General features: G+C 41.0%; 56 protein-coding genes (1 of these 56 running past the window's edge). 24 read left to right on the top strand and 32 right to left on the bottom strand.

Annotated features, from left to right (window positions below):
- From rpsM to BW976_RS29555, 6 genes are all read left to right on the top strand, one after another.
- Positions 1-328 carry the 3' portion of a 30S ribosomal protein S13 gene (gene rpsM / locus BW976_RS24155; protein WP_076377385.1) on the top strand. It extends 50 nt beyond the left edge of the window, so only the last 328 of its 378 coding nucleotides appear in the window; the start codon falls outside the window, past its left edge; the stop codon is at positions 326-328.
- Between the two features lie 133 nt (positions 329-461).
- Positions 462-851, top strand: coding sequence for a 30S ribosomal protein S11 (rpsK, locus tag BW976_RS24150; protein WP_076377383.1), 390 nt, complete (start codon positions 462-464; stop codon positions 849-851).
- Between the two features lie 67 nt (positions 852-918).
- On the top strand, positions 919-1,527 hold the full coding sequence (rpsD, locus tag BW976_RS24145) for a 30S ribosomal protein S4 (RefSeq protein WP_076377381.1): 609 nt from the start codon (positions 919-921) through the stop codon (positions 1,525-1,527).
- 95 nt (positions 1,528-1,622) lie between these two features.
- Complete coding sequence (locus BW976_RS24140; RefSeq protein ID WP_076377379.1) at positions 1,623-2,615, top strand: DNA-directed RNA polymerase subunit alpha; 993 nt, start codon at positions 1,623-1,625, stop codon at positions 2,613-2,615.
- A 188-nt stretch (positions 2,616-2,803) separates the two neighbouring features.
- Positions 2,804-3,400 (top strand): 50S ribosomal protein L17, encoded by a 597-nt coding sequence (gene rplQ / locus BW976_RS24135; protein WP_076377377.1) that lies wholly within the window; start codon positions 2,804-2,806, stop codon positions 3,398-3,400.
- Between the two features lie 201 nt (positions 3,401-3,601).
- Complete coding sequence (locus tag BW976_RS29555) at positions 3,602-3,748, top strand: hypothetical protein (RefSeq protein ID WP_175614173.1); 147 nt, start codon at positions 3,602-3,604, stop codon at positions 3,746-3,748.
- An 83-nt stretch (positions 3,749-3,831) separates the two neighbouring features.
- On the opposite strand, the gene BW976_RS24130 is transcribed toward BW976_RS29555, so the two are convergent.
- Positions 3,832-4,362, bottom strand: a complete 531-nt coding sequence (locus BW976_RS24130) for a GNAT family N-acetyltransferase (RefSeq protein ID WP_076377375.1) — start codon at positions 4,360-4,362, stop codon at positions 3,832-3,834.
- A 357-nt stretch (positions 4,363-4,719) separates the two neighbouring features.
- On the opposite strand from BW976_RS24130, the gene dnaK reads away from it, so the two are divergent.
- A complete protein-coding gene (gene dnaK, locus BW976_RS24125; protein WP_076377373.1) occupies positions 4,720-6,630 on the top strand; it encodes a molecular chaperone DnaK in 1,911 nt (636 codons plus the stop codon).
- A gap of 295 nt (positions 6,631-6,925) precedes the next feature.
- Here dnaK and tnpA read toward each other — a convergent pair whose 3' ends face one another.
- From tnpA to BW976_RS24110, 3 genes are all read right to left on the bottom strand, one after another.
- Positions 6,926-7,387 (bottom strand): IS200/IS605 family transposase, encoded by a 462-nt coding sequence (gene tnpA / locus BW976_RS24120; RefSeq protein WP_076377371.1) that lies wholly within the window; start codon positions 7,385-7,387, stop codon positions 6,926-6,928.
- 108 nt (positions 7,388-7,495) lie between these two features.
- Complete coding sequence (locus BW976_RS24115; RefSeq protein WP_076377369.1) at positions 7,496-8,398, bottom strand: nucleotidyltransferase family protein; 903 nt, start codon at positions 8,396-8,398, stop codon at positions 7,496-7,498.
- A gap of 98 nt (positions 8,399-8,496) precedes the next feature.
- Positions 8,497-9,612: a M42 family metallopeptidase gene (locus BW976_RS24110; protein WP_076377367.1), complete on the bottom strand. Its 1,116-nt coding sequence runs from the start codon at positions 9,610-9,612 to the stop codon at positions 8,497-8,499.
- Between the two features lie 279 nt (positions 9,613-9,891).
- Here BW976_RS24110 and BW976_RS24105 point away from each other — a divergent pair, with 279 nt between their 5' ends.
- Positions 9,892-10,758 (top strand): DUF6340 family protein, encoded by an 867-nt coding sequence (locus tag BW976_RS24105; protein WP_076377365.1) that lies wholly within the window; start codon positions 9,892-9,894, stop codon positions 10,756-10,758.
- On the opposite strand, the gene BW976_RS24100 is transcribed toward BW976_RS24105, so the two are convergent.
- Positions 10,748-11,161: a GNAT family N-acetyltransferase gene (locus BW976_RS24100; RefSeq protein WP_076377363.1), complete on the bottom strand. Its 414-nt coding sequence runs from the start codon at positions 11,159-11,161 to the stop codon at positions 10,748-10,750. The genes BW976_RS24105 and BW976_RS24100 overlap by 11 nt on opposite strands.
- A gap of 106 nt (positions 11,162-11,267) precedes the next feature.
- The gene (locus BW976_RS24095; RefSeq protein ID WP_076377361.1) at positions 11,268-12,053 is read right to left on the bottom strand and encodes a DUF4145 domain-containing protein; all 786 of its coding nucleotides are present in this window, start codon (positions 12,051-12,053) and stop codon (positions 11,268-11,270) included.
- 163 nt (positions 12,054-12,216) lie between these two features.
- On the opposite strand from BW976_RS24095, the gene pruA reads away from it, so the two are divergent.
- Entirely contained in the window at positions 12,217-13,854 is a 1,638-nt protein-coding gene (pruA, locus tag BW976_RS24090) for an L-glutamate gamma-semialdehyde dehydrogenase (RefSeq protein WP_076377359.1), read from the top strand.
- A gap of 119 nt (positions 13,855-13,973) precedes the next feature.
- Here pruA and can read toward each other — a convergent pair whose 3' ends face one another.
- The 5 genes from can to BW976_RS24065 all read right to left on the bottom strand — a co-directional run bounded on the left by can (position 13,974) and on the right by BW976_RS24065 (position 18,343).
- Positions 13,974-14,636: a carbonate dehydratase gene (gene can / locus BW976_RS24085; RefSeq protein ID WP_076377357.1), complete on the bottom strand. Its 663-nt coding sequence runs from the start codon at positions 14,634-14,636 to the stop codon at positions 13,974-13,976.
- Positions 14,637-14,662: 26 nt separating this feature from the next.
- A complete protein-coding gene (locus tag BW976_RS24080; protein ID WP_076377355.1) occupies positions 14,663-15,409 on the bottom strand; it encodes a YoaK family protein in 747 nt (248 codons plus the stop codon).
- Between the two features lie 218 nt (positions 15,410-15,627).
- The gene (locus BW976_RS24075) at positions 15,628-16,317 is read right to left on the bottom strand and encodes a carbonic anhydrase (protein WP_076377353.1); all 690 of its coding nucleotides are present in this window, start codon (positions 16,315-16,317) and stop codon (positions 15,628-15,630) included.
- A gap of 7 nt (positions 16,318-16,324) precedes the next feature.
- Positions 16,325-17,932, bottom strand: coding sequence for a SulP family inorganic anion transporter (locus BW976_RS24070; RefSeq protein WP_084192338.1), 1,608 nt, complete (start codon positions 17,930-17,932; stop codon positions 16,325-16,327).
- Between the two features lie 141 nt (positions 17,933-18,073).
- Complete coding sequence (locus BW976_RS24065) at positions 18,074-18,343, bottom strand: hypothetical protein (RefSeq protein WP_139332415.1); 270 nt, start codon at positions 18,341-18,343, stop codon at positions 18,074-18,076.
- 179 nt (positions 18,344-18,522) lie between these two features.
- On the opposite strand from BW976_RS24065, the gene BW976_RS24060 reads away from it, so the two are divergent.
- The 4 genes from BW976_RS24060 to BW976_RS24050 all read left to right on the top strand — a co-directional run bounded on the left by BW976_RS24060 (position 18,523) and on the right by BW976_RS24050 (position 21,538).
- Positions 18,523-19,260 carry a hypothetical protein gene (locus BW976_RS24060; RefSeq protein ID WP_076377349.1) on the top strand — a complete coding sequence of 246 codons (738 nt, stop codon included), beginning with the start codon at positions 18,523-18,525 and terminating at the stop codon, positions 19,258-19,260.
- A 98-nt stretch (positions 19,261-19,358) separates the two neighbouring features.
- Entirely contained in the window at positions 19,359-19,511 is a 153-nt protein-coding gene (locus BW976_RS30110; RefSeq protein WP_394333032.1) for a VOC family protein, read from the top strand.
- A complete protein-coding gene (locus BW976_RS24055; RefSeq protein WP_245834779.1) occupies positions 19,502-19,771 on the top strand; it encodes a VOC family protein in 270 nt (89 codons plus the stop codon). The genes BW976_RS30110 and BW976_RS24055 overlap by 10 nt, the downstream gene beginning before the upstream one ends.
- Positions 19,772-19,987: 216 nt before the next feature.
- Entirely contained in the window at positions 19,988-21,538 is a 1,551-nt protein-coding gene (locus tag BW976_RS24050) for an MAC/perforin domain-containing protein (RefSeq protein WP_076377347.1), read from the top strand.
- A gap of 323 nt (positions 21,539-21,861) precedes the next feature.
- On the opposite strand, the gene rpsJ is transcribed toward BW976_RS24050, so the two are convergent.
- The 6 genes from rpsJ to BW976_RS24020 all read right to left on the bottom strand — a co-directional run bounded on the left by rpsJ (position 21,862) and on the right by BW976_RS24020 (position 28,002).
- On the bottom strand, positions 21,862-22,167 hold the full coding sequence (gene rpsJ / locus BW976_RS24045; protein ID WP_022830652.1) for a 30S ribosomal protein S10: 306 nt from the start codon (positions 22,165-22,167) through the stop codon (positions 21,862-21,864).
- Between the two features lie 117 nt (positions 22,168-22,284).
- A complete protein-coding gene (gene fusA, locus BW976_RS24040) occupies positions 22,285-24,396 on the bottom strand; it encodes an elongation factor G (protein ID WP_076377345.1) in 2,112 nt (703 codons plus the stop codon).
- A gap of 148 nt (positions 24,397-24,544) precedes the next feature.
- The gene (gene rpsG, locus BW976_RS24035; protein ID WP_076377343.1) at positions 24,545-25,012 is read right to left on the bottom strand and encodes a 30S ribosomal protein S7; all 468 of its coding nucleotides are present in this window, start codon (positions 25,010-25,012) and stop codon (positions 24,545-24,547) included.
- A 19-nt stretch (positions 25,013-25,031) separates the two neighbouring features.
- Complete coding sequence (rpsL, locus tag BW976_RS24030) at positions 25,032-25,445, bottom strand: 30S ribosomal protein S12 (protein WP_002993550.1); 414 nt, start codon at positions 25,443-25,445, stop codon at positions 25,032-25,034.
- Between the two features lie 177 nt (positions 25,446-25,622).
- A complete protein-coding gene (locus BW976_RS24025) occupies positions 25,623-26,609 on the bottom strand; it encodes a TolB-like translocation protein (RefSeq protein ID WP_076377341.1) in 987 nt (328 codons plus the stop codon).
- A 115-nt stretch (positions 26,610-26,724) separates the two neighbouring features.
- Complete coding sequence (locus BW976_RS24020; protein ID WP_076377339.1) at positions 26,725-28,002, bottom strand: hypothetical protein; 1,278 nt, start codon at positions 28,000-28,002, stop codon at positions 26,725-26,727.
- Positions 28,003-28,088: 86 nt separating this feature from the next.
- Between BW976_RS24020 and BW976_RS24015 the strand changes: the two genes are divergently transcribed.
- The gene (locus BW976_RS24015) at positions 28,089-29,294 is read left to right on the top strand and encodes a LamG domain-containing protein (protein ID WP_076377337.1); all 1,206 of its coding nucleotides are present in this window, start codon (positions 28,089-28,091) and stop codon (positions 29,292-29,294) included.
- A 76-nt stretch (positions 29,295-29,370) separates the two neighbouring features.
- Here BW976_RS24015 and BW976_RS29550 read toward each other — a convergent pair whose 3' ends face one another.
- The 10 genes from BW976_RS29550 to sucD form a co-directional block, all read right to left on the bottom strand.
- The gene (locus tag BW976_RS29550; protein ID WP_175614172.1) at positions 29,371-29,544 is read right to left on the bottom strand and encodes a hypothetical protein; all 174 of its coding nucleotides are present in this window, start codon (positions 29,542-29,544) and stop codon (positions 29,371-29,373) included.
- 410 nt (positions 29,545-29,954) lie between these two features.
- Entirely contained in the window at positions 29,955-30,080 is a 126-nt protein-coding gene (locus BW976_RS29920; protein ID WP_260170875.1) for a hypothetical protein, read from the bottom strand.
- Positions 30,081-30,195: 115 nt separating this feature from the next.
- Complete coding sequence (locus BW976_RS24010; protein WP_076377335.1) at positions 30,196-31,152, bottom strand: acyltransferase family protein; 957 nt, start codon at positions 31,150-31,152, stop codon at positions 30,196-30,198.
- Between the two features lie 79 nt (positions 31,153-31,231).
- Positions 31,232-31,438, bottom strand: a complete 207-nt coding sequence (locus tag BW976_RS24005) for a cysteine-rich CWC family protein (RefSeq protein WP_076377333.1) — start codon at positions 31,436-31,438, stop codon at positions 31,232-31,234.
- A gap of 166 nt (positions 31,439-31,604) precedes the next feature.
- Positions 31,605-33,977 (bottom strand): ribonucleoside-diphosphate reductase subunit alpha, encoded by a 2,373-nt coding sequence (locus tag BW976_RS24000; RefSeq protein WP_076377331.1) that lies wholly within the window; start codon positions 33,975-33,977, stop codon positions 31,605-31,607.
- Between the two features lie 41 nt (positions 33,978-34,018).
- A complete protein-coding gene (locus BW976_RS23995) occupies positions 34,019-34,384 on the bottom strand; it encodes a four helix bundle protein (RefSeq protein ID WP_076377329.1) in 366 nt (121 codons plus the stop codon).
- A gap of 49 nt (positions 34,385-34,433) precedes the next feature.
- On the bottom strand, positions 34,434-35,405 hold the full coding sequence (locus BW976_RS23990; RefSeq protein ID WP_076377327.1) for a ribonucleoside-diphosphate reductase small subunit: 972 nt from the start codon (positions 35,403-35,405) through the stop codon (positions 34,434-34,436).
- Positions 35,406-35,963: 558 nt separating this feature from the next.
- Positions 35,964-36,338 (bottom strand): methionine-R-sulfoxide reductase, encoded by a 375-nt coding sequence (locus BW976_RS23985; protein ID WP_076377325.1) that lies wholly within the window; start codon positions 36,336-36,338, stop codon positions 35,964-35,966.
- Between the two features lie 431 nt (positions 36,339-36,769).
- A complete protein-coding gene (locus BW976_RS23980; RefSeq protein ID WP_076377323.1) occupies positions 36,770-37,168 on the bottom strand; it encodes a (R)-mandelonitrile lyase in 399 nt (132 codons plus the stop codon).
- Positions 37,169-37,356: 188 nt separating this feature from the next.
- The gene (gene sucD, locus BW976_RS23975) at positions 37,357-38,235 is read right to left on the bottom strand and encodes a succinate--CoA ligase subunit alpha (protein ID WP_076377321.1); all 879 of its coding nucleotides are present in this window, start codon (positions 38,233-38,235) and stop codon (positions 37,357-37,359) included.
- 802 nt (positions 38,236-39,037) lie between these two features.
- Between sucD and BW976_RS23970 the strand changes: the two genes are divergently transcribed.
- On the top strand, positions 39,038-39,952 hold the full coding sequence (locus tag BW976_RS23970) for a C1 family peptidase (protein WP_076377319.1): 915 nt from the start codon (positions 39,038-39,040) through the stop codon (positions 39,950-39,952).
- Between the two features lie 350 nt (positions 39,953-40,302).
- Here the strand turns inward: BW976_RS23970 and BW976_RS23965 are convergent, their stop codons facing one another.
- Positions 40,303-41,607, bottom strand: coding sequence for a dicarboxylate/amino acid:cation symporter (locus BW976_RS23965; protein ID WP_084192337.1), 1,305 nt, complete (start codon positions 41,605-41,607; stop codon positions 40,303-40,305).
- Positions 41,608-42,203: 596 nt separating this feature from the next.
- Between BW976_RS23965 and BW976_RS23960 the strand changes: the two genes are divergently transcribed.
- From BW976_RS23960 to BW976_RS23950, 3 genes are all read left to right on the top strand, one after another.
- The gene (locus tag BW976_RS23960) at positions 42,204-42,968 is read left to right on the top strand and encodes an ABC transporter ATP-binding protein (RefSeq protein ID WP_076377317.1); all 765 of its coding nucleotides are present in this window, start codon (positions 42,204-42,206) and stop codon (positions 42,966-42,968) included.
- 76 nt (positions 42,969-43,044) lie between these two features.
- Positions 43,045-44,142: an ABC transporter permease gene (locus tag BW976_RS23955; RefSeq protein WP_076377315.1), complete on the top strand. Its 1,098-nt coding sequence runs from the start codon at positions 43,045-43,047 to the stop codon at positions 44,140-44,142.
- 180 nt (positions 44,143-44,322) lie between these two features.
- Positions 44,323-45,816, top strand: a complete 1,494-nt coding sequence (locus tag BW976_RS23950) for a nicotinate-nucleotide adenylyltransferase (protein WP_076377313.1) — start codon at positions 44,323-44,325, stop codon at positions 45,814-45,816.
- Between the two features lie 19 nt (positions 45,817-45,835).
- Here the strand turns inward: BW976_RS23950 and BW976_RS23945 are convergent, their stop codons facing one another.
- On the bottom strand, positions 45,836-47,341 hold the full coding sequence (locus BW976_RS23945) for a serine hydrolase domain-containing protein (RefSeq protein ID WP_076377311.1): 1,506 nt from the start codon (positions 47,339-47,341) through the stop codon (positions 45,836-45,838).
- A gap of 156 nt (positions 47,342-47,497) precedes the next feature.
- Between BW976_RS23945 and BW976_RS23940 the strand changes: the two genes are divergently transcribed.
- From BW976_RS23940 to BW976_RS23915, 6 genes are all read left to right on the top strand, one after another.
- Positions 47,498-48,232 carry a DUF2490 domain-containing protein gene (locus tag BW976_RS23940; protein WP_076377309.1) on the top strand — a complete coding sequence of 245 codons (735 nt, stop codon included), beginning with the start codon at positions 47,498-47,500 and terminating at the stop codon, positions 48,230-48,232.
- A 167-nt stretch (positions 48,233-48,399) separates the two neighbouring features.
- Positions 48,400-49,695, top strand: a complete 1,296-nt coding sequence (eno, locus tag BW976_RS23935) for a phosphopyruvate hydratase (RefSeq protein ID WP_076377307.1) — start codon at positions 48,400-48,402, stop codon at positions 49,693-49,695.
- A gap of 59 nt (positions 49,696-49,754) precedes the next feature.
- On the top strand, positions 49,755-50,075 hold the full coding sequence (locus BW976_RS23930; protein WP_076377305.1) for a DUF7683 domain-containing protein: 321 nt from the start codon (positions 49,755-49,757) through the stop codon (positions 50,073-50,075).
- A 60-nt stretch (positions 50,076-50,135) separates the two neighbouring features.
- A complete protein-coding gene (gene lspA, locus BW976_RS23925) occupies positions 50,136-50,678 on the top strand; it encodes a signal peptidase II (RefSeq protein ID WP_076377303.1) in 543 nt (180 codons plus the stop codon).
- 475 nt (positions 50,679-51,153) lie between these two features.
- Complete coding sequence (locus tag BW976_RS23920) at positions 51,154-52,533, top strand: DEAD/DEAH box helicase (RefSeq protein ID WP_076377301.1); 1,380 nt, start codon at positions 51,154-51,156, stop codon at positions 52,531-52,533.
- Positions 52,534-52,715: 182 nt separating this feature from the next.
- On the top strand, positions 52,716-53,015 hold the full coding sequence (locus BW976_RS23915; RefSeq protein ID WP_076377582.1) for an FtsB family cell division protein: 300 nt from the start codon (positions 52,716-52,718) through the stop codon (positions 53,013-53,015).
- Positions 53,016-53,471: 456 nt separating this feature from the next.
- Here the strand turns inward: BW976_RS23915 and BW976_RS23910 are convergent, their stop codons facing one another.
- The 3 genes from BW976_RS23910 to BW976_RS23900 form a co-directional block, all read right to left on the bottom strand.
- Positions 53,472-54,638: an acyltransferase family protein gene (locus BW976_RS23910; RefSeq protein ID WP_076377299.1), complete on the bottom strand. Its 1,167-nt coding sequence runs from the start codon at positions 54,636-54,638 to the stop codon at positions 53,472-53,474.
- Between the two features lie 291 nt (positions 54,639-54,929).
- Positions 54,930-57,011, bottom strand: coding sequence for a vWA domain-containing protein (locus BW976_RS23905; protein ID WP_076377297.1), 2,082 nt, complete (start codon positions 57,009-57,011; stop codon positions 54,930-54,932).
- A 351-nt stretch (positions 57,012-57,362) separates the two neighbouring features.
- On the bottom strand, positions 57,363-57,671 hold a 309-nt coding region (locus BW976_RS23900), incomplete at its 5' end, for a transposase (RefSeq protein ID WP_139332414.1).

Below are 57,671 nucleotides of genomic sequence, written 5' to 3'. Positions count from 1 at the left end.
CGGACTTACTTACATTTTCGGTATAGGCCGCTCAACAGCTCAAAAGATTTTGACTGAAGCTGGTATTGATTTTAATACAAAAGTACAAGATTGGACCGATGAGCAATTAGCCTCGATTCGTGGAATTATCAACGATCAGATCAAAGTGGAAGGTGCATTACGTTCAGAAGTGCAACTTAACATTAAACGTTTGATGGATATTGGTTGTTACCGCGGTACACGTCACCGTAAAGGTTTACCATTACGTGGTCAGCGTACTAAAAATAACTCACGTACCCGTAAAGGAAAACGTAAAACAGTTGCTAACAAGAAAAAAGCTACTAAATAATATTGAATAGTGATTGGAGAGCGGTGAGTTTTTGTCGCTTAACAATTCATTAGGATTACCTCATTTGAAAATATAATTAATGGGTCCGGGTTATTTGATAATTCAGTAATTCATTAGTTCAAAAATTAAAAAAATGGCTAAGAGCAAAAAAGTAACCAAAAAGCGCGTTGTAATTGTTGAGCCCGTAGGCGAAGCACACATCAATGCGACTTTTAATAATATCATCATCACCCTTACCAACAAAACCGGTCAGGCTGTATCATGGTCATCTGCAGGTAAAATGGGTTTTAAAGGTTCAAAAAAGAACACCCCTTATGCTGCCGGACAAGCTGCCGCTGATTGCGGTAAAGTAGCTTATGACCTTGGCTTGCGTAAAGTTGAAGTATTTGTAAAAGGTCCGGGTGCAGGCCGTGAGTCAGCTATCCGTACTTTGCAAACTGCAGGTATTGAAGTTACAACTATCAAAGATATCACACCGCTTCCGCACAACGGTTGTCGTCCTTCAAAAAGAAGAAGAGTTTAATTAACAAATTTTTTAAAGCTAAGATTCGGCAGCTACAGGCTGCTTGATACTTTAAGAACACACAAAAATGGCTAGATATACAGGACCAAAGTCCAAAATTGCACGTCGTTTCCGCGAGCCGATCTTCGGCCCGGATAAAGCGTTAGAACGTAAAAATTATCCACCGGGAATGCACGGTGCCTCAAAAAGAAGAGGAAAACAATCTGAGTATTCAACTCAGTTACAGGAGAAACAAAAAGTAAAATACACTTACGGTGTATTAGAGCGTCAGTTCGAAAACTTGTTTCACCGCGCATCAGCTAAAGAGGGTATCACAGGTGAAAACCTGCTGAAATTCTTAGAAGCACGTTTAGATAATGCTGTTTACCGTTTAGGTATTGCTCCTACACGTTCTGCGGCCCGTCAGTTGGTTAATCACAAACACATTAATGTTAATGGCGCTGTGGTAAACATTGCTTCATATGCTTTAAAAGCAGGTGACGTGATTTCTGTACGTGAAAAATCTAAATCATTAGAAGCAATCACTACATCAGTAGCCGGAAGAAGAATCAATAAATACAGCTGGTTAGAATGGGATGCTAACGCCTTAACAGGTAAATTCCTAAACTATCCTAACCGCGACGAGATACCTGAGAACATCAAAGAAAACCTAATCGTCGAGTTGTACTCAAAATAATAACGATAATTATCCATGGGATGGTTGGCATTTTATGTCAATCATTTTCGTGGTTTAAATCAATTCAATTAGTAAACAATAAATAAAGGATATAAATGGCAATTTTAGCATTTCAAAAACCAGACAAGGTTATCATGCAGAAAGCAAATGATTTCGATGGTACGTTTGAGTTTCGTCCGTTAGAACCAGGCTTCGGTATAACCATTGGTAATGCTCTTCGTCGTATCTTACTTTCATCACTTGAAGGTTTTGCCATCACTTCTGTTCGTTTTTCAGGAGTTACGCATGAGTTTTCAACCATCAAAGGTGTTGTTGAAGACGTAACCGAGATCATTCTGAACCTGAAGCAAGTTCGTTTCAAAAAAACAGGCGAATCTGGTGATACTGAAAAGGTATTCGTTATCATAAATGGCCAGGACGCTTTTAAAGCCGGAGATGTTACTAAATTCTCTAATAACTTTACTGTTTTAAACCCTGATCTGGTTATCTGTAACATGGACTCATCAGTAACGCTTGAAATTGAGCTTACTGTAGGGAAAGGCCGTGGTTATGTACCAAGCGAAGAGAATAAGAATCCGGATGCGAACGTAGGGGTAATAGCCATCGATTCCATCTTTACGCCTATTAAAAACGTAAAATATACTATTGAAAACTATCGTGTTGAGCAAAAGACTGACTATGAAAAATTAGTTCTGGATATTGCTACCGATGGATCAATTCATCCGGAAGACGCGTTAAAAGAAGCAGCCAAAATCCTGATCCAGCACTTTATGCTGTTCAGCGATGAGAACATGATGTTGGAAGCACAAGCTAAAGAAGAAACTAAAGAAGTTGACGAAGAGATTCTGCACATGCGCAAGATCCTGAAAACTGAATTGGTTGATCTTGACCTTTCTGTACGCGCATTAAACTGCTTAAAAGCTGCCGACATCCGCAGCCTGGCTGACTTAGTATCATATGATGTTGCTGATATGTTAAAATTCAGAAACTTTGGTAAAAAGTCATTAACTGAAATTCAGGATCTGGTTAAATCAAAAGGCTTATCTTTTGGTATGAACCTGTCTAAATTTAAGTTAGACGAAGAATAAGATTTGAGATGTTAGATATGAGATTTGAGAAAATTTCATATCTGACTTTTAAATATAATTAAAAGATGTAAGCCGAGAGAAAAATCTCAAATCTCACATCTCAGTACTATAATCTAATTAGCGAAGGCATAATTCCGAAGGCTTGATCTTATCGCCGGACGGTATGCACGTGAAATAATTTAATAACAATGAGACACGGAAACAAAAACAATCACTTAGGCCGTACTACCAGTCACCGCAAAGCGATGCTGGCTAACATGGCAACTTCGCTTATTTTACACAAGCGTATCACTACAACATTAGCGAAAGCAAAAGTTTTACGCGGTTATGTTGAGCCACTTTTAACAAAATCAAAAAACGATACTACTCACTCTCGTCGTACAGTGTTTAGCTATTTACAAGACAAAGACGCGGTTACTATCCTGTTCCGCGAAATTGCTGAGAAAATTGCTACCCGCCCAGGTGGTTACACCCGTATCGTGAAGTTAGAGAATCGTTTAGGCGATAACGCTGAAATGGCCATCATCGAATTAGTAGACTACAACACTGTTTACGGTGTAGATACTGCGGCTGCAGCTAAAAAATCAACTCGTCGTCGTGGTGGTTCTACAGCAAAAGCTAAAACAGCAACACCAGCTGCTAAAGAAACTGCTGCTCCTGTTGAAGAGGCTAAAGTTGTTGAAGAAGTTAAAGCAGAAGCACCAGTTGCAGAAGCTACTGAAACTCCAGCTGCTGAAGCTCCTGCAACTCCAGAAGCAGAAGAAAACGCTGAAAAAGGAGAATAATTTTAAATCCCTTAATATAAAAAGGCCCTGCTCATTTGAGCAGGGCCTTTTTTGTTGGTTATAGTTGATAGTCAAAACGTTTATCACTAACTTGATTTAAGTTAGGTAGTGAGCTTTGTACCTTACAATAAAACCAGAGCCAAAAACTAAATTAAAGAGAGAATGAAAACCAATTTTGGAAAACCTATTAAGAGAGAAGAAATGAAACAAATTAAAGGCGGTATCGGTATTGGATGTTCTATAGCCGGGGGAAGTGGAAAGTATTGGACACAAGGATGTTGCCACGGGCTGTATACCTGTCCGGTTTCTACCCTTTGCGTAACCTCTTTAGATAATTGCTTAAATTAATATAAACAAAGCAGTTAAATCACCATTACCTGATTTCCTGGTAATGGTGATTTATGGACCTCATTAAATATCAAAAAGAAGATTCAAGAAGTTGGCCTCTTCAACCTATAGGTCAACAACCTGTCGGTATCATCCACAAGCGCAAATCCGCACTTGTCCATCATTTTTCTGGAAGGCAGATTATCGGCATAGGTACGTACAGTTATAGCCTGCACTTTCTCATGGCCAAAGGCCCATTGTATGATGCTTTTCAAGGCCTCGGTGGCGTATCCTTTGTTGTGGTGGGTACCATCAATCATATAACCGGTTTCCACCTCACCTTTTTCATTGGGCTCGCCGCCAAAGCCCATTCCCCCTATGACGGTATTGGTGCTTTTCAGGATAATTTCCCAGCTGGTGTACCATTGGTATTGCTCCGCATGCTCCAGTGTTTTGGGAAGCCAGAAATTGATCATGGCATCATCTATTTCGTGCTGATAAAGAGGATCTATTAACATGGATGATGGATTTAGGCCCAGGGATAGCTCCATGGTTTGCCTGTCAGCTTGTATTAATTGTAATTGTTCGTGTGTTAACGGTATTAGTCGTAACCGTTCCGATTCGATAAAAAACATGTAATTGTGGAATTAAATAACAATAGAAAAACTGTTCTCTTTTTTTAAAGTGAATGTCAAGCCTGGTATACCAAGCTTTTGTTATGCAATTCCAGGCAGTGTAATGTGCCGGTTGGATGTGTTAATTAACAGAGGCGTTTATTTAATGTGGCAAAAATAGAATTAAAATTTCAGAACGGCTTTGAGCTTTAAGCTTTCTGTCTTAAACTATAAATTCTGCCAACCTGTCACCAATGTGTATAGCATTTCTGACGCAATATTTGTCATCCTGACTATATATACTGCCAAATAGCTCTTGGCACAAACGTTGATAAATAGCTGTAGTTAGTAAAATATTAAATCAAGTAAAACAATCATATGTCTAAAATAATTGGAATCGACTTAGGAACAACAAACTCCTGCGTAGCTGTAATGGAAGGTAATGAGCCTGTAGTTATTGCTAACAGCGAGGGAAAACGTACTACGCCGTCCGTAGTAGCTTTTATTGACAACGGCGAGCGTAAAGTTGGCGACCCTGCAAAACGTCAGGCCATCACCAATCCTACAAAAACCATATCGTCAATCAAACGCTTTATGGGTAACCAGTTTAACGAAGTTACAAACGAAGCTGCCCGCGTACCATACAAGGTAGTAAAAGGCGATAACAACACCCCACGTGTTGAAATTGGTGACCGTAAATACACTCCGCAAGAGATCTCAGCGATGATCCTTCAGAAAATGAAGAAAACTGCTGAAGACTTTTTGGGTACCGAAGTGACCGAAGCGGTTATTACCGTACCGGCTTACTTTAACGATGCTCAGCGTCAGGCTACTAAAGAAGCCGGCGAAATTGCAGGTTTAAAAGTTCGTCGTATCATTAACGAACCTACTGCTGCTGCCTTAGCTTATGGCTTTGATAAAGCGCACAAGGATATGAAAATCGCGGTATTTGACTGCGGTGGTGGTACTCATGACGTATCTATCCTGGAATTGGGTGACGGTGTATTTGAAGTAAAATCAACCGATGGTGATACTCACTTAGGTGGTGACGACTTTGACCAGGTAATTATTGACTGGTTAGCCGACGAATTTAAAAGCGACGAAGGTATTGATCTGCGTAAAGATCCAATGGCTTTGCAACGTTTAAAAGAATCTGCCGAGAAAGCTAAAATTGAGTTATCAAGTTCTGCACAAACAGAAATTAACTTACCATACATCACTGCTGTTGATGGCCTGCCAAAGCACTTGGTTAAAACTTTAACCCGTGCTAAATTTGAGCAACTGGCAGATAGTTTGATCAAACGCACTATTGACCCCTGTAAAACCGCTTTGAAAAATGCTGGTTACAGCACTTCAGATATCGACGAAGTTATCCTGGTAGGTGGTTCAACCCGTATCCCTGCTATACAGGAAGCTGTTGAAAAATTCTTTGGTAAAGCGCCTTCAAAAGGTGTTAACCCTGATGAAGTTGTAGCTATTGGTGCTGCTATTCAAGGTGGTGTATTAACCGGTGAAGTTAAAGATGTGTTGTTGTTAGATGTTACCCCGCTTTCATTAGGTATCGAAACTATGGGTGGTGTAATGACCAAATTGATTGAGTCGAACACAACTATCCCAACCAAAAAATCTGAAACATTTTCAACCGCGTCTGATAGCCAGCCGTCTGTTGAGATCCACATACTACAAGGTGAGCGCCCAATGGCTGCGGGTAACCGTACGATAGGCCGTTTCCACCTGGATGGTATACCACCAGCACCTCGCGGTGTGCCTCAGGTTGAAGTAACTTTTGACATTGACGCAAACGGTATATTGCACGTATCTGCTAAAGATAAAGCAACCGGTAAAGAACAAAAGATCCGTATCGAAGCTTCATCAGGTTTAACTGATGCCGAGATCAAAAAGATGAAGGACGAAGCTGAAGCTAACGCCGAATCTGATCAGAAAGCAAAAGAAGAAGTTGAAAAACTGAACGGTGCTGATGCGCTGATCTTCTCGACAGAAAAACAATTGAAAGAGTACGGTGATAAAATTGGTGCTGATAAAAAAGGTCCTATCGAAGCTGGTTTAGCTAAGTTGAAAGAAGCTTACGCCGCTAAAGATTTTGCCGCTATAGAAACTGCTCAAACCGAACTGAACGCTGCATGGGCTACTGCATCTGAAGAGATGTACAAAGCCTCTGCCGAAGGTGGTCAGCCAGGTGCAGAAGGTGCTCCAGGCGCAGGTCCTCAGGATCATGGCGATACCGTAACCGATGTTGACTTTGAAGAAGTAAAAGACGATACAAAATAATTTAGGTGTTGTTTAATTAAAAAGCCCGGTCAGGATTTCCTGAACCGGGCTTTTTGTTGGTATAAAGCTTAATTATATATAGGGGGCTCCTATGGAGCCAATTTTTTTTTTAGTTTGGCTATAAACACGATGCTCCTCCGGAGCGTTTTCAAATATATTCCTCTTTATTATAAACACGGTGTCTTTATTGAATCTCGCCTGTAAACAGAATTTTGAAAACGCTCCGGAGGAGCATCGTGTTTATAGCAAATTGCCATTCGACGAGTTTGGCTCCAGCGGAGCCTCCTTAATTCATCTATTCAATAAAATCAAATAAATACTCAGCTTCAAAAGGAATTTCAAACTTTTTTAACAATTCTAGGTACTCTTGTCTGAATGTTTTTTTCTGATGATGGATTTCCTGGTTAAGTACATATCGTATCACAGCATCGATATGTGAATGCGAATAGGAGAATACGCCATAGCCTTCCTGCCAGCTGAATTTACCTTTTATCCAATTTTTACTATTGATAAAATCGTTACTTTCAACCTTGATCTCTTTAACAAAATCTGAAATTAAGATGGTTGGTTTGAATCCTACAAAAATGTGGACATGATCAGGCATACAGTTTATAGCTAACAGCTTTACCTTTCGATTTTGAATAAGGGCAGTAATATATTTATGTAATTCTTTTTTATTATCATTTGATATAAGATTCTGCCTGCCCTTAACTGCAAAAACAAACTGTAGATAAATTTGTGAGAAAGTGTTTGCCATAACTATTTTAAGAAACTTAAAATTAGCTTGTTTCTTCTAATATTCAACACATGAGAAAACAAAAAATCCCGCACAATGGCGGGATTTTAAATTATTAGAAAGGGATAATTAATCCCAGAGTGTTGAAGGGTAGGTGCCGTTGTTCACCAGCTCTGATATGCTTTTTTGTACAATAGGTTTATCCTCTTTGTAAGTTACACCAAACCATTTTGAACCGGTAGGGATAACTTTGAATGAAGCAGTGCCTGATTTAATTAATCCATCGGCAACCAAAGGGATAAAGAACTCTGATTTTGGATTGTGCTCATTGGCATCAACAAACTTTTTGAACATATTTTCGCTTTGTGCGAATACGGCAGGAGTGAAGCCCCAGAAATTCATAGATACACGGGTATCGCTTGATAAGGCGTGTTCGCCGGTAGCGTCTTTGTAAGCTACGCTGCCGTCTTCTTTAAAATAAACCTCGGTGCGCTCATTGATCTCCACCATGTTGCCTTCTTCATTAACTTTACAAACACCGCGAGATACAGAACCATAATCAGACAAGGTCCTGTCAATTTGGTAACCAATCAGCGAATAGGTATCATCAGTTACTTCAGTGGTTAAAAATTTGGCCATTTTCTCGAAGGAGTCATAACCGTAAAAGTCGTCGGCATTGATCACGCAAAAAGGCTCATTGATCTGATTGCGGGCAGCAAGTACTGCATGTGCCGTACCCCATGGTTTGGCGCGTTCAATGGTTTTATCGATACCAAAGGGGGTTAAATCAAAACTCTGAAAAACATAATCAGTTTCGATACGGCCTTTAAGTTTAGGTTCAAAGATGGCTTTAAAATTATCGGCAAACTCTTCACGGATAATAAAGCTAACCTTACCAAAACCTGCTTTGATGGCATCGTAAATGGAATAGTCGATAATAGTTTCTCCGTTGGGTCCAAAGCCGTCAACTTGTTTCATACTGCCATAACGGCTGGCCATTCCTGCGGCCAAGATCAGAAGTGTTGGTTTCATAGATATACGTTGGGGTATTTTGAAATAACTATATGCCTTTGCATAATTTTTATAGTGAAATCAATCTATTATTCAAATTGTTTTAAAAAAAGCATTAATTATTTGATATATCTAAAATCCTGACCGGCTTTGATATTCAATAATAATTCATAAATAAGGCGTATCACATTATCTACGTCTTCTTTATGGATCATTTCAACAGTGGTATGCATGTATCTTAGCGGTAAAGATATTAATACCGAAGGTACACCTTCATTTGAATAAGCGAATGCATCGGTATCGGTACCGGTTGAACGTGATGAGGCCTGCCGCTGAAAAGGGATATTAGCTTTTTGGGCTGTTTCAATAAGCAACTTGTTAAAATTATTTTGAATCGCAGGCGCATATGATACCACCGGACCTTTACCGCAAGCCAAATCACCCTGGGTTATTTTGTTGATCATGGGCGTTTGTGTATCATGTGTAACGTCGGTTACAATAGCTACATCGGGTTCTATTTTACTGGCTATCATTTCAGCGCCGCGTAAACCTATTTCTTCCTGTACCGCATTTACGATATACAAACCGAAAGGGAGTTTTACTTTATTCTCTTTTAATAAACGGGCAACCTCTGCTATCATAAAGCCGCCTGCACGGTTATCCAAGGCCCGACCAACATAATAACGGTCGTTCAGGATCATAAATTCATCCTCATAAGTAATTACACAACCTACATGGATGCCGAGTTTCTCTACTTCCTCTTTTGAAGTACAACCACAATCCAGGAAAATGTTTTTTAAGGTTGGCGCTTCTTCCTTATCGCCGCCTAAGCGGGTATGGATAGCCGGCCAGCCGAAAACCGCCTTCACAACACCCTTATCGGTATGTATGTTTACCCTTTTTGATGGGGCTATCTGGTGGTCTGAGCCGCCATTGCGGATCACATAGATTAAACCGTCGTTAGTAATGTAATTTACAAACCATGATATCTCATCGGCATGGGCTTCAATAACTACTTTATAGTCGGCCTTAGGGTTGATAATACCTACTGCGGTACCGTAATTATCTACATAATGGGTATCGATGTATGGTTTCAGATAGTCGAGCCATAGTTCCTGGCCTTTCCACTCAAAACCGGTAGGCGAAGGGTTGTTTATGTATTTTTCAAAAAATGAAAGGGAAGTTTTGTTTACGATGGGAGTATGCGTTGAGGCATCTGATTTTTTTTTAGCCATATTTTTTTGCAAACTATTTTTTAGTAATAAGCAAATATAACAAAGTTGATGTTAAAGGCCTAAAATACCCTGCCACATTGGAAATAAAAACACCTTTTTATTATTAATTTAATACTAATGTTAGAGCATTAGCGTTTTTTTTGGAAATATGTAAAATTTAAGGCACTTGATTAATTAGTTGTGATTAACTGTAGTTTTTACATTAATGCCACATTAATATTCATTTCAAATTCATTGTAGTTTCTTAATTTTACATCCATCTATAATTTACCCCACGCCGTGAAACTGTTAAAGCTAATTTGTATATTATTTATAGCCGGGTTAACCTCATGTAATGTGGTGCAATATGCCACCGTACCTGTTGATTATGCCCCAAAGCTGGTATTCAGAACTGATACCGCCCGTATCCTGGTAGTTAACCATGTTGTTTTTGATTCAACCCGTATGAACAAGCGTAAGATTATGGCCCTTAAGGCCGCGGCTTACAGCGCTATAACCGGGGCCGAAAAAGAACTGAAATTACTACCTGGTGTTAAAATTTCCAGTATTGTAGATTCCGTATCATTTAGTGCCAATAAAGATTCTGTAAAGCATCTGGCTGCCAAGTATAAAGCCAATTATGTTTTAACGCTTGATGCCTTTAATGCGGGCCTCGTACTAGATAATGTACAGTATGATGGTAATGCCCAGATAGCCTATTACAGCACTAAGGCTACGGTGGCTTTTACTTTACATGAAAGTAACGGTATCTTCTTTAAAAAGTTTAAAGGAATAGCTACAGAGCCGCAGGATGGCCGGTTTGGCTATTCTATTGATGGTGCGGCCCGCAACGCTGCACTTGATGCACTGAAAGATTATTTACCATATACCATTACCAATTACAGGCCGCTTTATAACCAAAGCGACCAACTGGCATTATCTGTACGGCAAATACTGGCAGGGCGGTTTGATGTTGCCTTTAAAGTACTTAACCCTATTATTGATGGCCCCGATCCCAAACAAGCCAGCAGGGCAGCTTATAACCTGGCGGTAGTTTATGAAGCTCAGGGTGATATTGATGAAGCGCTTGATCTGGCCAAGTTATCCAACCAGAAACAGCAAAATGATTATGCTACAACGCTTATTGCAGCACTGATTAAAGAGTAAGGTCTTTTTCGAGTATCTCGTAATCAAAACCATGCCGGGTAAATAGTTGCCCGGTATGCTGGAATCCCGCATTGATGTAAAAGCTGATGGCCGTTACCCGGGCGTTGCACCATAATCTTTTTGCGCCGTTAGTGCGGGCAAAATCTGTAACATAAGCCAGCATTTGTTTGCCAATACCCTTGCCCTGCACCGATTCATCCACCGCGAACTTGCGAAACTGATAATCATCGCCTTTGGCAAACAGGGAGATCACGCCTACCACATTATTGTCCAGAAAAGCGGCAAAATGCAGAGCGTGATTGTCTTCCTCCATTTCCATTTCGTGCAGCATTTGTTCGGGGTAAAGCACCTGCCGGCGTAAGCGCCAGGTGAGTTCGGGGCGTATTTGTTCTATGTGGATCATAGGGGGGTACAGCTGTCGCGAGCGGAGAAGCCTTGTTACTTTTATCTATGACAAAGGTACGGAAAGTACTTTTTTGATTTATATTTTTCCTTTAATTTTAAATAGGCTAATTAGCTTTTCCTTTGCCTTTAGAACGAGGGGCTCTTTTTTTATTTATTTCTTTAGTCAGCTTTTTTATTTCTCTTGTTTCATTATCATATATTTTTTTTAGACTGAAATCAAGTAATTGATATGCATCAAGTATATCAGCTTTATCTAAATCGTCAAAATGACTACCCGAATTACCTATCCATTTAATTGCTAATAGATAATCTGCAACGTCCGCATTTACTGTTTTATATTTTAATATTCTTGAATGTAAGGTTAGCCCTCTTCTTTTGCCGGATTTTAATTCTGTTTTGTTAATCCTTAATTCATCCATTAATATTTCGACACAGACTCTTAATTTATTTGCGCAGGATGCTAAATCAGAAAAAAAATGAGAAAATGAAGTTATTAATTCATTTGATAATTCTTTTGGATAATTTGAACCTATGTTGATAATATGCAAACTTGGATAGAAATATAGCGGCTCGTAATATTCATTATATGTTGATTTCCAATACTGGCCTGTATAATCCATATCCTCTTCTATATGACTACTGCCCAGGCACGTGATTATATCATTACACTTAGTACTGTTACACTTTAATATTTGAGAAAACCTGAAATTTATCCACTGGTGTTCCCAGTCAATATCATCTCTTGCATTAATTGAGTCCTTAGTTTCTTCTTTTATTAATCCGTCTTTAATAGGTTTTAAATAGCCTTTATTACAAACGGGACACATGATATCAGGAAAGTTATCATCGCTAAAACTTAATTTTTTCCAAAATTCTTTATCCAGTGGCATTGTTGAAGTTGTCGATTTAGGTATAATATTTTACAATATAATTATTATCCTCAATATAAACGATAAGCATCTAAGTTAAAGCTCCCATCCCGATTTTTGACATTCGCTCAATTCACCCTTCCCTGCAAAATCCGTATCTTTGCGGCAATATAAATAACCATCTATGCTTAAAGGATTTTTTAATGTTCCGCCGCCGCAAAACGAGCCTGTTTTAAATTATGGCCCGCGCAGTTTGGAACGTGTAGCGCTTAAAGCCGCCTTAGAGGAGGCCCGCGCTCAACAATTGGATATACCTATGTACATCGGCGACAAAGAAGTACGTACGGGCACTAAGCTCGAGATCCGTCCGCCGCATGATCATAAACATTTACTGGCTACTTTTTCTGAAGGTGATGCCAGTCACGTTACTGCTGCTATTAAAGCTGCCCTGGCTGCCAAGGCCGATTGGGAAGGCCTTGCCTGGGAACAACGTGCCGCCATATTTTTAAAAGCTGCTGAACTATTTGCCGGTCCATACCGTGCAGAAATTAACGCGGCAACTATGCTTGGTCAGTCCAAAAATGCCTACCAGGCCGAAATTGATTCAGCCTGTGAGCTGATCGATTTTCTGCGTTTCAATGTAGAATACATGACCGAGATTTACAAACAACAACCCCCGGTATCGGGCAAAGGTGTTTGGAACCGTGTGGAGCAACGCCCGTTGGAAGGTTTTGTGTTTGCTTTAACACCATTTAATTTTACTGCTATCGCAGGTAATTTGCCGGCATCTGCCGCCATGATGGGTAATGTAGTGGTTTGGAAACCAGCTTATACACAAATATATGCTGCCAACGTAATCATGAAAGTGTTTAAAGAAGCAGGCGTACCTGATGGCGTTATTAACCTTATTTATGTTGATGGCCCGGTTGCAGGCGAGGTGATATTTAACCATCCCGATTTTGCCGGTATCCACTTTACAGGATCAACCAAAGTGTTCCAGAACATCTGGCAAACCATTGGTACCAACATTCATAAATACAAAACCTATCCGCGCATTGTGGGCGAAACCGGTGGTAAAGACTTTGTGCTGGCCCATCCAAGCGCCAATGCTGATGTGGTAAGTACAGCATTGGTTCGTGGTGCGTTTGAGTACCAGGGACAAAAGTGTTCTGCTGCTTCCCGCGCTTATGTACCGGCTTCGTTATGGCCTGCGGTAAAAGCTAATATGCAGCGCGATATCACTTCATTTAAAATAGGTCCGGTTGAGGATTTTGAAAATTTCATCAATGCGGTGATCACCGAAGTATCGTTTGATAAACTGGCTAAATATATTGATGCGGCCAAAGCCGATAAAGGTGTTGAAGTAGTTGCCGGTGGTAACTATGATAAAACTGCAGGCTGGTTTGTAGAGCCTACCGTATTAAAAGTTGATGATCCGTACTATGTAACCATGTGCGAGGAGCTATTTGGCCCCGTATTGACCATTTACGTGTACGAGGACGCCAAATTTGATGAGGTGCTTAACATTGTAGACAAAACATCTATCTACGCGCTTACGGGCTCTATTATATCGCAGGACAGGTATGCCATTGAAAAGGCTACTTATCATTTGCGCAATGCTGCCGGTAATTTTTATATCAACGACAAACCTACAGGAGCCGTTGTTGGTCAGCAGCCATTTGGCGGCGCCAGAGGTTCCGGTACTAACGACAAAGCCGGTTCTATGATCAACCTGTTGCGCTGGGTATCGCCGCGTACTATCAAAGAAACTTTTGATCCACCAAAGGATTACAGATATCCGTTTTTGGCAAAAGAAATATAAGCCCCCTCTAAATCTCCCCCGGTAGGGGAGACTTTAAATAAAAGAGCGATGAATTTTAATACTCATCGCTCTTTTTATTTTTTAAGCCCTCCCTTCCGGGGAGGGTTTGGGTGGGGCTCCTATTTAAACTTAAACACGTTGTCCATGTTTTCGTTGTTGTAGGTACTCACGTTCATGTCGCCAATTTTGCCGGTGCTCAGGCTGTAAACCCAGCCATGTACGCCCAGTTCCTGGCCGTTTTTCCAGGCGCTTTGAACAATGGTGGTTTTGCATAAATTATATACGTTTTCGATCACATTAAATTCTACCAGGCGGTCGCCGCGTTCTTTCTCATCGGCGATGGCGTTAAGTTCATCAGCATGCAGGCGGTAAACATCTTTAATATGGCGCAGCCAGTTATCAATAAGCCCGTATTGTTTATTGCTCATAGCGGCCAAAACACCACCGCAACCATAATGGCCGGTTACAATTACATGTTTTACTTTCAATACGTTTACGGCATAATCCAATACGCTTAACATGTTCATATCGGAGTGGATAACCATGTTGGCGATATTGCGATGCACAAATATTTCGCCTGGTGCAGTATTGGTGATCTGGTTAGCCGGTACGCGGCTATCGGCACAGCCGATCCACAGCACCGGTGGATTTTGGCCGTTGGCCAGCTTGGTGAAAAAGTCCGGATCAGCGTCTAAGGCGTTTGCAATAAACTGCTTGTTACCTTCCAGCAAACCTTCATAAGTGATGTGGCTGGTGTCGTGAATGCTTGTTTGGGCGCACATAGGTGTAAATGTTAAAAGTTAATGATCTAAACCGGCCTGCTTTTATCTGTCCGGAATACCCGGCTGATTTTATGCAATGCCACCGGCGAAAGATCGTAATATAAAATGGTAAGCAAAATTAGCGGAATGAAATAGAATATCGCAAAATCATACAAATTAAAAAAGAATCCGCCCATGATACCCCCGAAAAAATAAAAGCCTAACACCGTGAGCCGCACATAGATCTTGTTCCGGGTAGTTTCAGTTTTGGCGGTATTGGGATGAAACCATTCAGATACATCGCCTCCCAGGTCGGTAAACAGGCCGGTTAAATGGGTTGATTTGATCAATCCGCCGGATATGGTAGACACCAGGCTGTTTTGTAAGCCCATTGAAAAGATGATCACCCCGATCACTATTTCGCGCTCTGTTTCGGTTTCCTGGTAAAAATTATGACCGTAGATAGCCACAAACAGTAGCAGTATAATTTCGATAATGATTGGGATAGAGTGCGCCCGGTAACGGCTTTTATGCTCCAGTGAGTGCACAATGAAGTTGGATATAAAGGCACCTGCAAAAAACATCATTAGCCAGATAATAAATACTACCATCTCAGCCCAGTTTTGCTCCACAATATGCTTGGCCAGGTTGGCCACATGCCCGGTGATATTGGATGTGAATGCCAGAAAAGCAATCATCCCCGCTACATTGGTTACCCCCGATACAAAAGCGGTTGACGATGCCAGTAAAAGATTTTGCTTTAAAGTGCGTGTTTCCTTTGATTGCCTCAGCATAAAATTTCCCTGCTTGTTGCTTCAGGATAAAAATAGGATAAAAATAATGAGAGGGATGTATGAAATTAAAATTTTATAAGACACATTACATGCGTCTATCGAGTAACGTCCAAAAAAGAACCCCGGCCATTTCCATGAACCGGGGCAAACCAAACATAAACCTCTCCCTTTGCAGGTCGTGGGGAGAATCTTTGAAGGCTTAAGGGCAGCAGCCTCAATTAATGTTGAGCCACAGCATTTAAGCTGTCTAACTCATACACATAACCCAGGTTATGCGGACTGCTGCTGGATACTTTAAGGTCCTTGATCAGGCCCGAACCCAGGTCAATTACCCAGCCATGAACCTCCAGGTCGTGACGTTCCATCCAGGCATTTTGAATGATGGATGTTTTGCACACATTATATACCTGCTCGCTTACGTTAAGTTCGACCAGGCGATTGGTACGTTCCTGGACATCTTCAATGGCATCCAGTTCTTTGGCGTGTAAGCGGTAAACGTCTTTTATATGGCGTAACCAGTTGTCGATAACGCCAAATTGTTTGTTGCTCATGGCGGCGGCTACACCACCACAGCCGTAATGACCGGCCACAATAACGTGTTTTACTTTCAGCACATTTACAGCGTAATCCAATACGCTTAGCATATTCATATCGGTATGTACTACCACGTTGGCAATGTTGCGGTGCACAAATACTTCACCGGGCTTGGTGCCAGTTACTTCATTGGCAGGTACGCGGCTATCGGCGCAGCCTATCCATAATACTTCGGGGCTTTGGCCTTTGGCCAGTTTTTTAAAATAGTCTGAATCTTCTTTCAGTTTTAGGTCAACCCATTGGCTGTTGCCGCGTATCAGGGCATTATAGCTATTGTCGTTAACCAATTGGAAATTATTATCTATTGAGGTCATGATTTTCTTAGTTAGTGGGGTTATACATTAATTCTTTTAAAGGAGGTACATCGTACTTGTCCTTTATTTCGTGTAGTTGCACAACGATGCCTTTGGTGTAGGCGTTATGCTTGTAATTGTGAATGATCTCGATCACATCCGGGTCAATATACCTGGAATTGGAGCCATCAATGATCACATCTGTGCCTTTGGGTAAGCTGGTTAGCGTAACTTGTATGGCAGCTTTATTTAAGAAGGATACTTCCTCCGCAAGCTTTATCCTGACCACCTTTTTATCGCCATTGCGGTCGATCTGGTAGAAATATGGGTTGCGTAAATTAGTACGCAGGATATAAAATATCCCTACCAGCATACCGATGCCCACACCTATCAGCAGGTCGGTTAATACCACTGCTACTATAGTGACTACAAACGGGATAAACTGGTTCAACCCTAACTGCCACATATGCTTAAACAGGCCGATGCGGGTTAGTTTATAACCGGTCATGAGCAGTATAGCTGCCAGGCACGATAACGGGATAAGATTGATGAGGAACGGGATGCAAAGCAAGGATACCAGCAGGAGCAAACCGTGGGTTATACTACTCATTTTGGTACGGGCACCGGCATTTACGTTGGCCGATGAACGAACAATTACGGCTGTCATAGGCAAACCGCCTAATAAACCACTGGTAATATTACCAATTCCCTGGGCCACCAGTTCGCGGTTGGTGGGTGATATACGCTTTATCGGATCGATCTTATCAACAGCTTCCAGGCTAAGCAAGGTCTCTAAACTGGCTACCACAGCTATGGTAAACGCCGTTATCCAAACCTGTTTGTTACCAATGTCACCAAAATTCGGCGATTTAAACAAACCGAAAAATTCGGCGCTGCTGTTTACAATAGGTATGCGTACAAACTGCTTATCCAATAAGGCAAAACCGGTTCCGGCAAATGCGGCGCTCAGACCAATACCCGTCAAAACAACCAGCAACGGGGCTGGTACTACAGCCAGTTTTTTAAACTTGGGCCAATAGATAAGCAATAGGATGGAAACCCCAGCAATGATCACCGCTCCATAGTTGATCCGGGCAACCGCTCTTAATATTCCTGAAAAAGTATTGTGCTCGTCTGTCTGGCTAAAGCGTTCATCACCTTCAAAGTCGGCATCATAACCAACAGCGTGTGGAAACTGCTTCATGATCAGGATAATACCTATAGCCGCAAGCATACCCTCAATTACCGAAGAGGGGAAGTAGTTGGCTATAGTACCTGCTTTTAATATACCCAAAAGCATTTGGAAAACACCGGCCAGCACAATAGCAAGCAAAAAAGTTTCGTATGAGCCAAGTGTAGTTATGGCATTTAATACAATAACGGTTAAACCGGCAGCTGGTCCGGCCACACTCAGCTGCGACCCACTTAGTGTGCCTACAACTATACCGCCAATAATGCCTGTTAATACACCGGCAAACAGCGGAGCGCCGGATGCCAGGGCAATACCCAAACATAAAGGCAGCGCCACCAGGAATACAACAATACTCGACGGAAGATCCTTCTTTAAGTTTTTGGGTAAGAAATATTTTTTCAGGTTGAGATTGCCCACAGCAAAGCCACCTTGCTTATCTTGCATAAGATCGATAATTGGAATGAAAACATCGTCCTGACAGATGATCAGGATAATAAATTCATCATCGTTAATAAATTGTTTTGATAAAATTTAAATGAATTGTAAAGCGTTAACATCCGGATAGGGAAGTATCCGGTTAATCATTTAAACGTTGGGTGGAGGCGTGGGAACAACAGGGTGATATGCCTGTTTGTACAGATGATCTTCCTGGTTATGGAGTACATTGTTTTCTACAACAAATGTAATATAGGATACACTGTGCAGATAGTAATCATCAAAGGCTTTTTTCTCCTTAAAAGCATCCTTGTCCGGATTTTCTTTTTCGGTTTTAGATTCCTGCTCAAGTTGTAATATAACCGCTCTTACAGTTTTGTTATCAAGATACAAAAACGCAGGAGCAAGTGATATGGCCATCTTTATCATAAAGACACCCATAAACATTACTACTATCAGCGTTTTGAAATTCCTGATCCTCATTACTACAAATATACAAAAATACAGTTCTTAAAACGTGGGGAATATGGTTTTAGTCTAATCTTACAATTTAATTACTATTTTTAATCTATTACAAACAACCTGAATTGTGAAATATCATGATTGCTTATAAGGGAGCCGACAATGTATACTGGTTATTTAGTTCTTCAGCTCAGGCAATTGCAGCCTTTATAGGATTTCTGGCAGCAGGTTTCTTCTTTTCTTATGATTTGATGGATAAGCAAGTTGAAAAAGATGAAACCCTGGAAGTAATTTATGTTGATATTAAAAACCAATACTTTAAAAGATTAAAAGCCTTATTTATTCTTACCGGCTTCTCCATATTATTAAGCTTAGGCGTAGTTTTTATCAATGGTTATGATTTTGGTATCTACAATTTAGTAATAGCCATCATTGTAGGGCTGGTAAATGTAGTAACCGTTGTATGGGCAATTACTTTTGTTATTTTTATTATCGATCCTGATAAGGTCAAGAAAACAGTCGAAAAATTGATCAAAGAAGACGGAGGTGTTTTTGAACCTACACAAGGGGTTTCTTTAACGCGTGCTAAGTTTTTAGAGAGCTTCACCGAGTTGGAAACGTTATTAAGAGATTTAGCAAAGAAATACAAACTAGAAGCATTTGGCCGTTTTCGGGACTTTATGCCACTTGGGCAAATTATCAGGTCTTTATACGAAAGAGGGGCCATTACCCGGGAATCATTACGAGAGTTGAGCGAAATGAATAAAATTAGAAACCTGGTGGCTCATGGTGAAATAAATAATATCGAGCAGCGAATTGGCGATACTTTGAACAAGGTAAGGGCTGAGATTAAATCGAAAATACAAGGTAATTAATTCATTGTCATAATTTGCCCTTAATTTGTCGCTTTTGCCCCTGTTCGCAGTTGATTAATGCGTGTATGTTTGTATTATAAATCAAAGCAACAAGCATTATGGCAACTCAAATTTTTATAAATCTGGCTGTTAAAGATCTCAACAGATCTATCCAATTTTTCACCAGCCTGGGTTATAGTTTTAATCCGCAGTTTACGAATGAGCAGGGTGGGCCTTGGTTATCAGTGATAATATATTTTTTATGCTGTTAACCGAGCCCTTTTTTAAATCATTTATTAAAAAGGAGATAGCTGATACTACCAAAGTAAATGAAAGCATCCATTGCATTTCGTTAGACAGCCGCGAAGCAGTTGATGAGATAGTGCGTAAGGCCGTAGCGGCTGGAGCCACAGCAGTGGTGAGCGATATACAAGATTATGGCTGGATGTATAACCATGGTTTTGAGGATCTTGACGGCCACCTATGGGAGTTTTCGTATATAGATGCCAGTGCTATACCCAAACAGATGTAAGATTGCAAAAAGAATGAGAAGCCATCCCATAGAGGATGGCTTTTTTTGTGTTTTTTAATAATAATATGATGTAAATTATTATTTATATTATTGATTTTAAGTTATTTATATTTTTTTTTATTTTAAGTTATATTTAAATATAATTTATTATGTATATGAATTTATTAATGTATTTTCGCCAAATTTTATATTATAAATAAATATTATTAGTAAATTATGTTAAAAAATCTAAACTTAAAAGTTTTAGCTGCAGGTAGCGTTATTGCATTAACGTCAATTGTGGCAAGTTGTAAAAAGGACATTACACGCGTAACCGGAACGGATAATACGACTTCAAAATTAACCACACGATCTGCCGGGGATAATAAGTATGATCTACTAGGCTTTGGCTACGATGTAACCGGCGAATATGCCAGTTCAAATTCATCTACCTTTAGAGTGATAGATGTAGATAAACTGGTACATGATGCGCCTGACTTGTATACTACCGACGTTAATGTTAATACTACTTTTCAATATTTTGCAGGTGGTAATGCAGAGGAGTATTCTAAAAGTCTGGCTACGTCTATTACGTTAACCAATGGTGTCGGGCCATTGTTTAAATCAACATTTACAGCGGCCTTTCATGAAAATAGTACTATTTCGTCCAAATACTCTTATGCAAGTACTTCTGAACTCATTAGACAGAAAAGACTAAAATTTAGCGCTCCATCGTCCCTGCTTAAGTCAACATATTTAACTGCCCAGTTTACCGCCGATGTTAATAGTATGACAGCGCAGCAGTTAGTGGCAAAGTATGGTACGCATGTTTTAACGGATATCATTTTAGGAGCAAAGCTCAGCGTTTATTATCGGTCTGAATCAAGTAGTTCAAATAAAGCAATGGGTGTAAAAGCTGGTATGAGTTATAATGCTTTGTTTAAATCATTTAACCTTTCTGCTGATATGGATTATTCAACTAGTGATATTAATTCAAATTACAATCAATCCATGTATTACACTACAGTAGGTGGAGATGGCACTAAAGGACTTATTGCCGGCCCCATTAGTTTGGATAATACTTCGCCTAAAGTAGATATCAATAACTGGCAGAGTAGCTGTACACGTGATAATGCAGCATTTATACAGTTTGGCAGCAAAGATAGCCTCATCCCACTTTATGACCTAATTAGTGATGCCAGTAAGCAACAGGCTGTAAAAGATTATATCGCTCAGTACCTTGTTAATAACCAGGTAACGGTAACTCCAGAACCAGTTCAGGGTAGCGGATTACCAGCCGATTGGGCATCAAGAGCCAAACTGATATCAACTCCTATACCAGCTGATGCCATTCACACGGGGGCGCTTCCGATCTTATCTTCGAACGGAACCAATACATTATATTCTCAAAATGGTGTATACAAACTTGTTTTGCAAAGTGATGGTAATCTTGTTTTGTATAATTCCGGAGGCGTAGGCTTATGGAACAGTAAAACTAACTCAACTGCAAGTGGTTGGACTTACAGGTTATATTATGCTGCCGATGGAAACCTTATATTGAAGAAAGTTACGAGTGCTGGAAATGAACAAGATATTTGGGCTTCATATACAGAGGCACGTGGTGGAACTGCTGGATTAGAAAATGCGCGCAGAGCCTATATGTTGGTGCAAAATGATGGTAACGTAGCCTTATATTATAATGGATTAGACGGTGGCCAATATTCATTAGAGTATTCGACTGGTACAGATGGAGGCAAGAGAAGCCAAAGAGCAGGAAGCTTTAAATAATTAGAATATCATCTTATTGAATTTCTATAACAGTAAAGGCCGGTTTAAACTGGCCTTTACTGTAGATATATTATTGTAAAGGAATAGAAGTTAGAGGAGTTATTTCTTTAATTGGCTGGGGCTAATTAAAAGTATTATCAGTTTTTTTTACTACCTGCCGCCTTGGTTATTTTATGGATTCTATGCTTTTCAGAATAGCCGAAACAATAGTACCGATACTCTAACGCATTATTAAAGATAAACTTTTAAACAAAAAAACACCATCCGAAACCGGATGGTGTTTTTTTATGTTGTCCCACACCTTTCAGTGGGCCGGTCGTCTATCAAACTTTGATCTCAACTTCAACACCGCTAGGCAATTCAAGCTTCATCAGGGCATCTACAGTTTTTGAATTAGAGCTGTAAATGTCTAATAAGCGCTTGTATGAGCATAATTGAAATTGCTCACGTGCTTTTTTGTTTACGTGGGGTGAACGTAATACGGTGAAAATTTTCTTTTCGGTTGGTAACGGAAGTGGTCCGCTAACTACAGCGCCTGTTGGCTTTACTGTTTTTACGATTTTCTCGGCAGATTTATCTACCAGGTTGTAATCGTAAGATTTTAATTTGATCCTGATTCTTTGGCTCATTGTTGTTTTTGATTTTAACCACCCTAAGAGCTATTTATTAGGGTAATTGATTTATTATTTAAGATTACACCGATAATCTGTGAAATCACAAAAAGATCGGTGTAATCAAAGATTTATTTACGCGTTAGCAGCAGCTTTTTTGCCTTTTACTTTGGCAACTACTTCTTCCTGTACGTTACGTGGCGCTTCAGCATAGTGATCAAACTCCATGGTTGAAGTAGCACGGCCTGAAGTGATAGTACGTAACTGGGTTACATAACCAAACATTTCTGAAAGTGGTACAGTAGCTTTAATTACCTGTGCACCTGCACGTGAATCCATACCTAAAAGCTGGCCACGACGACGGTTCATGTCACCGATAACATCACCCATGTTTTCTTCAGGGGTAAGGATCTCGATTTTCATGATCGGCTCAAGCAATACTGGTTTACATTTTGGCAATGCCTCACGGTAAGCCATTTTTGCAGCTAACTCGAAAGATAGTGCATCTGAATCGACCGCGTGGAACGAACCATCAATTAACCTTACTTTTAAGCTGGTTAGCGGGAACCCTGCTAATACACCATTATCCATTGATGCTTTAAAGCCTTTTTCAACAGATGGGATAAACTCACGAGGGATTGAACCACCGCTAATTTCGTTCACAAACTGTAAACCCTCTTTGCCTTCATCGTTTGGAGAAAGGATAACCTGGATATCAGCAAATTTACCACGACCACCTGTTTGTTTCTTGTAAGTTTCACGGTGTTGAACTGTACCTGTAATTGCTTCTTTGTAAGCAACTTGTGGCGCACCCTGGTTAACTTCTACTTTAAACTCACGTTTTAAGCGGTCCATGATAATATCCAAGTGAAGCTCGCCCATACCTGAAATTACAGTCTGGCCGGTTTCTTCGTCTGATTTTACGTGGAAAGTTGGATCTTCTTCGGATAATTTACCTAAAGCTATACCTAATTTATCTACGTCAGCCTGTGTTTTAGGCTCAATAGCTAAACCGATAACCGGCTCAGGGAAGTTCATTGACTCCAGAATGATCGGGTGTTTCTCGTCGCAAAGGGTATCACCTGTTTTAATATCCTTAAAGCCTACTACCGCAGCAATATCACCAGCACCTACGTTAGGGATTGGGTTTTGCTTGTTAGCATGCATCTGGAATATACGGGAGATACGCTCTTTGTTGTCAGAACGCATGTTATGCACATATGAACCAGCCTCTAAATTACCTGAGTATACGCGGATAAAACACAAACGGCCTACGAAAGGATCGGTTGCAATTTTAAACGCTAAAGCTGCGAACGGCTCTTTTTCTGATGGTTTACGCAAAATTTCTACACCTGTATCAGGATGATGACCTATAATACCTTCAACATCCATTGGCGATGGCAATAATTCCATCACGTAATCAAGCATAGTTTGTACACCCTTGTTTTTGAATGATGAACCGCAAACCATAGGAACAATTTTAGCATCTAAAACAGCTTTACGTAAAGCGTCAAGCACTTCGCGTTCAGTGATGGTTTCAGGAGCGTCAAAGAATTTTTCCATCAGGCTTTCGTCATACTCAGCTACTGATTCCAATAATTTCTCTCTCCACTCGGTTGCTTCCTCAATCATATCCTCCGGAATCGGCACTTCAGTAAAGGTCATACCTTTATCATGCTCATTCCAAACAATACCTCTCCAGTTAATTAAATCAACAACTCCTGTAAATTTCTCTTCAGCACCAATGGGTAACTGTAAAGGTACAGCGTTGCTGCCTAACATACTTTTCACCTGTTTTACAACATTCAAAAAGTCGGCACCAGAACGGTCCATTTTATTAACGAAACCTATACGGGCAACGTTATAGTTATTGGCAAGCCTCCAGTTGGTTTCTGATTGTGGTTCAACACCATCAACCGCGCTAAAAAGGAATACTAAACCATCTAATACACGCAGTGAGCGGTTTACCTCAACGGTAAAATCCACGTGACCTGGTGTATCAATAATGTTGATATGATATTTGTGTCCTCTGTAATTCCAATCTACAGTTGTAGCTGCAGATGTGATAGTAATACCGCGTTCCTGCTCTTGCGCCATCCAGTCCATGGTTGCAGCACCTTCGTGCACTTCACCAATTTTGTGGCTTACGCCCGAGTAATAAAGGATACGCTCCGTAGTAGTAGTTTTACCGGCATCAATGTGAGCGGCAATACCTATGTTTCTTGTATATCTTAGATCTCTTGACATTTTATTTACTTTGTGATTTCACTGATTTATTTAATAATTACACCGATTTGTTAATGATTAACTTATAAAAGTACAATCATACTAAACCGGTGTAATCTCAATATATAATCGGTGTAATCCTTTCTATATCGGTGTAATCTTTTTATAATTAGAATCTAAAGTGTGAGAACGCTTTGTTGGCTTCAGCCATTTTGTGCGTATCTTCTTTTTTCTTCACTGCTGCGCCTTCACCTTTAGCTGCTGATATGATCTCACCGGCTAATTTCTCCATCATGGTTTTTTCACCACGACGACGGGCATAGCTGATCAGCCATTTCATACCTAAAGCTATTTTACGCTCCGGACGAACTTCTGTAGGTACCTGGAAGTTAGCACCACCTACACGGCGGCTTTTTACTTCAACAGCAGGCATTACATTGTTTAAAGCCTTTTTCCAGGTCTCTAAACCGCTTTCGCTGGTTTTTTTCTCAACAATATCAACTGCGTTGTAAAAGATAGAGTACGCGGTAGATTTTTTACCATCATACATCATGTTATTTACAAACCTTGTTACCAGGGTATCATTGAACCTTGGATCAGGAAGGATAATTCTCTTTTTTGGTTTTGACTTTCTCATTGCTATCTATCCTCCTTAATTATTTCTTTTTACCTTTTGCAGGGGCTGCAGCAGCTTGACCTGGTTTAGGGCGTTTAGTACCATATTTAGAACGACGTTGGTTACGACCGGCTACACCTGATGTATCTAATGCACCACGGATGATGTGGTAACGTACACCTGGTAAATCCTTAACACGACCACCGCGGATCAACACGATGGAGTGCTCCTGTAAGTTGTGACCTTCACCTGGGATGTAAGCATTTACTTCTTTTCCGTTGGTTAAGCGCACACGGGCAACTTTACGCATTGCTGAGTTTGGTTTCTTAGGGGTAGTGGTATACACACGGGTGCATACGCCTCTTCGCTGTGGACAGCTGTCCAACGCTGGTGACTTACTCTTGTCAACCAGAGCTACTCTACCTTTTCTAACTAATTGCTGAATAGTAGGCATTTTTCCTTTTTTGTATTTACTGTTTTATCCTTATTTTAAGGACTGCAAAGGTAGCTACTATTTTTTGATTTTCAAGGGGTTGGGTGAAAAAGTTTTTGTAATAGGTTGATGTAGTGTGGGTGCGGGGTGTGAGAGCCGGATTTTTAAGTGGGTTTTATAGTAGGATTGAGAGCTAAATTATTTATTACCAGAGTGCTGTGGTAAGTGGATAGGGATCATTAAGATATTGCCCTGGCTATTGAAGAGGCTGTTGTTTTCTTTGACGAGTTCATCATAATTAAGGGCCGGTTTTTTCGGGTCGCGTTTATAAAATCCTTGTATACGGTTGGAGCTATAATACAACGTTTTTCCATCAGCCGAAATACAGGGTGAAGAATTAGCATCGCCATTATTAACAGCTGCACCTAGCTTTTGAGCCTGGCCCCAGTTGTTGTTTTGTTTAAAACTAATGTAGATATCGTTACCGCTTAAAAAAGCAAGGTAGCTTTCGTCTGGAGCGATAAAGGGGTCTTGTATTTCGCTTACACCCGGAATAATAAGTTGCTGGGGTTTATCATAATGATTGCCCAGCCACTTAGTATAAAAACTTTGCATACCGGTAAGTTCTTTACGACGCGAGCAATAAAAAAGTGTACCCTTTGCGCTTACCGAGGGAGCATAATTGCCAATGCCGGTTAAATTGATAGCCGAATCAAGGAGTTGAGGTGTATCCCAATCATCATCTGTCAGGTGGTTGGCATACCAGATATGCTCTATCTGTTGTGCTTTGTCCTGGGGTTTATCTTTTAGTGGACGGTTGGATATAAAGAAGATCTTTTTTCCATCGGGTGTCACGAAGGGATCGGTATCCCTGAATTTACCCGAAAATGAAGCAACCTGTGGTGGCATCCATTTCCCGTTCTGCTGTTTCGAAAAAATGATGGTCCAGTAAATACTTCCCATGCTGGAGTAAACGGTTTGGCCATCGGGCGTAAAGGTTGTTGACCACTCATAATTTGGGGTGGATATTACGCCTGGCGCAAAAACCTGGGGCATAATGCCTGTATCTATAATGTTTGTTTGTCCATAACTGAAAGAGTATATAGCACATAAGGCAATCAGGATCAAATAACCAGCGGCAGTGCTGGCATTTAAACCCTCTTTAACGGGTAAAATTCTTTTCATAAAAAAACGGCTTGTTATAATAAAGCTTGCAATAAGTTTTTTATAAAAGAATCTTTTTCAATACATGGGCAACTGTTTTTAATAGCTGTGGTTTATTATTCAATGGCTTGCAATATCAATCGGCAAATTGATCATCCAGCACTACCTTATCACTATTACCCAATTTTATATTCTTTATCTCGCCGGAGCCTTCAAAGGCGATACAGATACCGGCAATTTGAGTAATGGTTTGGGTGATGGGTTTTGTAAATATGAGTTTGTTATTTAGATACACACTTAACTTCATATTCCTAACCTCGCATTTGAGTTTTTGAAAGCTGCCGAAATCGCAACCAAAAGCGCTCAGGTCGTGGTCTTTACCCGATACCCAATCGGAAGAGGTGTATATATCGAGGTCCGAAATACAACCTTTATCAGCCAGGGGAATAATGATGGCGTTTTGTTTACCTAAAATATACAGGATAATTTTGCGGCAGGATGATTCATCTACCCGCGAGGTGTTACGCAGCGTGGTTTCTAAAGTAAAATTACCACCCTCCAGACCGTTAAATTCCCCCACGTTGTAAAAACTGAGCCATTGATCATTAAAAACTGGTGATGATAATTTTAAGGCCAGTGTTTTACTGTCGAGGCCCATGCCGCCGGGCTGATGGATATCCTTATCGGCCAGATAAATCGGATTGTTGTTTCGTCTGATAATACCCATCCACCCGTGGGTTTTTATAAATACCGGGCTCTCTTTTTTTATCTGCCCGTTGGCTATCAACTTTGCTGTAAAATAACCGGGATAATAATAGATAGAGGTATGCTGCCGCCCGCTGGTAGCCAGTTTTTCTACCCTGCTTGGGTCCCAGGTTTGCTGTAGGGTTACGCTATCTATATTTAAAGCCGATGCATCATAATCAAACACAACAGAATTGGGCAGGCCGTCGGTCACTTTTCTGCTCGAGAATTTAACCACACCATTTAAATTGGGTTTGACTGTCTTTTTAGGGCTTGCGTTCCAGGCGGCCAAAAACCCTAACGCCGCAATAACTAACGCCACGGCAAGCTTAGCTATATCATGCTTTTTTTGTTTAACGCCAACCTGAGTAACAGGTAGACTATCAGATTTTTGATTGGTTTGTATGTTTTTTTTGTAGGTACGCCAGTCCTCGGACCCAGCAAAGCGTGCCATGGTATTTAGCGTCGCCGTAGTAGGTGAGCTGTTGTATTTAACCCGTCCCCAGATACGTTTAAGGGTGGTGATGCTTAGCAGGGTACCCGTTTTTTGAAATATAAGTTCGCCCAGTTTTTCAAAATCATGATCACTCCAGGACGAGCTTTTGCCCCAATCCAGTGATTTTTCTACCGTTTTGCACCAGGTATTAATATATGGAGCCTCTTCCTGCATGGTTTATGACCGTGAATGTGATTGAATGTAATTGAATATGGGTTTATGCCAATACAATTTCACCTTTAGCTAAAATACTCATAAAGATGAAAAATAAACTTAATCCACACAAAATTAAACCATTAATTACAAGTATGCTCTGCCTGTTTCTATTAAATACTGTGGGCATGGCCCAGGTAAAAAGCGGCAAGGGCAAAACCATCAATATTCCCTTTGAAGCGAGCCGTTGGGATACCATTAAGCAGCACGCAGAATTTTTGACCTACAAAAATGTAAAAGCCATGAAAATAGTTCGGGGCAAAAACGGCAATAACCAGGTGATATTAAAGGATTTTAATTTTACTAATGGTACCATTGAGTTTGATACGCAGCCCGTTGATGGCAGCAAGCCCTCGTTCATGAGTGTATACTTCAGGCAACAAAACCCCAGCGAAAGCGAAATAGTTTATTTGCGTACCCGGCCCGATGAAAGCCTGCAGCGGAATGATGGCATCCAATATGCACCTATACTGCATGGTATAAACATGTGGAACATATATAACCAGTTCCAGGGGCCAGCACCTATTCGTAACGATGACTGGAACCATTTTAAACTGGTTATATCAGGCTTGCAGATGAAGGTATACCTTAATAATATGGAACGGCCGGTGCTGTACATTCCGCGTCTGGAGGGGGAAAGCCATGCGGGTACAATAGCCTTTGACGGGCCAGGCTACTTCGCTAATCTCACCATAAAACCTAATGAAACGGAAGGTCTATCACCGGAAGAAGGGGCAGACCTGACCAATCATGATATCAATTACATCCGCCGTTGGGATGTATCGGCCTCTCAATTCCTGGAAAACGGACGGGAACTCATTATTAAAGACCTGCCGACAGATACCACCAAATGGAAGCCCATATTGACCGAGCGGAGAGGGCTGATTAACCTTACCCGTGTGTTTGGAGGGGTGGAGAACCGCTACGGTGGCGTGCAGGATAAGAATCGTTATGTATGGCTTAAAACTATCATACACTCTACCAAAGAACAAATTGCCAGGATTCAGTTGGGTTTTAGCAACGAGGTATATGTATTTATTAACCGCGGGTTGCTTTATGTAGATAAGAACCAATACCCAGAGCCTATCCGGAAATACCCAGATGGCAGGCTGGATATTGCTAACTCCGCTTTTGATATCCCGCTTAAAGCGGGCGATAACGAACTGATTATTGGGGTATCTAACTACTTTTATGGCTGGGGTATTGTTGCCCGTATGCAAACTATGGATGGTCTAACGGTTTTGCAGCAGTAAAAAACAAAAAAAGAGCGGTGATTACTCACCGCCCTTTCCATCATTAATCAAAACAAACTCACCTTTAGCACTTTCTTTAATAACCACGATCATGATGATCGCCGCGGTTATAACCGTTGTCATAACCGTTATTATAATACCGGTCATGATGATAACGGCGGTTTCCGTATCCTTCACGTACCATGCAACCAGAGGTTACTGATACTATTGCTGTTAATAACAGCATATATGCAAACAAATTCTTTTTCATGGTGATAGTCATTAATGTGGCTGTCTAACTAACAGGCATTACACAAGTTTGACTGGATTAAAATGGAAAGGATTAATAGGAGGGTATAGGGTGGTAGAGAATGGTATTGGTATGACATATCCAGTTATACTTGTTTTGCTTGCTACTCCAATTATCAGCAATAGGACGGTTTGGCTAAAGCCTATAAATACTTCTTTTATCTGTCCCATAAATGGGACGGCAATGAATTGAAGATCAGAAGAGCAATTGATTGCTCCGCATTGCCGTTGGTTTTAACCAACAGACTACAGGTGAACAGTTTTGGGCTTTAGCCCAAATAACAACCTCCCAAATAACAAAAAAGAGCGGAACACTCACGTACCGCTCTTTCATCATTTATCAAAACTTACTCACTTAATCAACTTCAATCATTAATAACCACGATAATGGTTATAATATCCATGGTGATAGTATCCACCTTCGCGTACCACGCAACCTGAGGTTACTGATACAATTGCTGCTAATAAAAACATATATGCAAAAAATCTCTTTTTCATGATGATCGTATTTAAAGTTTTATCTATCTAATTAAAAACGTATACCTATGTGACTTGATAAAAATGAAAAGGATTAATGGGAGGGCGATAATGTATACTACTTAGATGAAAAGTATTAATTCAGCTTAACTTTTTTGGAGAATTTCAAAGCAGGTTTTTCGATCAGTACATAAAAAACGTATGCGAAAATAATGCTGATCAGTATAGCAGTTACGCATAAAAATGCCTGGTTTGACACATAAGTTTTTATAAACCTCAAATAAAGAGGCATCGCGATGGTATGGGTTAAATACAGCGAATACGATATGTTGCCCAAGAACAAAAATAAAGCGGGTACCTTTTTATCGAGCAAAAGGATAGTTAAACCTGTAGCTGCAGGGATGAACCCCGTTAATATGGATACCTTAAAAGCTACAACAGTACAAAATGCCATTAAGCATATCACCGCTGTTTTTAGACTAATCTTTTTGATAAAATATTGAAATACGATATAACCAGCTGCAAAATCATACAAATAGGTAAATATCAGTTCGCGTATGTTTACTTTTAATAACAGGCATATTAAACTTATCAGTACGAATATCAAAATAGATACCAGGGGTTTAAGCCGCATAAGCAGCGGGAAGAATAACCCTAACAAAATGTAATATTGAAATTCGATGCACAGTGTCCAGAAGATGTTGTTGTACCACTGGTAATCTTTAAATAATGGTATCAGGTAAAAAATATGTAAAACCAAACGACTGATATCAAAATGCCACGATACCCCTCCTAATAAAAATAATAGCCCGATGGTTGCCCAATAAGGCGGATCTATCCGGATGCTTCTTTTTAAAAGGAAATTGGGAAATGCTTTTATCGTATAATTCTTTTGACTTAAGGAATAAGGCAGCACAAAACCCGAAATAACAAAAAACATAGAGACTCCCAACTGCCCACTAAAAAACAATCGTGTCATAAACTGACTATACTGTGCCCCATTGGCTAAATAAAAATGCACAAAACATACACCCAAAGCCGCTATACCCCTTAACAGTACAATGCTTTCAATTTGGTTTTGCTTTTTGAACATGACCAAATATCACATAATTATGTATGGTTATGAAACGGGGAAGGGATATAAAAATAGGGAAGATACGCAGAACTGGACCTTACACCAATCCCATGCTCTCGCGGTATTCCTGCTGAATGATGAGCAGGCAGCTGGCGCACAGGCATCCGTCGTACAGTTCGCTTACGTACTGCACCTCGTTAAGGCTGAGCTGCACGGTACTGCACTGGCACTTGCTGAATGAATTGGCTTTACATTCAAAAGGTGCCTCGCAGCGTTCGCAACGGATGATCTCGTGTTTGGTCATTTTATTAGTCCATGGACGATAGTCAATAGACCATGGTTTTTACTGAGCGAAAGTAGATAAAGTTGAGATAAATAATAAAATATCAATGTCATTAATAAAAAAAGTCCATGAACTATAGCTTTTATGGCTATGGTCCATGGACTATCGTCTATCGACTAATTAAACCTTATGCAGAGCAGGTTACGCAACCTTCTTCCATTGAGCAGCTTGGGCCTTCTGGAACATTGTCTGCCAATTGTTCAACCACTTCTGGTATTACAGGCTCCATGTTTGAACCGCCCTGGTTTTCAACCGTGAATTTAACAGCTTGCGACGCAGCTTGTGTACGCAGGTAGTACATGCCGGTTTTTAAACCTTTTTTCCATGCGTAGAAGTGCATTGAGGTTAATTTCGAAGCGTTTGGCGAGTTGATGAACAGGTTTAATGATTGCGACTGGCAAACATAAGCACCCCTGTCGGCAGCCATATCAATGATATTACGCATCTTGATCTCCCAAACGGTTTTGTACAGTTCTTTAACATCGGCCGGTATTTCGGCAATATCCTGGATAGATCCGTTGGCGCTGATGATCTTATCTTTCATAGCCGGAGTCCATAAGCCCAGGTTAACCAAGTCACGAAGTAAGTATTTGTTTACCACGATGAACTCACCACTCAATACACGACGGGTGTAGATGTTAGAAGTATATGGTTCAAAGCACTCGTTGTTACCCAATATTTGCGAGGTCGACGCGGTTGGCATTGGCGCAACCAGCAATGAATTACGTACACCATGTTTCATCACATCCTTACGAAGGGTTTTCCAATCCCAACGGGTGCTGGCGGGCTCTACGTTCCAAAGGTCAAACTGGAATTTACCTTTTGACAATGGCGAACCCTGGAAAGTTTGATACGGACCTTCGGCAATGGCCAGGTCTTTTGAAGCCGTCATGGCAGCAAAGTAAATGGTTTCGAAGATCTCTTTGTTCAATTGTTTAGCTTCGTCGCTTTCAAACGGCATACGCAGCTGTATAAAAGTATCGGCCAAACCTTGTACACCTAAACCAATAGGGCGGTGACGCAGGTTTGAGTATTCTGCTTCGGCAACAGGGTAGTAGTTGCCATCAATGATACGGTTAAGGTTAATGGTAGCCTGGTAGGTTACATCATATAATTTCTGATGATCAAAAGCGCCGTCAATAACGTACCGTGGCAATGCTAACGAAGCCAGGTTACAAACGGCTATCTCATTAGCATCGGTATACTCCATAATTTCGGTACAAAGGTTTGAACTTTTGATAGTACCTAAATTTTGCTGGTTCGATTTGCTGTTGGCAGCATCTTTATATAACAGGTATGGTGTACCGGTTTCAACCTGGGCATCCAATACGGCAAACCACAGATCCTGCGCTTTGATCACTTTACGGGCGCGACCTTCTTTTTCGTACCGGGTGTATAATGCAACAAATTCGGCGCCAAAGCAATCTGCTAAACCCGGTGCTTCGTGCGGGCAGAATAAGCTCCAATCCTCGTTGGCTTCAACACGCTCCATAAACAAGTCAGATACCCAAAGGGCGTAGAACAAGTCGCGGGCACGCATTTCTTCTTTACCATGGTTTTTACGCAGGTCAAGAAATTCGAATATATCGGCATGCCAAGGCTCTAAATAAATAGCGAAAGCACCTTTACGTTTGCCACCACCCTGGTCAACATAACGGGCGGTATCATTAAACACACGCAGCATTGGTATTATACCGTTGCTGGTACCGTTTGTACCGCTGATGTACGAGCCTGTAGCCCTTACATTGTGAATGCTTAAACCGATACCACCAGCGCTCTGCGAAATTTTGGCGGTTTGTTTTAAAGTATCATATATACCATCAATGCTGTCATCTTTCATGGTTAACAGGAAGCATGAAGACATTTGTGGTTTTGGTGTGCCTGCGTTGAACAGTGTAGGAGTAGCGTGGGTAAACCAGCGTTCGCTCATTAAATGGTAGGTTTTAATGGCGCTTTCAATATCGGCTTTGTGGATACCAACCGATACACGCATAAACAAGTGCTGCGGACGCTCGGCTATTTTACCGTTGATCTTTAACAGGTATGATTTCTCCAAAGTTTTAAAACCGAAGTAATCAAAACCAAAATCACGGTCGTAAATAATGGTACTGTCCAGCAGTTCGGCGTTGGCTTCGATAACTTCCCAAACATCATCGGCAATAAGAGAAGCATCTTTGCCGGTTTTGGGATCGATATATTCATGCAGTAAACGCATGGTTTCAGAGAACGACTTGATGGTATTTTTATGCAGATTGGATACCGCAATACGCGAAGCCAGCAAAGCATAATCGGGATGCTTGGTGGTTAACGACGCCGCCGTTTCTGCAGCCAGGTTATCCAGCTCGGAGGTAGTAACCCCGTCAAACAAACCTTCAATTACTTTTTTGGCCACATCAATGGGGTCAACCAGGTTAAACCCATAGCACAGTTTTTCTATACGTGCTGTGATCTTGTCGAATTTTACCGACTCTTTTCTACCGTCTCTTTTTACTACAAGCATATTAGTGAGTTGTGAATGGTGAGTAGTTAATGTTAATTTTGTTAATTGATCTTGATTGAATTAATAAGGGCACTTAGATATTTAAAACACTTAACCAATATCTCGCCAAGTGTGCTTAAACTATCAGTTGAACAATATCCTAAATCTAAAGCTACATCGAATGCAGCGTCGACTTCGATAATTGATCCTCTGGCTATCTCATAATACCTTTTTCTTTCAGTATCAGATTTTCTTGAGCTTCCTTCCGCCAGATTTAAGTGGACAGAAAGGGCTGCTCGTTTTATTTGTTGTGTTAGAATAAATTTTTCTTCATTAGGAAATTGGGTAACGGCAACGTAACATTCTTTTACAAACTGCCTGGTAACAGCGTATGCATCTAATTTTGTATGCCCTAATTGTAAAAACATGTTTGTGTTATTGCTTAATACTCACTATTGCCAACTAACCATTCACTAATTAAAAATCCTCGTCCAATGAAAATGCCTTACTTTCGGCATTGTTCATTACGCCGCTTTTCTGATAGTCGCCTACGCGTTTTTCAAAGAAATTGGTTTTGCCTTGCAGGGATATCATCTCCATAAAGTCAAATGGATTGCTTGCGCCATAATGTTTTTCGTAACCCAGTTCGCCCAACCATCTGTCGGCCACAAACTCAATATACTGGCTCATCATTTTGGCGTTCATACCAATCAGGTTCACCGGCAGGGCATCGGTCACAAATTCTTTTTCTATCTCTACCGCGTCGGTAATGATCTTGACAACCTGCTCGGCAGGTAGCCTGTTTTGCAGCATTTTGTATAAAAGGCAGGCAAATTCGCAATGTGAACCTTCATCGCGCGATATCAGTTCATTACTGAAAGTAAGCCCTGGCATCAGGCCACGTTTTTTAAGCCAGAATATAGAGCAAAAGCTGCCCGAAAAGAAAATGCCTTCTACAGCGGCAAAAGCCACCAGGCGCTCGGCAAAATTGCCATCATTTATCCAGCGTAATGCCCACTCTGCTTTTTTGCCTACACATGGTACGGTATCAATGGCATGAAACAGGCGGTCTTTTTCGGCCGGGTCTTTTATATAAGTATCAATAAGCAGGGCATAGGTTTCGGAGTGGATGTTTTCCATCATGATCTGGAAACCGTAAAAACAACGGGCTTCGGGTAATTGCACCTCGCTCATGAAGTTTACGGCCAGGTTCTCGTTCACAATGCCATCACTTGCCGCGAAAAAGGCCAGGATGTGCGAGATGAAATGGCGTTCACCATCATTCAGGTTTTCCCAGTGTTTCATATCGTCCGACAGGTCGATCTCCTCGGCCGTCCAAAAACTGGCTTCGGCCTTTTTGTACATTTCCCAAATAGCAGGATATTTAATCGGCAGAATTACAAACCTGTCCTTGTTTTCTTTGAGTAATATTTCATCTTCCTGTTTCATATGATACCTTTTTTATTGTTCCTTTTTATTACTTCAAGCAATCAGACACGAAAGCCACCCCAGTTTTTCAATTAGGGAGTTTGGATATTTGCGTTTGGCCTGACCAATCACAGGTTTTATTATGTAACGTACTGACAGCTAAGTTCTTGTATTTTGGATGGGGAATACATCCGGCTGTCTTTTGAATACTTTTTGCGAACCTTGTTCAACAAAGTTAATGTTTGAAACCCCAAGTTTTTAATGATAGTTTTACACAAACACCCGAGTTATTAACACTTTAAGACCCCTGCCCAACAAAAGAAAAAATTAATGAACTTGATTACAGTCGGTTAAAAAATGTGAGTGAAATTTGCTGCCCATATATTTGCAGAAAACGATAATTTAACATTAAGAATTAGTTGACTTAACACCGACAATTATTGCGAATTGTATAACGGCTTTGCTAAGCATCAATTGCAATTTTGAAATTGACCCGGAAAACTGCCCGGCTTTACAATTGTGGAAAACGAAATATCCCAGCAAGTCAATTACCTGCCGGGATATTCTTGAAAGTTTTAATTATTTTTTTACGTCATCGGCCGATACAAATTTCATCGATACCGAATTAACACAATGGCGCACATTTTTTGGTGTGAGGTATTCCCCCTCAAACACGTGACCCAAATGGGCACCACAATTGGCACATACAATTTCTACACGGCGTCCGTCGGCATCTGGTACCCTTTTAACAGCTCCGGGTATTTCATCATCAAAACTTGGCCAGCCGCAGTGCGATTCAAATTTTGATTCGGATGTATACAGCGGCGTGTCGCAGCGTTTACAAACATATAGGCCCTGGGCCTTATTGTCCAGCAAAGCCCCGGTAAATGGTCTTTCGGTTCCTTTATGCAATATTACCCATTCTTCATCGGGTGTTAACTGATTATATTCCATGTTTTAATTAGTGATTTAGTGAGTTATTGAATTGTCAATTCATTATTGATTGAAATCGCTTTCCCTCTACTTAAAGATACGGAATTTTCCTGGTATGGATTGTCTGCTGGGGGCTTGTTTACACTGGTTTGACATGGGGATTTGGGTGTGCGGATGTGCAGATATCAGATATGCAGTTGGGGAAACAGAAGTATAAAAAGTTGTCATCCTGAACGGAGTGAAGGATCTATTGTTGAATATGCAAATAGCAGAATAGATGCTTCACTCCGTTCAGCATGACAAAAGATATTTTATCAGCAAGAAAAAAACAAAAAATGTCATCTCGAACGAGGTACGAGGAGAGATCTTCTGCGCCGGAACTTATCGTGCGCAAAAGACCGCTCATCATTGTTCGGGATGATAGGGGACAGAATAATAACCCTGGCTCATTTTTATTGATTGTTATATTGCTCGTCTGTCACCTGCTCCATCCAGTCAACAGGCGAACCATTTTGCTTTTCCTGGATGGCGATGTGGCTGAGCGCCGTAGTAGCCGTAGCTCCATGCCAATGTTTTTCGCCCGGTGCAAACCAAACCACATCTCCGGGGTGAACGTTTTCTATCGGTCCTCCTTTGCGCTGCACCCAGCCCGCGCCTGCGGTAATAATCAAAGTTTGACCAAGCGGATGCGTATGCCATGCCGTGCGGGCTCCCGGTTCAAAGGTTACCTGTGCCATAGCTACACGTGCAGGCTCCGGTGGGTTGAAAAGCGGGTCAATACGTACTGTTCCGGTAAAATATTCTGCGGGGCCTTTACCCGACGGTTGTGAGCCGCTGCGTTTAATTTCCATAAAATGATCTCCTTAAATATTAATAGTATACAATAATTCATTCATTAGTGTTTTAGGTAGCACAAAGGTACAGCCACAAACGGGCCGCGGGCTAATGAATATGAAACAGAACAACAAAAAAATCCCGGCCAAACCTGGCCGGGATTTTAAATATGATTTTCCTGTTCCCTCTTCAGGGGGTTAGGGGATTAAGCTAATTTAGCCAACTCTTCAGCCATGGCAGCACCAATTTCGGCAGGTGATGCTACTACGCGGATACCACACTCAGCCATAATTTTCATTTTAGCAGCGGCAGTATCATCAGCACCACCAACAATGGCACCGGCATGACCCATACGGCGTCCCGGAGGGGCAGTTTGACCTGCAATAAAACCTACTACAGGTTTAGTACCGTTTGCTTTGATCCAATGTGCAGCTTCGGCTTCCATGCCACCGCCAATTTCGCCAATCATGATGATGCCATGCGTGTCTGGATCGTTCATCAATAATTCTACAGCCTCTTTAGTAGGTGTACCAATGATCGGGTCGCCACCAATACCAATAGCGGTAGTGATACCTAAACCAGCTTTAACCACCTGGTCAACAGCTTCGTAAGTTAAAGTTCCTGATTTAGAAACTACGCCCACATGACCTTTTTTGAAGATAAAGCCTGGCATAATGCCAATTTTGCTTTCGTCGGCAGTAATAATGCCCGGGCAGTTAGGGCCAATAAGGCGTGAATCCTTATCGCTTAAATATTCTTTTACCTCGATCATATCCTTAGTCGGGATACCTTCGGTGATACAAACAATAACCTTAATACCAGCTTCGGCAGCTTCCATAATGGCATCAGCACCAAAAGCCGGAGGTACAAAAATGATAGATACATCGGCACCTGTAGCAGTAACCGCGTCTTTAACAGTATTAAAAACCGGCCTGTCCAGATGTTGCTGACCGCCTTTACCCGGTGTAACACCCCCAACCAATTGGGTACCATAAGCAATCATTTGCTCCGCATGGTAAGTACCTTCTTTACCTGTGAAACCCTGTACAATAACTTTAGAATTTTTATTTACGAGAACACTCATTGGCTTTTTTCGTTTAGTACGGCAAAGCTAAAGTTATTGACAATAAAGTCAAATTAAATTTAGTCGCCCAAACCGCTCATGCTGTAATAATTTTATTTGTTAACATAAAGTTGACTTTTGGATTATCGGAAATAGCTTGCCGAAGTGGATTGACGGCCCCGGTTTCTATATCACGTTTAAAAGACGTTCTGGTTCTCTACACTGCGTTATTTATTATAGTAATACAGTTTGTATTCAAATATTTTTCACTGCCTTTAACTCCTAAAATTCATTTGACGCCGCTGGTTATGGCTATGACCTCATTTATGGTTAGATTTTGGTACTTAGTGTAAAATTGTATATTCCTTAATGTCGTTTATCTGATTCAAATTATCGGACAAAATCAACAACTTTCAAATTGATCTTAGTGTTTTTACGCGTTTTTTGATTTTTTGATAAAATCGGAGGGTTCGGGGAATTAATTATTTTGGGTATTGGTAAAACGTATTATTAAATGTTTTTTAGATTAAATTGTGTTTAAAAATTATAAAATGATGTAAAATCATTGATTTTTAATGATATATGTATATGTTATTTTGATATTTTAAGTGTTATTGTTGTTGTTTATGGAGTTTTTTGTGGGAAAATGAATGTGTTATTGTTATGAATGAGTCGAAATTGTTTTGTAATTGATAGATTTTAATAAATAATAATATATTTTTTATTTATTAAAATCTATTGTTTATGTGATAAATAGTTTATTACCTTGCAGTTAACCAAATTATATTAACCTCATTTTTTTTAACATTAAATTACATTTATTATGAAAAAGAACTTTTTATCAGGATTTTCTGCTTTATTATTAATGCTTATTATGTTTGGGTCGTGTAAAAAAAACAGCACGGAAAGCACGCCTGCTGCAAATAATAACAGCACCCCAAAACATGGTTTAGGAGCCGTATTAAATCAAAAAGCTTATCTCGCCACACAGGTTGCGGATTTGGATCAGATCCGGACGAAACTCATTCAGATGGGGTATTTAAGCAAGCTTAGTGTTAATAGCACTAAATCTTTACCAGCCAGTATAATTCTAAATCACCCTGCTATCGGCGATCAGGGGCAAACAGGCACTTGTGTATCCTGGTCGTCAGGATATGCCTTAATGGGGACCTTAAATAATGAATTTCCCATTGCCAATGTATCCAACCCCAGAAGCGGATGGTACGTGTACCAAAAGGATCACTCGGCTAATAACGATTGTGACACCGACGACGGGATGTATGTAACAGGCGGGCTGGATATTTTACAAAATTACGGAGTGCCAGCCGCCAACCTAGATGCCAGCCTCGGATCGCCATGTCAGGCTCCTTCTTCTTCCGTTAATGCCAGCGCTGCTACAGACAAAAATGTAAGCAGTTATGCTGCTATCTCAACCGTTGCCGACATCAAGAACGCGTTAAGCATGAACCTGCCTGTAGAAATGGGCTTTAATGTATATGACAGTTTTGAAACAGCCTTTGACAACGGCACGGTTTACAAGAAAACCAGTGGCTCACTTTTAGGAGGGCATGCTATCTGTATCATTGGGTATAGTGATGCCAAAAATGCTGTTCTTATCCAGAACTCATGGGGCACATCAGGCGGGGATGCGCAAAATCCGGGATGTATGTGGCTTGATTATAGCGTATTTACGCAATCAAAATTAGGTATTGAGCTTTATGTGGCTCAGCCAAAATAACAGCTTGCTATAAGCTATTGGGTAAATTTGATTTTACCACAAAATTTTCGTAACTTTAAGGATACCACGGCCCGTTTCTCTGATAAAAGGAGAAACGGGCCGTTTTAATTAAGAGCAATATAAGCCAAAAATTGGTCAATTTTTATATAGTTATTTGACAGTCAATAAATTAATACTTTTTAAAGTTTCAAAAACCGCTCAAAATTGTGTTGGAATTTGTTAAAAAGTGTTAAAATGAGGGTTTTTCGAGCGGTTTTTGAGTCATTTTCATCCATTTTCGGCCAGAAAAGTGTTAAAATTCAAGGTTTAAAAAGTTTATTTTAGCATTTGCTCTTCTGTTATTATCTAATTTAATTACCGCCCCGGAAAGTAGTTAAAAACTTTGCCGCTCCTTTTAAAAAATCGGCTGTGCCTTCATCATCGTCATTTTTATCCGGTTGTGGTGTAAACTCTTTCTCGCTCTTGGCGATAACAATAGTGGCTACCCCGTTGCCTATCACGTTAGTGATAGCCCGCGCTTCGGACATAAAACGATCTACCCCCAGCAGTATCGCTACCCCCTCAACGGGGATCACCTTGATGGCTGTTAGGGTACTGGTTAACACAATGAACCCGCTGCCAGTTACGCCTGCCGCGCCTTTAGAGGTAACCATGAGGATGCCGATAATGGTGAGCTCCTGGAATAAGGATAAAGGGATATTGAAAACCTGGGCAAGGAATATAACACACATAGACAGGTATATGGTAGTACCATCTAAATTAAAAGAATACCCCGTGGGGATCACCAAGCCTACTACTGATTTGGAGCAGCCGAAAGTTTCCATCTTGTTCATCATACCCGGTAGAGCCGATTCGGAGGAGGAGGTTCCCAACACGATAAGGATCTCTTCTTTAATATGCTTCAGATATTTCCACAAGCTAAACTTAAACAGGTAACAGATGAGGTTAAGCACCACAAAAATAAACAGGAACATGGTGAGGTAAACCGAGCCCATGAGCAAAGCCAATGGTTTTAATGTTTTTAAACCATACTTGCTGATGGTAAAGGCCATGCCCCCAAAGGCGCCAATAGGGGCCACCTTCATCACAATCTTCATCACATTGAAGAATACTTTTGACAGCTTATCAAATAGTTGTATTACAGGTTGCCCGCTTTCGCCCATCAAACTCAGGCCGTAACCAAATAGTACCGCAAAAAACAGGATCTGTAAAATATCGCCTTTAGCAAAAGCCTCAAAAGCGTTGGAGGGTATAATGTGTGCGAAGAAATCACCCCAATGCATTTCAGCAGCAGCCTTTTCGTACACCACAATCTTACTGGCGTCAACAGTACCTTGCCGCACAAAGCCCGCGCCCGGTTTAAGAATGTTGGCTACTGTAACGCCGATAATGAGCGCGAAAGAGGTCACGATCTCAAAATAAAGGAGAGCCTTGCCGCCTACACGGCCAACCTTCTTCATATCGCTCATGCCAGCTATACCGAGTACGATGGTAAAAAATATGATCGGGGCTATCAGCATTGTGATCAGGCTGATGAACATTTTGCTGATCATCTCGGCCGTTGGTCCGAATTGTTTGAAATTCAGGCCCACAACAATGCCCAAAGCAATAGCAATAAGTACCTGGACGGTGAGGTTAGAGAAAAATCGTTTCATTATTCAATGATACGGTTTTAGGTTCAGGATACCAATATGGTTGTATTACCGGCGAAAATCTTCACCCGTAATTTTCTGCCGTTCACCGAAATTTTCCGGCATCTGGTCAAAAAGCTTTGGTTACTATAGCTTCCACACAGCAATTTTGAAGAAAAAACAACATTGCTATGAAAATTTTATCTACTCCCATTATATCATTAATAGTTTATCTACAGGAACATTCGCCGCTGTTTACACAACTGGTGGCTAATTTATTTACCTGAAAAAGTACCTGAGGATGCCGGGCCAATAATTGGCTAAAGTAAACGCATTCATCGGTAATTTTCCGCCGTTTACCGGAAGTTTAGCCGCCTTTACCTAAAAGCACTACTCCAAAACATATTCTGTTAGCACATTTGAACCATAAAATCGTCACATTATGAAAACTTTACTCGCCATACAAATTATTCACCTGGTTATGAAAGCCGCCCATCATGCCGAAGCATTGTGGCACTCTATTGGTCACCTGATAAAGTAATAAACTCCCGGAGCTGTAAAATTTTCGGGATAAAAATAAAACTCATGGTTATTTCATTATAGTAATGCATTTTTACCCTATGACAAAACAACCCATCATCACTGTAAATGACCTGGTGAAAAACTATGGCGACTTTGCAGCCGTAAAAGGCATTAGTTTTGAAGTATATGAGGGCGAAATTTTTGGTTTACTGGGCCCAAACGGTGCCGGTAAAACCACCACCCTCGAGATCATTGAAACCCTGCGCGAAAAAACATCGGGCCGCATTATTGTTGATGGCTTTGATATTGAAACCGATACCGATAGCATCAAAAAACGCATTGGCGTACAATTGCAGGCGGCAGGCTATTATCCCAATCTAAATCTATCAGAACTGATCACGCTATTCTCGGGCTTATACGGCATCGATAAAAGCCCCATGGAAATGCTGGAAAAAGTGGCGCTCACCGACAAGGCAAAAGCTAAATATAAAGACCTTTCAGGAGGGCAAAAGCAACGCTTTTCTATTGCTACAACACTGATTAATAACCCAAGGATCATTTTTTTGGATGAGCCTACAACCGGTCTTGACCCCCAGGCCCGCCGTAATTTGTGGGATCTGATCCGTGAGATCCGTGACCAGGGCACTACCGTGGTAATCACCACTCACTATATGGATGAGGCCGAAGTTTTATGTGACCGTGTAGCCTTTGTTGATGGCGGTTATATCATTGGTATCGATACCCCCGATCATTTTATTGATCAACTGGTAGCATCGGGCTTCGAGCGCAAAAAGCAAGTAAAGCTGGCCAACCTGGAAGATGTATTTATAAACCTCACCGGCAAAGAATGGCGGGAAGGGTAGGAGCCCGGGTAATAGTTTGCAGTTAAAAAAATGACTCAATGACGCCAACGACGAATGACCTAATGACTAAATTGAAATGAACCCAAAACCATACAGCAATACAAAAGCAACATTGGCTATAGCTAAAGCCAGTTTCCGGTCGATACTGCGCAGCCCTTCGGCGGTGGTATTTACGTTGGCTTTCCCTTTGATATTTATTATTGTTTTTGCCAATATCGGCGGCGGCGGTGTTACGGTTGATGTAGGGGTGGCCAAAACCTGCGATACCATTAGCCCGGTTTACCAGGCGCTAAAAAACGTGAAAGTGGTTCACCTGGTTAAGGATCAGTCGACCGAGGAGATGAACATGAACCTTTCAAAAGGGAGTATTGATGCTATTATCAACATACAAAAAAACAACACGAGGCCACCATTTACGGTTAATGTAGAATACACCAAGGCATCTGCCGAAAAAGGGAATATCCTGCGGTCGGTACTCAGCAATATTTATTACAACATTAATAACAATGCGCAGATCAATACCCCGCCGGTAGCCGAGATCAGGGAAACGACTATACAGGGCCGTGAGTATAAATACATTGATTTTATATTACCCGGGCAGTTAGGTTTCTCATTGTTGAGCAGTGGTGTATTTGGTACTGCGTTTGTGTTCCTGAGCTTACGTTTAACTCTGGTGATCAAACGTTTTTTTGCTACGCCGGTTAAGCGTTATAGTATTGTATTGGGTGAGGCATTAGCCAGGATGACGTTCTCTTTATTAGGTTCCCTTTTTATTATCCTGGTTGGCCACTACATGTTTGGTTTTACCCTGGTACATGGTGTAACTACCGTGCTTAATATGCTGGTGCTTTCGGCTATTGGGCTTATTATTTTTATGGGTTTTGGCTTTACCATATCAGGCATCGCCAAAAATGAAAGTACCGTGCCTCCGTTATCCAACATTATAACCCTGCCACAGTTTTTGCTGTCGGGCACATTCTTTTCGGTTACGGCATTTCCTAAATGGCTACAGGGTATCAGCAATGTGCTGCCGTTAACTCATTTGAACAACGCTATGCGTAAGGTTGCCTTTGAAGGAGTTGGTTTAGGCGATGTAACCCACCAGCTGTTTATATTGTTAATCTGGTTTGTAATTATATACGCTGTTGCCGTTAAAACCTTTAAATGGGAATAAAAAGAGTGTCGTTAACATAGTGATAATGCTTCCTTAATGTAAAATCTCAAGAACGAAAAATAAAAGTCGATTTCTTGCTTTGTTTATCAATTTTCCGCTGTATTCTTTAAAAAATCGTATTTTTGAACTGTATTTCAGATCATCATACTGGCAGCAGTAAACTATAAATAATTGTAGCTTATGAATATCGTTCATAATAAGGATATTGGGACAAAACAAAAAGCGCTTGCCATTAACCTCGACCCCTCAATTTATGGTTCCTTTGCCGAAATTGGTGCGGGCCAGGAGGTAGCTGCCAATTTTTTCAAAGCCGGTGCCTCATCGGGTACCATAGCCAAAACTATGTCGGCTTACGACATGATTTTTTCTGATGCTATTTATGGGGTACAGCAAACACGCCGCTATGTAAGCGAATCGCGGTTGATATCCATGCTTGATCATGAGTATGGTCTGCTGATCGAGCGCTTGGCCGCCTTGCGTGGCGATAATACAACTTTCTTTGCTTTTTCTGACACCTTCTCTGCTCTCAACTATCATAAAACAAACGAGGGGCACGGCTGGATGGGGGTTCGCTTCCAGTTAGAGCCTAACGGCGAGTTTAATGATGTGGTGATTCACGTAAAACTGTTGGATAATGATAATATCCTGCAGCAGCAGGCCGCGGGTATATTGGGTGTTAACCTGATATATGCCTGTTTCTATTATCATGAAATAGCCCCTGTGTTTTTACTTTCGCTGATAGATAACCTGTCCAGAGATCGTATCCAGATTGATATGATCAGTTTTGAAGGGCCCGATTTTACAAAGGTTGATAATCGTTTGATGAGTCTGCATTTGGTTAAGTTTGGCTTTTCCGACGCTGCTGTATTTGGCCCTGATGGTAAAAATCTGCAACCTACAGAGGCATTATATAAAAAACATGCTGTAGTGATACGCGGTCGTTTCCGTCCGGTTATCAATGTGCATATCGATATGCTAACTCAGGGCGTTAAGCAATTTCTACAGGAACCTGACGTAGATAAAAGTAATGTGATTGTTGTTACCGAACTTACGCTGCAATCATTAAAAGAACGGGATGCCGATCTCAACGCCGAGATTGATGAAAAAGATTTTCTTGACCGTGTAGATATTCTTTGCTCACTGGGGCAAACGGTATTGATCTCTAACTTTCACGAGTATTATAAGCTGGTAGCTTATTTATCCAAGATCACCAAGTTAAAAATGGGCGTGGTACTAGGTTACCCTAACCTGGAATACATTTTCTCGGAAGAACACTACCAGGATCTGCCGGGTGGTATCCTCGAGTCATTTGCCACCTTGTTTAGCCGTAAAGTAAAGCTATTTATCTATCCTACTTTACGCGATGGAATAATCTGGAATTGCCTGAAATTTTCGCTGCCCCCACATTTGATCGACCTATTCAGATACCTGATAGCCAATAATAAAATTGAAGATATCAGGCACTATAACGAAAATAACTTGAATGTTGAGACTGATAATGTATTACAGCTCATTAAACAGGGAGCAACCGGATGGGAAGAATATGTACCGGCTGAGGTAGCTACGATAATTAAAGAAAGGCATTTATTTGGCTATCCAGTAACGGCAGATGAAGCTAAACAAGACTTACCCGCTGCAAATGAAGACTCTGGAACAGTGAAGGATATTGCCTAAACGCGTACATCTCTCAAGGTTAGTTATGCGATGAATCCTTTTCTAACTTGGATAACGCCTCTTGTGCTTCTTTGTTATCCGGTTTCAGTTTAAGAGCTCTTTTATAAATCAATATTGCTTCAGTCTTTTTACCTGCTTTATTTAGTGCTTTGCCGTAGCTGTTGTACATGTCGGGATTGGTTGGGTTTAATAATAAATTAACCTTTAAGGCTTCCAAAGCTTTATCAGTATAGGAATCATTAAGCAATTCGTTGGCAATGAAATCCATTTCATGAGCACTATACCTATAATGAACTGTATCAGCCTGCATTTGAATTAAACGGCTTGCTGCAACATCGCTACCAGATTCAAACAGGATTTTGGCATATTTATCCGCAACGGATATTTTGACCTTCTCCTGCGGGGTATTATCTAAAATGCTGATCGCGTTTGATGCGGTTATAAAATTTGTACCACTTTGGGCATTATCTAAAATAATTACAGTCTGTTGCTTAGTCAGATTTCGTATAAATACGCTCCTTAACCCCTGTATAGCTCCGGTATGTAAAACAATTTTTTCAGAGGGTTTGACCTTTAATATAAACCATCCTAAACCGTATGAAACCCCGCCGCCGGCTACAACCTCTTGTTTGTTGTTTAATATTGTTGGTTTAAATGCTTCGTCCAGTATTTTGGCACTTACAAGCTTGTTATTATACAAAGCTTGGTCAAACTTTAGCAGATCGGTTGTTGTACTGATTACATTTCCTTGTCCCCAGAATATAGTGTAATTCTTATATATGTTAGCAATTTCAGGAATGGAATCTGTCAGTTTTAAATGAGGAGAGTAATGTTTTGGATACAGGTAACGATGAGTAACATCACTTTTTTGCGGTAATTGCGGACTGCTTAAATAGGTTTCGGTCATGCCTGCTGGAGTAAAAATGTACTTTTTAAGATAGGCATCAAATGGCATGTTTGATGTTTTTTCAACCAATAATGCCAGTAAATTATAGTTAATATTTGAATAACTATATTGGTCGCCAGGTTTAAAAGCCAAAGGTTTGGGGTATTGTTGTAAAGCTGGTATGATGTCGTGATAACCAAATTTTTTTTGTGGCTGTACCTTTAAAACTGTGTCAAAAACATCTTCCATATCCCTTGGTAAGCCGGAGGTGTGCGAAAGTAAATTCTTGATGGTAACATCAGCGTATGGGAAATTTGGAAAATACTTTTTGTAAGGCTCATTCAATTGGATCTTCTTTTTTTGAACTAACTGCAAAACAGCCGTGGAGGTAATAGTTTTTGAAACCGAGGCCAGAAAAAAAGCCGAATGATCAGTATTTAATATCTTATTCGCAATATCTGCATAACCAAAAGATTTTTTATATATCACCTTACCATGGTCTGCCACCAGTACATTGCCATTTATTTGTCCTGCAGTAAATTGACCATTAAACAGGCTATCTAATCTCTTTGAGAGGGCTTGCGCGTTTGCATAACTATAAACGACAGTTGTCAGGATAAGGAAAAGGAATTTTTTCATGGCATTAATAAGACTTATTTTATCATATTAACGTGACAAGAATTGATTGATAAATTTAATTCCGAATCACTTAACATTATCATAACATTAAATATCTTAAAATTAACATTTGGGTAATATTGTGGAAATATCTTTGCGGTAATAAACCTGCGTAAGATGTTAAAAGCCCCTATTGTAATAGTTGTAATTTTCGTGCTGTTAACAGCACATTCATTTCGTGCTCATGCCCAGGATTCCAAAGTAGGAACATGGGGAATTGCTACGGTTGTGCTCCCTGGCGACAGCAGTCACAAATGGGGTGGTTATTCCGAATTGCAAGTGCGTACCAATGGCCCTTTCAGTCAGTTTCAATACTACGAAGCCAAAGCAGGCGTGAGCTATGATATCAACAAAGACTTTACCGCATTATTAGGTACAGGCACTTATCACACTTATGACTTTGCCGATCTGGGCAGCGGCCCCAATACCAACGAATTCAGGTTATGGGAGCAAATGACGGTTAACCAGTTCCTATATCGCCTTAAGTTTGAACACCGTTACCGTATAGAACAACGCTGGGTTAACGGCGGCTATCGTAACCGTTTCAGATATAGATTAAACATGTTTGTGCCTTTAAATAATACAAAAATTATAGCTAAAACCTGGTTCATCTCTGTTTTTGATGAAGTATTCTTCAATAATAAAGCTCCAAATTTTGAACGTAACAGGATTTCGGCGGCATTGGGTTACCAGTTTGACAGTTCATGGATAGCGCAGGCCGGCTGGATAAATCAGCGTAATTATACGGCCACCCAAAGCAGCGGTAAAAATAATATCCTGCTGATGGTCATGTACCGCATCAATCGCAAGGGGGCCGGTCAGCGCGAGCATGTACCTACAACAACAGATTAATTAAGAGTCAAGATGTTAGAATCAAGAGTTAGGAAAAGCCTTACCTAATAATCATTTTTTCTCATCTTGATTCTTGACTCTAATATCTGAACTCTTTTTTGCGATTTCCTGAATTTGCTGTTAACTTAGCCCGCGGTTTACAAATTACAAATATCTGACAATAAAATATGAGCTTAATAATTGACGTACACGCCCGCCAGATCTTAGATTCGCGCGGTAACCCCACTGTGGAGGTAGAAGTTTTAACCGAGAACGGCGCTTTAGGTCGTGCTGCTGTACCTTCAGGTGCATCAACCGGTGCGCACGAAGCTGTTGAACTTCGCGATAACGATAAATCAAAATACATGGGCAAAGGTGTTTTAAAAGCCGTTGCCAACGTAAATGAAATTATTGCCCCAGAATTGAAAGGCATTGATGTTTTTGAACAAAATGCTATCGATGCCATCATGATCGAGATTGACGGTACCGAAAACAAAGGCAAACTTGGCGCTAACGCTATTCTAGGTGTTTCTTTGGCCGTTGCCAAAGCAGCAGCTCAGGAAAGCCGTCAGCCTTTATACCGCTACATTGGTGGTGTAAACGCCAATACTTTACCTATCCCAATGATGAACATCATCAACGGTGGTTCTCACTCTGATGCGCCTATCGCGTTCCAGGAATTTATGATCATGCCGGTTGGCGCGCCATCTTTTTCTGAAGCATTGCGTTGGGGTACCGAAGTATTCCATAACCTGAAAAAGATCCTGCATGACCGTGGTCTTTCTACCGCAGTCGGTGACGAAGGTGGTTTCGCACCAACCTTTGATAGCACCGAAGATGCTGTTGAAACCGTTTTAAAAGCTATTGAAAAAGCAGGTTACAAGGCCGGTGAGGATATTTTCCTTGCGTTTGATTGTGCCGCATCTGAGTTTTACAAAGATGGTAAATACGATTATACCAAGTTTGAAGGCGAAAAAGGTGCCATCCGCACCAGCGCCGAGCAGGTAGAATATTTGGCCGAATTAGCATCTAAATACCCTGTAATTTCCATTGAAGATGGTATGCACGAAGATGATTGGGCTGGCTGGAAATTATTAACCGAAAAATTAGGTGCCAAAGTACAATTAGTGGGTGATGATTTGTTTGTAACCAACACCACACGTTTACAAAAAGGTATCACCGAAGGTATTGCTAACTCTATCCTGGTAAAAGTAAACCAGATAGGTTCATTAACAGAAACTATCAACGCGGTAAGCTTAGCTCAAACTAATGGCTACACTTCTGTAATGAGCCATCGCTCCGGCGAAACTGAAGATGCAACCATCGCCGATCTTGCTGTAGCTTTAAATTGCGGTCAGATCAAAACCGGTTCAGCTTCACGTTCAGACAGGATCGCGAAATACAACCAGTTATTACGCATTGAAGAAGAATTGGGTAGCAATGCAAAATTCATAGGTAAGAATTTCAAATTCTACAAAAAATAATTCAACTTATCAAAGAGCCATCTGCTTAAAAACAGGTGGCTCTTTTTTAATTGGTATAGATGGGAAAGAACAAACAGCCCGAATGGTTAAAACGGGAAATACAGTACTTTAATAAAGCCGACGAATCCTTAGCTGGCGAAGCTGAGCTTAGGCCTATGGAGCTGTCCATCCTGCAAAACTATTTTGAGGCCGATGCCGACGATCCCATATTTGATACCTATCAGTTGGAGCCTGTCGACGCTACTTTTTTAAAACCATATACCACCTTGGAATTTGATTTTGACAAGTACGATTACTGGCTGGCAGCCTATACCAATAACTGGGAGCAAACCAAACGTGATAAGGGTTTCATGGGCGAATATCCACTTCCTAAGCAGTAGCCTCCCAATAATTTAACCACACCACCTACGTTATTACCTAACACATATACGAACACATTAATGAACAAGAAATGGGTTTTGAGGGGCCTGGTCATAGTATTGATCCTGGTTGCTGATATCGGTTTAGATAGAATCTCCAAGAACTATATACGCCATAACTTTCGCTATTACGAAGAGATACTGCCTTTCAAAAATAATCTTCATTACCTCATTACCCGGGTTGAAAATACCGGCGCTTTTTTAAGTCTGGGTGATTCATTAGGTAACCCCTGGCGATTTATGCTTCTCACGCTAATGCCGGCAGCGGTACTGTTATTTGGCCTGGCTTATATCGTTATCAAAACCAACCTGCATAAACTAACTGTGCTGGGTATTCTGCTGGTACTTGCCGGTGGTATGGGTAACCTTTACGACCGTTGGGTTTATGGCGGTGTAACCGATTTTATGCTTATCAAATATCCCTGGTTTAAAACAGGGGTGTTCAATGTAGCCGATGTTTCCATCATGATAGGAGTGGGTCTGTTATTACTCCAGTCGTTTTTAAATGACAGGGGATCCAAAAATAAAAAGTCCGAAAATAATCCCGAAAAAGTGGCGGTTTAATTTAACCCCTGGGTTACCTAAAAACTTTTTAAACCTTAAATTTTAACACTTTTTTAGTCAAAACAGGCTAAAAATACTTCACTTTTGGCCACTTTAACTAAATTTTAACGCCATTTTAACACTTTTTAACAAATTTTTGATGGGTTTTGAAAGGTTTAAAAAGTATTAATTTATTGATTGTCAAATAGCTATCTGATAAATGGTCGATTTTTGACCCTTTTATCCCTTAACTAAACAGCCCGAATTTCCTTTTTTCAGAAACCCGGGCTGCTATGTATACAAATATACGAAAACAAAAGGAGATATTTGAGTCATCTGCACATTTGAAATTTGCACATCCGCACATTTGTTAGCATCTTCAATAAAAAGCGTATCTTTGCAAAAAAGATTACATAATCGCTTACGGTTTTGATCACCGAAACTCTTCAGACCCGCTTATGCTTTGGCGATAGCACATACACATTACAATCATTACATGTCATTCGAAAATTTAAATTTAATTGAGCCCTTATTAAAGGCTTTAAAAACAGAGGGATATACCTCACCAACCCCTATACAGGCGCAAGCTATACCTATTGTATTGCAACGACGCGACCTTTTAGGCTGCGCTCAAACCGGTACCGGTAAAACCGCTGCCTTCGCGCTACCTATTTTGCAATTGTTGCATGAAGATAGAATACAGCATAAGGAGCAAAAGACCATTAAGGCGCTTATTCTTACACCAACCCGCGAACTGGCTATACAAATTGCCGAAAGCTTTACTGCTTATGGTAAACATACCGGCTTAAAAAACCTGGTTATTTTTGGCGGTGTTTCACAAAACCCGCAGGTTGACGCTTTAAGGCGCGGTGTGGATATTCTGATAGCCACCCCGGGTCGTTTGCTCGACCTGGTGAACCAACGTTACGTACACCTGGAGCATGTAAAAATGCTGATCCTGGATGAGGCCGACCGTATGCTGGACATGGGATTTGTGCATGATGTTAAAAAAATCATCACTAAAATACCTGCTAAAAGGCAAACCCTGTTCTTTTCGGCAACCATGCCTAAAGAGATACAGCAACTGGCGGATAGCATTTTGTCTGATCCCGAAAGAATAGAAGTTACCCCGGTATCTTCCACTGCCGATACCATACAGCAGTCGCTTTTTTATGTAGATAAAAACGATAAAAAATCATTGCTGATCCATATCCTGAAAGATAAAAACATAAAAACCGCCCTGGTATTTACCCGTACCAAACACGGTGCCGATAAGGTGGTGAAGGATCTGGTGCGCGCCGGTATTACTGCCGAGGCCATCCACGGCAATAAATCACAAAACGCGCGTCAGCGGGCTCTTAGCAATTTCAAAAATCGCACAACACGTGTACTAATCGCTACCGATATTGCGGCCCGTGGTATTGATATCGACGAGCTGACCCACGTAATCAACTACGAGATCCCTAACATCCCCGAAACCTATGTACACCGTATTGGCCGTACCGGTCGTGCGGGAGCAAGTGGTATCGCGCTTTCTTTTTGCGATGAAGATGAAATAGAATTTTTAAAAGACATCCATAAGCTGATAGCTAAAGAGATCCCTGTGGAAGAAGGGCACCCTTACCCGCTTAGTCCTGTAGCTATAGCTGCCGGCCTTGGCGCCAAAAAAGGAACGGCTAATGCCAACTTACGTAACGGGTCATCAGGCCGGAGCGGTGGTGGTAACAAACGTCGTGGCGGTAATGGTGGAGGCGGCAATCGTTCAGGTGGTGGTAACCGTTCGGGTGGTGGCAACAGTCGCGGTGGCAGTAATAAACCAGGCGGCGGAAGCGGCATGAGCGGAGCCAGTCGCTCATCAGGCGGAAACAGGCATTAAGTTGATTGGTTGATTAAGTGAGTTATTGATTGAGTTAACTTAGATGAACCGTTAATACGTAGTTTATTGAAGTAGAACCCAATCAACTAACAAGCAATTCTATTGTTAATAAGTTAATAAGCATATTTGTACCTCTACAATTTTTTAAATAGCTTTAAATGAAATTTATAGAGCCAATATCCATGAAACGCCTCATTAACCTGGTAAAGAATAAGTTTTTTCTGGTTACCATGGCTTTTTTAGTGTGGATGATATTCTTCGACAAAAACGATCTGTTTTCGCAGTACGAATATCGCCGCCAGGTAAATAAGCTAAAACAAGAACGCGATTTTTATAAAAAAGAGATCGACCAGGTAACCAAAGAATTGGACGAACTAACCTCGAACCCCCAAAAACTCGAAAAATTTGCCCGCGAAAAATACCTCATGAAAAAAGACAATGAGGACGTTTATGTGATCGTGCACGAGAAAAAGGAGAAATAGGGTTTTTAGAACCAAGAGATAAGAGTCAAGAATTAAGATATAGAAAGCGGTGGGTTTTACCCAGCGCTTTCTATATGAAATTGAAATTCGAAAACTGGGTGTTGGAACGATAAGGGATAGTCAAAAAGTGTAGCCCTGCGCGATTCCCTCCCAACGGGCTACTGTGTGGACACATCTTTTTTTGATTAAAAAGTCCTCATTATAGTTAAATTAAACAAATAGAGGTGTCATTTCGAACGAGGAACGAGGAGAAATCTTCTGCGACTGATACGAACTTTGCATACCAAACACGTATAGCGCAGAAGATTTCTCCTCACTCCAGGCGCGAGCCCACGCTTGTTCGTTCGAAATGACATTTTTCAAAAAGATGTGTCCACACGGTAGCCCGTTGGGAGGGAATCGCACTGGGCTTGAGCTCTTTATTTCTAATATACTTATTTTGCAGTTTTATTTCCATCATACCACCTCCACAACCGCGTGCTTCTTACTATGTCTCCAGCGATGTAATAACTTATCCCTAACTCTCAGGGATGGCTTTTCGATAGTGTATCTTAGTATCAATGCACTTGCGATAGTGCTGAGGAGGCAGCAAAGCATCATCAGGTTGCTGTTTTTGTCGATACCGGTTTTTTGGAGCAGACTTTGGGTAAGATGGATCACCAGTTTGTGCGAAAGATAGATGCTATAGGATAGGGTGGCCAATTGAGCCGTAATGGCAGATTGGCGGCGATATAAGAAATTGAAAGGACAAACGATGGCTGCCAAAATTAATCCATACCCCAGCGAAACCAGGGGAAAACCCCAGATGGTGCTGATTAAGCTTTCATTCGGTGAGCAAACAAAATAAGCGGCTATTAAAACTACCAAGCCCAGTAGCATCAGAAGGTGATTATACCTGTTTGCTATTTCTTTTACGCGCGGATAAAAAGTATAGGCGCCGGCAATGCTCACACCGATAAGTAATCCGTCTAAGCGGTTGTAGGTAGGGTAGTAAATCACCTGGTGCCATATCGCTCCAAAATCATCTTCGGCGATGTGCGGCTCTGCAAAATAGTGCCAGCCGGTGTACCTGATCACAAAACCGGCAATAAACAATCCCGCGAGGATGTAAATGGCTTTTTTACCCGCTTTAAAATAGTTGAGCAGCCAAAAGGTTAAAGGCAGTATTAAATAAAACTGCTCCTCCACGCATAACGACCAGGCGTGGGTAAAGGTGCCGGTGGTTTTCAGATCTAAACCAAAATTTAGGGTAAAAGTGAGGTATTTCCAGATTGGGGCCATGTGTTCCCGCTCACGCAGGGATGGAATGACGGTATATAATAGCAGCACTACCAGGTAAGGTGGAATGATCCGGAAAAAACGTTTGGCGAAAAACTCGCGCACATTGATGACTTTGCCTTTTTTGATGGTATTAAAAAGCTGCCCGGCGATCAAAAATCCGCTTAAAACAAAAAACAGGTCGACACCCGTCCAGCCAAAGCCGCCGATCTTACTTACCCATTCCGGATGCCCGAACAGTTGATAATGAAACAGCAGAACATAGGTAATAGCCAAGGCCCGTAAATGATCTAAACCCAATAATTTATGTTTATCGGATATGCTGGCGGTGCTAGTGTCTGACATGAAATGTGATTGGGGAATTTAAGTCGTAATTTATTGAATAAACAGCAAGAATAATAGGGGATGTTAGCTATTTCTATAAAAAAAGTTTGTCATTTCGATAGAGCTTGGGTAGGTATGAGCGTTGTGCGAAAGAGAAATCTTCTGCTTAATACAAATCTTCAGTCGCAGAAGATTTCTCCTCGTACCTCGTTCGAAATGACAAACTTCTTATTAATTATGGTTCAGTGATAAAACTAATGACAAGCTCCAATAACATTGGCTACTGTCTTATCTCTTGCTTCTGTACCTACCCTAAACCTCGCCTTCCCGCTTGCGTAAAAACCATTCGCCGGATAGTAATAGGAGTATCAGTACAAATATCCATTTTACATCAATGATGTCGCTGTAGTGTTTGTCTTGGTAAACAACGGTTTTGATGTTGTCGTTCTTGCGGATGAGATCAGCAAGCTGATTGATCTGGTTGGGGTGTAGCATCTGACCGCCGCTTTGTTTGGCTATGGTGTTTAGCAGCTGATGATTGGCAGCGCTTTGACGGGTTTCCAGATTAAGCGGTTTTACGGTCAATTGTCCGCTGGCGCTAAAGCGTTGGGTTCCATTCTGGGTAGTGGCATTATAACTGTACTCGCCAATGGGCAGTGTACCGGCATCCAACTGGTAGCTTTGCCCGCTGCGGCTAAACAAGAAACTATAATTTTTACCTGCCTGGTTTTTTAGTTCGATTCTAACATCGGGCGTATTGATCAGCTCCAGGGCATCGTTATAGAGTTCAGCGTTCAGGATCACATTTTCGCCCTCGTCAAAAACGTTACGGGCTGGGTACACCCGGAAGCGTTGGCGGTTGGCATTGGCGGTTAAATACTGCACGGTTTGGCTCAGCAGTTCATCGGTAGTGTTGCGATTGCCGTAGTTCTGGTATTCGGCCAGTTGCCAGCGCCATAAACCCTCGCCGGCGAGTATAGCAGTGCGGTGTCCGGCATTATCGGCAAAAGCCAGCAGGGGATAGGTGGTAGCTATCGCGCCAATTTTTTGTTTTAACAACACAGCGGTATTGGCGGCTGTGCCGTAGCTGCCAAAAGGTGCCAGCAAAGGCGGCATTACGGCTATTTTTTTACGAGCTGAGTCGGACAGGGTAAAGGCCGAAAAGCCGGTTTCGGGCAGGGCCAGCACCTCCTGCAATTCGGAACGGCCCGCGCTGATCTTGACGCTGTTTTGCTCAGCATTAAAAGCTTGCAGATCGGTTTGCGAACCCAACATATACCAAACTGGCGTTTTGCTTTTGGCAATAAAGTTTCTTAGTGGCGCGTATTCTCCCGCCGGGATCTGGTAAAGGATAATCAGACTGTAATCCGAAAGTTTAATACCGGCAATATCCGTGAGCAGTGTGGTTTTTACATCGAAGTTTTTGTTGGTTTCAATGGCCTGTTTAATCACGGTAATATCCGGATGCGGACTGCGGTACACCACCAGCACATTTTGGCGGGCATCCAGCACATCCACATAAATGGTTTCGGTATTGTTTTGGGTAGACAGTTCGTTTTTAACCGGGGCAATGCTGATATTATATTTCCTCAGTCCCTTTTTATTAGCAGTTAATTTGATGGGAATAGTCTTTTTAAAGTCGGCCGAAGTAACGGGGATGGTTTGGGTGAATACCTGTTTGGCGTCTTCGGTAACCGTAAGATGTATATTCTCGGCTTTGCTTTGGTAAGCCGCGGCTAAAACCTCTATTTCAAAATCGTTACCCAAAAAGGCGGTTTTGTTATAATTAACGTTACCGATAAGCAGGTCGCGTTTGGCAACGGTATCGCCCAGCGCAATGGTATAAATACTGGTTTTGATGTTTTTAGCTTCGTACTGCGGATCGTTACCCTGGTTGTACAAACCATCGGTGGCTAAAATCAGGGCGCCAATATTTTGGTTTACAAAGCGGTTATTGAGTTGTTGCAAGGCTCCTGCAATATCAGTTTGTTTACCATTGAATTTATCGGACAGGCCATTAGCCAGGTCTTTGCTAAAATTAAATTCCTGCACATCATATTTATCGCCCAGCTGTTGTTTGAGTTTAGCCAGATCGCTTACGAATTGAGTGGAATTAAAACCGGCAGGTTTAAATGTATTGATGGAGGATGAATTATCCTGAGCGATAAGCACCAAAGGTTTCTGCGGATCATATTTAATGGTTTTCACCAGCGGCGAAACCAGTAGCATAGCGATGATAAACACCACCAGCGCACGAAGAACGGCTAACCACAACCTGAAATTTTTACCCAGATTAACCGGTTGCCGGTATAATAGCCAGGCATATACTATGCCGAGTATTAAACAAACAGGCACCCACCATCCGGAAACTGACCCCCAGGTTATTGAAAACATTTTATTTTACGTTGTAAGTATAACGTAATACGTATTACGTTCAGCTGCAAAATGCGAAATTATTGTGAAATGCGGGGAATACCTTTTAAAATTGATGAGGCTGCATAAATTATGATCCACCTCTTTTTTCTTTGATCTATCCGGATACTCAATCACGAATTGATGTATAGTCTGGGGTTGGATTGACTCAATTAACAAAAAGTGGGTTTACATTGTTTACACAATTTATGGTTAACATTGATTTATATATTTGATAATCAATTAATTATGTATTTTTTTTGAAAAAACATGTAAACCCACTTTTGTGTGATTTGAGATTTACGAAGTTTCAAAAACTTCGATTTCTATGATCTATGCAAGTAAATTTTGATAATTATTTTCATAGTGTGAGTTGTGATTAACGCAGGCAAATATTCTTAGTATAAGTTTGTTTCTAACGGCGTTGATCACACTCATTTTATTCTTCTTTTGCTCGTTTACTTTTCGCTGATAATATTGTTTCAGATCTTGGTTGTATTGTATAGCGACAATGGCCGACATATGTAAAAGTGTTTTTACTTTTTTATTTGCCATGTGTGATACTCTGCCTTTCCCTTTGAATATACCTGATTCTTCCACAAAAGGTGCTACGCCGGCATAACAAGCGTATTGTTTAGGAGT

The sequence above is a fragment of the Mucilaginibacter lappiensis genome (assembly GCF_900155965.1).
Taxonomy (GTDB): domain Bacteria; phylum Bacteroidota; class Bacteroidia; order Sphingobacteriales; family Sphingobacteriaceae; genus Mucilaginibacter; species Mucilaginibacter lappiensis.
The sequence above is the reverse complement of the archived record's forward strand: the minus strand, read 5'-3'. Positions and strand labels throughout refer to the sequence as shown.

Excerpts from the sequence above, each read along its gene's own strand:
- rpsK (WP_076377383.1), top strand. The coding sequence starts at position 462 with ATGGCTAAGAGCAAAAAAGTAACCAAAAAGCGCGTTGTAATTGTTGAG.
- rpsD (WP_076377381.1), top strand. The coding sequence starts at position 919 with ATGGCTAGATATACAGGACCAAAGTCCAAAATTGCACGTCGTTTCCGC.
- BW976_RS24140 (WP_076377379.1), top strand. The coding sequence starts at position 1,623 with ATGGCAATTTTAGCATTTCAAAAACCAGACAAGGTTATCATGCAGAAA.
- rplQ (WP_076377377.1), top strand. The coding sequence starts at position 2,804 with ATGAGACACGGAAACAAAAACAATCACTTAGGCCGTACTACCAGTCAC.
- BW976_RS29555 (WP_175614173.1), top strand. The coding sequence starts at position 3,602 with ATGAAACAAATTAAAGGCGGTATCGGTATTGGATGTTCTATAGCCGGG.
- BW976_RS24130 (WP_076377375.1), bottom strand. The coding sequence starts at position 4,362 with ATGTTTTTTATCGAATCGGAACGGTTACGACTAATACCGTTAACACAC.
- dnaK (WP_076377373.1), top strand. The coding sequence starts at position 4,720 with ATGTCTAAAATAATTGGAATCGACTTAGGAACAACAAACTCCTGCGTA.
- tnpA (WP_076377371.1), bottom strand. The coding sequence starts at position 7,387 with ATGGCAAACACTTTCTCACAAATTTATCTACAGTTTGTTTTTGCAGTT.
- BW976_RS24115 (WP_076377369.1), bottom strand. The coding sequence starts at position 8,398 with ATGAAACCAACACTTCTGATCTTGGCCGCAGGAATGGCCAGCCGTTAT.
- BW976_RS24110 (WP_076377367.1), bottom strand. The coding sequence starts at position 9,612 with ATGGCTAAAAAAAAATCAGATGCCTCAACGCATACTCCCATCGTAAAC.
- BW976_RS24100 (WP_076377363.1), bottom strand. The coding sequence starts at position 11,161 with ATGATCCACATAGAACAAATACGCCCCGAACTCACCTGGCGCTTACGC.
- BW976_RS24095 (WP_076377361.1), bottom strand. The coding sequence starts at position 12,053 with ATGCCACTGGATAAAGAATTTTGGAAAAAATTAAGTTTTAGCGATGAT.
- pruA (WP_076377359.1), top strand. The coding sequence starts at position 12,217 with ATGCTTAAAGGATTTTTTAATGTTCCGCCGCCGCAAAACGAGCCTGTT.
- can (WP_076377357.1), bottom strand. The coding sequence starts at position 14,636 with ATGTGCGCCCAAACAAGCATTCACGACACCAGCCACATCACTTATGAA.
- BW976_RS24080 (WP_076377355.1), bottom strand. The coding sequence starts at position 15,409 with ATGCTGAGGCAATCAAAGGAAACACGCACTTTAAAGCAAAATCTTTTA.
- BW976_RS24075 (WP_076377353.1), bottom strand. The coding sequence starts at position 16,317 with ATGACCTCAATAGATAATAATTTCCAATTGGTTAACGACAATAGCTAT.
- BW976_RS24070 (WP_084192338.1), bottom strand. The coding sequence starts at position 17,932 with ATGCAAGATAAGCAAGGTGGCTTTGCTGTGGGCAATCTCAACCTGAAA.
- BW976_RS24065 (WP_139332415.1), bottom strand. The coding sequence starts at position 18,343 with ATGGCCATATCACTTGCTCCTGCGTTTTTGTATCTTGATAACAAAACT.
- BW976_RS24060 (WP_076377349.1), top strand. The coding sequence starts at position 18,523 with ATGATTGCTTATAAGGGAGCCGACAATGTATACTGGTTATTTAGTTCT.
- BW976_RS30110 (WP_394333032.1), top strand. The coding sequence starts at position 19,359 with ATGGCAACTCAAATTTTTATAAATCTGGCTGTTAAAGATCTCAACAGA.
- BW976_RS24055 (WP_245834779.1), top strand. The coding sequence starts at position 19,502 with ATGCTGTTAACCGAGCCCTTTTTTAAATCATTTATTAAAAAGGAGATA.
- BW976_RS24050 (WP_076377347.1), top strand. The coding sequence starts at position 19,988 with ATGTTAAAAAATCTAAACTTAAAAGTTTTAGCTGCAGGTAGCGTTATT.
- rpsJ (WP_022830652.1), bottom strand. The coding sequence starts at position 22,167 with ATGAGCCAAAGAATCAGGATCAAATTAAAATCTTACGATTACAACCTG.
- fusA (WP_076377345.1), bottom strand. The coding sequence starts at position 24,396 with ATGTCAAGAGATCTAAGATATACAAGAAACATAGGTATTGCCGCTCAC.
- rpsG (WP_076377343.1), bottom strand. The coding sequence starts at position 25,012 with ATGAGAAAGTCAAAACCAAAAAAGAGAATTATCCTTCCTGATCCAAGG.
- rpsL (WP_002993550.1), bottom strand. The coding sequence starts at position 25,445 with ATGCCTACTATTCAGCAATTAGTTAGAAAAGGTAGAGTAGCTCTGGTT.
- BW976_RS24025 (WP_076377341.1), bottom strand. The coding sequence starts at position 26,609 with ATGAAAAGAATTTTACCCGTTAAAGAGGGTTTAAATGCCAGCACTGCC.
- BW976_RS24020 (WP_076377339.1), bottom strand. The coding sequence starts at position 28,002 with ATGCAGGAAGAGGCTCCATATATTAATACCTGGTGCAAAACGGTAGAA.
- BW976_RS24015 (WP_076377337.1), top strand. The coding sequence starts at position 28,089 with ATGAAAAATAAACTTAATCCACACAAAATTAAACCATTAATTACAAGT.
- BW976_RS29550 (WP_175614172.1), bottom strand. The coding sequence starts at position 29,544 with ATGAAAAAGAATTTGTTTGCATATATGCTGTTATTAACAGCAATAGTA.
- BW976_RS29920 (WP_260170875.1), bottom strand. The coding sequence starts at position 30,080 with ATGAAAAAGAGATTTTTTGCATATATGTTTTTATTAGCAGCAATTGTA.
- BW976_RS24010 (WP_076377335.1), bottom strand. The coding sequence starts at position 31,152 with ATGTTCAAAAAGCAAAACCAAATTGAAAGCATTGTACTGTTAAGGGGT.
- BW976_RS24005 (WP_076377333.1), bottom strand. The coding sequence starts at position 31,438 with ATGACCAAACACGAGATCATCCGTTGCGAACGCTGCGAGGCACCTTTT.
- BW976_RS24000 (WP_076377331.1), bottom strand. The coding sequence starts at position 33,977 with ATGCTTGTAGTAAAAAGAGACGGTAGAAAAGAGTCGGTAAAATTCGAC.
- BW976_RS23995 (WP_076377329.1), bottom strand. The coding sequence starts at position 34,384 with ATGTTTTTACAATTAGGGCATACAAAATTAGATGCATACGCTGTTACC.
- BW976_RS23990 (WP_076377327.1), bottom strand. The coding sequence starts at position 35,405 with ATGAAACAGGAAGATGAAATATTACTCAAAGAAAACAAGGACAGGTTT.
- BW976_RS23985 (WP_076377325.1), bottom strand. The coding sequence starts at position 36,338 with ATGGAATATAATCAGTTAACACCCGATGAAGAATGGGTAATATTGCAT.
- BW976_RS23980 (WP_076377323.1), bottom strand. The coding sequence starts at position 37,168 with ATGGAAATTAAACGCAGCGGCTCACAACCGTCGGGTAAAGGCCCCGCA.
- sucD (WP_076377321.1), bottom strand. The coding sequence starts at position 38,235 with ATGAGTGTTCTCGTAAATAAAAATTCTAAAGTTATTGTACAGGGTTTC.
- BW976_RS23970 (WP_076377319.1), top strand. The coding sequence starts at position 39,038 with ATGAAAAAGAACTTTTTATCAGGATTTTCTGCTTTATTATTAATGCTT.
- BW976_RS23965 (WP_084192337.1), bottom strand. The coding sequence starts at position 41,607 with ATGAAACGATTTTTCTCTAACCTCACCGTCCAGGTACTTATTGCTATT.
- BW976_RS23960 (WP_076377317.1), top strand. The coding sequence starts at position 42,204 with ATGACAAAACAACCCATCATCACTGTAAATGACCTGGTGAAAAACTAT.
- BW976_RS23955 (WP_076377315.1), top strand. The coding sequence starts at position 43,045 with ATGAACCCAAAACCATACAGCAATACAAAAGCAACATTGGCTATAGCT.
- BW976_RS23950 (WP_076377313.1), top strand. The coding sequence starts at position 44,323 with ATGAATATCGTTCATAATAAGGATATTGGGACAAAACAAAAAGCGCTT.
- BW976_RS23945 (WP_076377311.1), bottom strand. The coding sequence starts at position 47,341 with ATGAAAAAATTCCTTTTCCTTATCCTGACAACTGTCGTTTATAGTTAT.
- BW976_RS23940 (WP_076377309.1), top strand. The coding sequence starts at position 47,498 with ATGTTAAAAGCCCCTATTGTAATAGTTGTAATTTTCGTGCTGTTAACA.
- eno (WP_076377307.1), top strand. The coding sequence starts at position 48,400 with ATGAGCTTAATAATTGACGTACACGCCCGCCAGATCTTAGATTCGCGC.
- BW976_RS23930 (WP_076377305.1), top strand. The coding sequence starts at position 49,755 with ATGGGAAAGAACAAACAGCCCGAATGGTTAAAACGGGAAATACAGTAC.
- lspA (WP_076377303.1), top strand. The coding sequence starts at position 50,136 with ATGAACAAGAAATGGGTTTTGAGGGGCCTGGTCATAGTATTGATCCTG.
- BW976_RS23920 (WP_076377301.1), top strand. The coding sequence starts at position 51,154 with ATGTCATTCGAAAATTTAAATTTAATTGAGCCCTTATTAAAGGCTTTA.
- BW976_RS23915 (WP_076377582.1), top strand. The coding sequence starts at position 52,716 with ATGAAACGCCTCATTAACCTGGTAAAGAATAAGTTTTTTCTGGTTACC.
- BW976_RS23910 (WP_076377299.1), bottom strand. The coding sequence starts at position 54,638 with ATGTCAGACACTAGCACCGCCAGCATATCCGATAAACATAAATTATTG.
- BW976_RS23905 (WP_076377297.1), bottom strand. The coding sequence starts at position 57,011 with ATGTTTTCAATAACCTGGGGGTCAGTTTCCGGATGGTGGGTGCCTGTT.